Here is a 57,671-nt window from a genome sequence, read left to right as displayed (position 1 = left end):
CAGGCATATCGTGAATGGTTTTGCGGACATGCATAAAGCGGCCACTGGCCAAGGCTCGATTGATAGCCTTCAGTTGACGTTGCGCGTGTTTTACCTCTAATGCTTCAGCCATGAAAATACAGCTCGATGAAAAAACTACTAATATGAATAGTTTAGAGGGTTAAGGGCGGCAGGTCAGCAATTATTTACTCAACTTTAGTGAAAGTGAGCTATTCGTTTTCGTGAAACTTTTCTACAATAAGCTTTTCGATAGCTGCAAGTGCTTGCTCAGCGTCGATTCCTTCGCTTATTACGTTGACTTCTTTGCCTTGGGAGCTTTCTAACATCATTAGACCCAATACACTATTAGCTGACGCCGTTTTTTCCCCTTGGACTAAAGTAACTATGGCATCAAATTGATTGGCAACTTTAACTAATTCTGTCGCTGCTCGTGCATGTAAGCCAAGTTTATTAACTATAACTATTTGCTTTTCAAAGCGATTCATCGGTTTAATTCTCGGTGTCTAATTTGCACATCTGGGTGAGAGGCTGAGAATGTTTTTGCTAATGACTCAGCAACATAAACTGAGCGATGTTGTCCACCGGTACAGCCAATTGCAACTGTTACGTAACTTCGGTTATTTCTTTCTAGATGGGGAAGCCAAGTTGATATAAGGTTTTGAATTTGCCAAATAAATTTAGTCACTATGGGTTGTGAACCTAAAAATATTTCAACTGGTGAATCTAATCCACTTAGGTGTTTTAAGTCCGGCTCCCAGTGAGGGTTAGGCAAAAATCGCGCATCAAAAACATAGTCAGCATCTTTAGGTATGCCATATTTAAATCCAAAAGATTCAAATACTAAAACCAGTCTTGAGCTTTTCTTTCCTAGGATGCGCTCACGAACTAACTCTGCTAATTGATGAACCGAAAGCTTGTCAGTATCTAAATATAAATCAGCACGTTCTGCTATCGGAGCTAAAAGTTGACCTTCAGCCTGAATGGCATCGGAAAGCGATTTGTTTTGACGTGATAACGGGTGTAATCGACGAGTTTCGCTGAAGCGCTTAATTAGCATGTCATCACTGGCATCTAAATAAACAATGGTCATATCCCAGTTGGCAGGCAGGTAATCGAGGATTTCCACCAATTCACCAGACACTTTGGGAAGATTTCTTACATCAATACTTACCGCAACTTGGTCATACTCATCCATAACTGTATGAGTAAGGGTAGGCAGAAGGTTAACGGGGATATTATCAACACAATAATAGCCTAAATCTTCTAATGAGCGCAGTGCAATTGATTTTCCTGAACCGGAACGACCACTTATAATAATCAGCTTCATGCAACAATCGCCTCGTATAACTGTCCGTTGTCTTCAGCACAGCGAATGCGTTTAAGAACCTCTTTGTCACTTAACTTTGTGGCTATAGTGGCTAAGGTTTGCAGGTGTCCAGCGGCTTTATCTTCTGGTACTAAAATAGCGAAAAATATATCTACTGGACAATTATCGACTGCGTCAAAATTGATGGACGGATCACTGGTAATTAATATTGCGACTACGTCTTTTAACCCAGCTAATCTACCGTGGGGCAGCGCAATACCATTGCCGATTCCTGTACTACCCATTTTTTCGCGACTGACTAAACTATTCAAAATGGTAGTTTGATCAATACCGTCAATCTTTTCTGCCGCTATTAGGCTGATAGTTTCAAGAATTCGTTTTTTGCTTGTCCCCTGAACTGCACAACTTGTGCAGTCAGAGGAAAGGATGTCTTTAATTTCCATTAAATAATCTAATATATGTTAATGACGTTTAATCTTTTCCTTGTGCTTGATCACCTGTCGATCAAGCTTATCTATTAATCCGTCAATGGCTGCGTACATATCGTTATGTTCTGAGGTTGCAAAAACTTCGCCTCCGCTAAGATGAACTGTCGCTTCAGCTTTTTGATTAAGCTTTTCGACATTGAGAATGACATGGACATTGTTGATGTGATCAAAATGCCTTTCTAACTTTGTAAATTTAGTGTCTACATAATCTCGCAATGAATCTGTAATTTCTACATGATGGCCAGTAAGGTTAATTTGCATATTAGCGTATTCCTTCTGTTAACGAGCCTACAGCAGGCTCTTGCGTTGGTTAGACGGTGGGATCGATAAAGACTCCCGGTATTTTGCTATTGTTCTACGGGCAACCTGTATACCTTGGTCAGCCAATAGATCAGCAATCTTACTATCGCTAAGTGGCTTAGTTGGAAGCTCTGCAGCGACAAGTTTTTTAATTAGTGCGCGAATTGCCGTTGAAGAACACTCTCCGCCAGAGTCTGTGGCAACATGGCTGGAGAAAAAGTACTTCAGTTCGTAAATTCCTCTTGGTGTATGCATATATTTTTGTGTAGTAACACGGGAAATAGTTGATTCATGCATATCCACCATTTCTGCGACATCATTTAACACCATTGGTTTCATCATTTCCGGACCATGCTCGAAAAATCCGACTTGTTGCTGAACAATACAATTGGCTACTTTGAGCAATGTATCGTTTCGGCTTTCAAGGCTTTTAATAAACCACTTGGCTTCTTGCATATGTGAACGAATGAACTGACTGTCGCTGGTATTTTTAGCATTGCGGCTCATAGCTGCATATTGCTGATTAACATTTAGCTTAGGCAAACTGTCGGGATTTAACTCTACTTGCCAGCGGCCATTCTTTTTCATTACAGAAACATCAGGAATCACGTATTCGGATTCACCAATTATTAGGGCGCTGCCTGGGCGAGGGTTTAATGTTTGCAACAAACGCATTGCTTCGCGTAATTCGTCTTCTTTTAAACGAGTTTTGCGCATTAACGTGCGGTAATCTTTGCTACCTAAAAGGTCTGCATATTCACTAATTAATAATTTAGCTTCATTTAACCAAGGTGTATCTGGGGCAAATTGATTCATTTGTACCATCAAACACTCTTGAGGATTTCGAGAGCCAGAACCGATAGGATCGAACATTTGAATGCGTTTTAGAACACACTCAACTTCATCCAGTTCAACCTCTTCGTGATCGAGACTCGCGAGCACTTCTTCAGTACTAATGGTTAAATATCCAGATTCATCGATTGAGTCGATGATGGCAATGGCAATAGCGGTATCTACTTCGGAAAAGGGGGTTAAGCGCATTTGCCATAACAAATGATCTTGTATATTTTCGCTGGTTTCACCTTGGAAAATTTGATCATCATCACCACCGCTGCCACCACTAATTGATGCGGGTGCTGAAGATGCACTGATATATTCATCCCAAGTGCTATCTATGGGTAATTCGTCCGGAATATCTGCTTTTTCTAATGCCTCGTTTGTATCCATTGAGTCAGAACTGGCGGATACGGTTTCTTCCGTGAATTTATCATTACTATCTGCTAATGCGGAATCTCCTGTGGGGATGTCCGAACCATCCTCTACTTCTAAAAGCGGGTTGGATTCTAAAGCTTCTTGTATTTCCTGTTGTAAATCCAGCGTTGACAACTGCAATAGACGGATAGCCTGTTGCAATTGAGGCGTCATTGTTAGTTGCTGGCTGAATTTTAATTGTAACGAGGGTTTCATTTAGTTTTTATATTCTTACTTGTTTAGCCACAAAGCTTTGGTTAAAAACAACATACCTGTACTATAGCTTGAATTGCTCGCCAAGGTATACATCTCTGACTTGTTGATTATTTAAAACTTCTTCTGCAGTTCCAGAAGCTATCAATTCACCATGACTCACAATATACGCTTTTTCACACACGTCTAGGGTTTCACGTACATTATGGTCAGTTATTAATACTCCAATACCTCTATCGCGCAGGTGTTGAATTATTTTTTTTATATCATTTACAGAAATTGGATCGACACCTGCAAAAGGTTCATCTAATAAAATAAATTCGGGTGCGGCGGCCAAGGCCCGTGCTATTTCGACTCTTCTGCGTTCTCCGCCAGATAAACTCATTCCTAGGCTATTACGGATATGATTTATATTAAACTCGTCGAGTAATGCATCTGCTTGTTCTTCTCGTTGATCTGAGCTCAATTCTTTTCGGGTTTGTAGAATTGCCATGATATTTTGGTAAACAGTTAGTTTACGAAATATAGACGATTCTTGAGGAAGATACCCAATTCCTTTTCTAGCTCGAATGTGCATAGGCTGTAAAGTTAATGCTGTTTGATCAATATAAATATCGCCCTTATCTAAAGGTACAAGCCCTACAATCATATAAAAAGTCGTTGTTTTGCCTGCACCATTGGGGCCCAACAAACCAACAATCTGCCCTGTAGACACTTCTAAACTAACATCTCGAACTACTTGTCGAGATTTGTATGATTTAGCTAGGTTAGTCGCTTTTAACGTTGCCATTAAGGTTGCTCGTCCTGCTGCTTGTCAGTGCCTTGATGTTCTATATCATTCGATTTTTCGTCTGCATCTTCTTCCTGACGTTTACGGATACTCTCAGGTTGAAAAATAGCGGTTACTCCGCCCTCTGCATTACTGTTGCTTTCAGCTATTAATTGTTCCAATTCCATATTGAATTGGATGGATTCACCTTTAACAAGGCTGCTATCCTGATTCAATTCAGCTGAGCCATTTAGTGTTAATGTTCGATTGGAAACTTCGTATTTTATTTCATTAGCCGCAGCGCTGATCTTACTTCCGTCATCAAGGGTTTGGCTATACTTTGCCGGTTTACCTCGGGCAATAAATACTTCTTTACCTTCACCCAAGCCGGCGATGACTTCAACTTCATCGGCTAAAATTTCAAGGGAGCCTTGGGTAATTTTTACGTCTTTTCTAAAAATAGAGGTTTTGGTTTTGCCATCAAAGAAGTTTGACTTAGAGTCAACTTTGATAGGTAAATTAAAGTCGTTTTCACCGGCGCTAACAGCGGCGCTGAACACTAAGCTGATGATTAAAGCGCTAACGAGGCGCATATTGAGTTTGCACATGATTTTTAAGTTCATATTCCTGCGTAGTTAAATTTGCTACAAAGCCATTACTTTTAACAATAAAATCTTTTCCGTTAATCTCAACCGGTTCATCAGACATCATTGTTTTGTCTACTAAATTAATTTCTAAAAATTGTGTTTTAATTGTTTGCACAAATCCCGAATCATCTAAGCTTGTAATCTCTACGTCAGTTTCTAATTGAATGCGATTGTCCTCATAAAGTGTGCCCTCTTCAGCTTCAACATGCCAAGGGTTTTGTTCATCGGATACATAGATGGTGTATTTGGGGTGGCTAAACAAGGTGAAACCTAGAATTTGATAATGTTCCATTTTAAGGGCGAAAACTTCGTGGTTCACTTCGCCATTTTCATTATAAAGAGTACTGCGCATATTGCTCGCTTGATAATTGGGCTGCCAAGAATCTTCACTAGGAGCATTGGTTTGTTCCGTATCCGAACCTATCCACCCTGGCACATATATCATCAAGATTAGCACAAACAAAATGCCAATGCTTAGGGTGATTCGATTCATACGCTGCTACCGTATATACGATTTAATTTATTGTTAGCGAACAATATGAGGTCGCATATTTCTCGCACTGCGCCAGCCCCGCCGGCTGTTCGCGTAATATATTCAGCAACTGATTTTACGTACGGGTGGCCATTTGGAACACTAATAGATACGTTGCTGTGTTCGAACATACCCACATCAGGCATATCATCACCCATGGACGCGATATTTTCTTTCTTTAAATTTAAGCCGGCTTTGAGTTTTTGTACCGCAGTTTTTTTGTCTTCTTCGCCTTGGATAATCAATGATACACCCAGTGCCGACATTCTGTTTTCTACGATGGCAGATTTACGACCTGTAACAATAGCTACGTCAATACCAATTTCTAACATTGACTTCACACCATAACCATCGAGAGTATGGAATGCTTTTAATTCTTCGCCATCGTTTCCCATATAGATGCTGCCGTCAGAGAATATGCCATCTACATCACAAACGAGTAACTTAATTTTGCTAAGTTTATTAATGAAATGATTATTAACTGGCCCATAGAGAGTTTCAATAATCGCCACTATACCACTCCAGCTTTAAGCAACATGTGCATATTTAACGCGCCAACTGGCTTATTTTCATGATCTACTGCAAACATTGAATTGATACTGTATTTCTCCATTAAATTTAAACCTTCAACCGCTAACATTTCTGGTCGACCTGTTTTACTATTTGCGGTCATAACTTCGGCAACCGGGGTTTCGTGGATATCAATCCGGTCATCAAGAATACGGCGCAAGTCGCCATCTGTGAAAATGCCGACTAACTTTCCTTCTTTGTCAGTAATACCGGTCATACCAAGTCCTTTTCGCGATATTTCAAACAATGCATTACGCACTGTTTGATCAGATGTCACTAAGGGTAACTCATCACCAGTATGCATGATATCTGCAATTGTTAATAATAATCTACGCCCTAAACTTCCACCTGGGTGGGATAAAGCAAAATCAGCGGACGTAAATCCGCTTGCATTCAACAAGGCCACAGCCAATGCATCACCCATTGCCAAGGTTGCCGTGGTACTGGCGGTTGGGGCCAAGCCTAAAGAGCAAGCCTCTTGCTCTACCTTAATACACAATACTTCATTTGAATGTTTTCCAAGCGAACTCGTCGTACTGTTAGTCATCGAAATAATAGGTACATTTAATCGTTTTACTACTGGGATTAAATTAAGCAGTTCGGCCGTTTCCCCGGAGTTAGAGATTGCCAGAAGTACATCTTGGGGGCTTATCATGCCTAAATCACCATGATTAGCCTCGCCAGGGTGCATGAAAAAGGCGGGAGTACCTGTACTGGCTAACGTAGCTGCAATCTTATGTCCTATGTGGCCTGATTTTCCCATGCCACATACAACTACTTTACCTTTGCAATTTTGAATGATTTGACAGCTTCGCTCAAAACTACCATCGATATATTGTTGCAATTGCAAAATAGCTTGAGACTCTATTTCTAATACTTTAAGGGCCGATGCGAGATAATCTGTAGACATAGTTAATTCGCTTTACTTATATAAATAAAAAGACAGAGTAGGCGAGATAACATAGGACGAAGGCTGCACCTTCCCACCGATTGATTTGCCTTTTGCCTCGAATATTAAAGCTAAATAATATCAGTAACGCAGTGACGATTAACATGGCATACATGTCTCGACTAGCGACATTACTGTCTATTATTCCTGGTGCTATCAGTCCTGGCATCGCTAAGACGGCAAGAATGTTGAAGATATTAGAGCCAATGATATTACCCAGTACTAGGTCATCTTCACCTTTTAAAACCCCAGCAACACAGGCTGCTAATTCGGGTAGGCTCGTCCCCAATGCGATAATTGTTAAGCCAATCAATAGTTCACTCATTCCCATATATCTGGCAATGTGAACGGCTGAATCAACCATAAAGTGGGCACTAAGAGGGAGGAAAATAAGACCTAAGATAACCCAAAAAATCGCTTTTGAAGGGGGGACGCCTTGGGGGATTTCATCTGCGGTTTCCGAATGCAAGGGGTCGCTTTTCTCAGCGCTTAACGATATCCAAGTCAAGCCACCAATGGTTAGAAAAAACAAAACGATTAAGATAACACCTTCGATAACACTCAAATGACCATCAGCTAAAAAGTAAACCGCCAACAAGGTCACTGCAAGTAAAACAGGAAGTTCGCGTCTAATGGTGCTACTAGAAACCATTAAAGGTTTTAAAATTGCAGTAATTCCTAGCACTAATGCGATATTGGTAATATTGGAACCAATGGCATTTCCCACTGCTGTATCTGGGTTGTTACTGAGTGATGCGGTGGCGGAAACAACAATTTCTGGCGCAGATGAGCCCATTGCAACTATGGTTAACCCAATTACCATGGGGGAAACACCAATATTGGTGGCGAGTGCGGATGCACCGTAAACAAATTTGTCAGCACTCCAACTTAATGCTGCCAATCCCGCTATAAAAATAATGAATTCTAATATCACTTGACTATTTCTTTAAAAAACAATGATATGATTATCGCAAAATACATATGTAATTCCTAATGTCTTTACAATAATAATTAACGCCGTGAGATAATGTTGCTTAATACTTATCCAAACGGGCCATTACTTTGTGTTTTCTTTGTTTAATAAGGCATTTCTAACAATAGATGTTGTGACCCATTGAGTAAAATCAAGGTAGAATATGTCATTCATATTATATAGCAACTCAATCATTATAAACTGCTTGGCGTTACGCTTTGTTACAAATCGAAGCAGTTAGTCAATAACAGCCCATAACCTATACTGTTATCATTCCATTAATAATGCGTTTTATTTTTCGTGTTTTAAGTCGATTAATTATTTTTTTGTCTTGAAAAACGATAAAATGGCCTCAAATTGTCGCCTCGGTTGAAACATTTTAGGTGTTTGTCGTGTCTACTCAACCAGGCCACTCGGAGTTTCGGTGAAAAATTTAATAGATATAGATAGTTTGACCTTTAAACGCGGTAACCGTGTAATTTACGACAATATTTCATTGCACATACCTGAAGGTAAAACCACAGCGATAATGGGTCCCAGTGGAATTGGTAAAACAACGCTTCTGAAACTGATTGGGGGGCAGTTACGTCCAAACAGTGGAGACATAAAATTTCGAGGCGAATCCATACCTGGTATGACCCGAAAGAGATTGTTTCATGTTCGCCGTCAAATGAGCATGCTGTTTCAAAGTGGCGCATTGTTTACGGATATTAGCGTGTTTGACAATATCGCTTACCCGTTGCGTGAACACAGTAATTTGTCTGAAGATCTGATCAAAACTATTGTTTTGCTAAAACTTCAAGCTGTGGGATTGCGAGGTGCCGTAAATTTAATGCCCAGCGAGTTATCAGGAGGCATGGCACGTCGAGCGGCACTCGCTAGGGCAATAGCGTTAGATCCAGAGTTAATATTGTACGATGAACCTTTTGCCGGACAGGATCCTATTTCCATGGGTGTCTTGGTTAAATTAATAAAAGAATTAAACAACGCACTGAATTTAACCAGTGTGGTGGTTACTCACGATGTTAATGAAGTAATGAGTATTGCTGATCACGTTTATATATTGGCAGAGAAGAAAATTATAGGTTCAGGGACACCTGAGCAAATTAAGCAAAGTGATTCAGCGTTAGTTCAACAATTTTTACGTGGTGAAGCAGATGGACCTGTGCCATTCCATTATCCAGCGAAGTCGCTAGAGCAAGAATTTTTAGGAGTGAATTAGTGGATTGGTTAGCAAAACTTGGACAAGCAACAATTGATCGGTTTGCTGCTATAGGTCGAGCAACGGGCATGCTAATGGGAGCGATTATTGCAGCTCCTCAAGTTAAAAATATTCCACTGACCATTAAACAGATTTATGTGGTTGGTGTGCAATCCCTGTCTATTATCGTTGTGTCAGGCTTATTTATCGGCATGGTAATGGCCCTTCAAGGCTATACTATTCTGGTGGATTACGGTGCTGAAGGTAGTTTAGGCCCCATGGTCGCCTTGTCTATTTTACGAGAGCTTGGGCCAGTGGTAACAGCGCTCTTATTCGCTGGTCGTGCGGGTTCTGCATTGACCGCTGAAATTGGTTTGATGAAAGCCACGGAGCAGCTTAGTAGTTTGGAAATGATGGCCGTAGATCCATTGCGCAGAGTCGTCGCACCTAGGCTTTGGGCAGGTTTAATATCCATGCCTATGTTGACCATGATTTTTAGCGCTGTAGGTATTCTTGGTGGGCATTTAGTCGGCGTGGAATGGCTAGGCGTAGATGTTGGAAGCTACTGGTCGATTATGCAATCGACAGTAGAATGGAACGAAGATGTGATGAATGGTGTCATTAAAAGTGTGTTCTTTGCATTTGTAATCACCTGGATAGCTATTTTTAAAGGGTATGATTCAACACCTACTTCTGAAGGTATCAGTGCTGCGACAACACAAACAGTGGTGTATTCATCATTAGCAGTACTTGGATTAGATTTCGTATTAACCGCAATAATGTTTGGAATAGAGTGAGGAAATAAGCATGACATCAAGGAAAGTTGAAGTATTAGTTGGATTGTTTGTTGCACTGGCGATTGCAGCCTCATTAATGTTAGCACTAAACGTTGCCAGCCAGGGCTCCGTAGGGCAGGGAGACACCTACACCCTGTATGCTAAGTTTGACAACATTGGTGGCTTAAAAGAGCGCTCCTCGGTGAAAGTGGGAGGCGTGGTAATCGGCCGAGTTGAGAAAATTAAATTGGATCCAAAAGATTTTACTCCCGTAGTGACCTTAAGCATTTCTACTACCTATGATCAATTTCCCGAAACCAGTTCAGCTTCAATTTTGACCTCTGGTTTGTTGGGAGAGCAGTATGTAGGTTTTCAACCTGGCTTCACTATCGATGATATTGAGAATTTAGCGGATGGTGATTATATCGCCGATACTAAGTCAGCTCTGGTATTAGAAGATTTAATTGGTCAATTTTTATTTAGTAAAGGCAGTGATTAGACTGCCACTCTCGTTAGGAACAATTATGAGAAACAGATTTTTAGTAAAGGTAGCATCAATCGCATTATTAACGATTGGTTTAAATGCCCACGGGCAAACTATCGATGAAACCAACCCTTACAGCATGGTTAAAGATGTAGCGAGTCAGACCTTTGACCGCATCAAACTTGAGAAGCAGAAAATTTCAGAAGATCCAGAAGTGTTACGTGTCATTATGAAAGAAGAGTTGCTGCCCCATGTGGATTATAAATTTTCCGCGTTTAAAGTGTTAGGGAAGTACGTTACTAAAGCCGAAAAGGCGCAACTTCAAGAATTCGTCGCGGTATTCAGAGAGTACCTAGTTACTACTTATGCAGTGGCCATGGGATATTATGATGACCAAAGTGTGGAATTTGAGCCGGAATCAGATTTTGAAAATGAACGCAGTGTAACAGTTCGCGCCATAGTTAAAGATGGTAAACGCCCAGATATTAAAATAGCGTTTAAAGTTAGAAAAGATAGAAAAACCAATGAGTGGAAAGCCTACGATATGGTCGCTGAAGGTATCAGCATGCTGTCTTCTAAACAGAGTGAATTTGAAAGTATTTTGCGCCAACAAGGCATTGAAAAAGTTATTGAGTTAATGCGTGAAAAAATCGAACAACCTATTTCACTTGAAAAGAAAGAGGCTTAAGTGATAGAGCAATCGAACCCTATTGAGTTGACATCTTCCAACAATGGCGAGTTTCATTTAAAAGGTGATTTAAATCGCGATACGGTGATGAAATGTTGGCAACAGCAAAAGAGAGACATTCAAAGCTGCAAGGAAAGTGGTGCTAGCTTGAATGTCGACTTTGCTGAAATCAAACAGGTTGATACAGCTGGTTTGGCGTGGGTTATGGAGTTGACGAAAAATTGCAAATCAGCGAATGTTCAACTGCAATTGCTTAATCTGCCCGAAGGATTAATAAAACTTGCTAATTTAAGCAACGTTACCAGCATTTTGTCGATACAATAGCCGAAATTTTTAGAGCAAAAGAGATCAAATGGATAATCAACAAATAGCAGCATTGCTAAAAGAACAGTTAGAGCTCACTGAAGTTCATGTAACAAGTGAAGGCTCACATTTCCAAATTATTGCCGTTAGCGATAAGTTTGAAACTATGAGTCGAGTGAAAAAACAGCAGTTTATTTATGGTCCTTTAAAAGAGCAGATTGCCGATGGCACTATGCACGCTATTTCCATAAAAACCTTTTCTGAAAAGCAATGGCAACGTGAACGTATGTTCAACGTACCTCAATAATATCGAAAATCATGGATAAACTTAGTATAAACACCAGCCCAGCGCTACATGGTGAAGTGGTGATTTCGGGCGCAAAAAATGCCGCGTTACCCATTTTAATGTCATGTATATTGGCTGACTCTTCCTGTTTTTTCGATAATGTTCCAAATCTTAGGGATATCAATACCAGTATTAAATTATTGGGTGGTTTGGGCGTTAAAGCACAACGTCACGAAAACCAAGAATTAGAATTGGATGCAAGCCAAATAGATAACATGACTGCTTCTTATGAGCTGGTTAAAACTATGCGTGCGTCGATTCTAGTACTGGGCCCTTTGTTAGCTAAATATGGTAAAGCAAATGTGTCTTTACCTGGTGGTTGTGCCATTGGAGCACGTCCGGTGAATTTGCACCTTGAAGGCTTGAAGCAGATGGGAGCAAAGATCAATGTAGATGGCGGCTATGTGCGTGCAGAAGCCGAAGGACGCCTTAAAGGCGCTCATATCTTTATGGATATTGTTAGCGTCGGTGCTACTGAAAACTTGATGATGGCCGCAACCCTTGCCGAGGGTGAAACTGTTTTAGAAAATGCTGCTCGGGAACCAGAAATTGTTGATTTAGCCAACTGCTTAAATCGCATGGGGGCAAAAATAACAGGGGCGGGCTCTGATAGTATTAAAATTGTCGGTGTTAAATGTCTACAAGGTTGCCACTATCGCGTTTTACCAGACAGAATTGAAACCGGTACTTTCTTAGTTGCAGCAGCGGTAACCGGCGGTAATATTCGTTGCATTAATGCAGCTCCCCACTCCCTAGATGCTGTGTTGTCGAAACTCACTCAAGCTGGTGCAGATATCGAAACTGGAGAAGACTGGGTGTCGTTGAATATGCACGGCAAACGTCCTAAAAGTGTTAATATCAAAACCGCACCTCACCCAGGGTTTCCCACTGATATGCAAGCCCAATTTGTGGCATTAAACTGTGTTGCAGAAGGGACTGGCGTGGTGACTGAAACTATATTCGAAAACCGCTTTATGCATGTCCCTGAATTGCAGCGCATGGGCGCTAAAATTTCCTTAGAAACCAATAATGCGGTTTGTGAGGGAGTAGAGCAACTAACGGGCGCTCAGGTAATGGCAACGGACTTACGAGCCTCTGCAAGCTTAATTATTGCAGGCTTAGTGGCCAAAGGTGAAACGATAGTTGATCGAATTTACCACTTAGATCGCGGTTATGAGCATATTGAAACTAAATTGACAAAATTAGGCGCTAATATCAAACGGTTTAGTTAGCCATCTTAGGCACTAAACATCTCAAAAATAAAGATTACCGGTATCACCAATACCATCAATAGCAACAGTGCAGTAACAGTAATTATAAGAACTCGCCAGTTTGATTGGAAATTGAGTAATTCATTTTCGATTATTTGATTTTTACTGCACTGGTGCTGAATCGCTATCTGTCGAGCAGCAATACAGTAGGCGATAGGTATCACAGTGTTTGGAAAGCTTTCCGGAATAAAGGGCAGTAAAGCAATAAAAACAAAGCACAAGGCCAACCCCCAATATAAGCTTTTCTGTGCATTATCATACTGATTTAAAGCTGAAAAATTCTTATATAAAAAATACACAGCGGCTAACGGACCCCCGATAAACGCACCTAAGGTTATCTGATTCGGAGAAAAAACGGAGGTACTTTTGGTTGCGGGTAAAACGCTCACATCACTTTGTGGTGTATTGTAGGGGTTTTCCATATTGGCCATTTTCCTTGTTAACTTCGGTAAATCAATCTTTCACTGAACCACATTACCTATAAGTAACGTTAAGAACTGGCTTCGCCAACAGTCACTTTAATGTTCATTACTTTTCCATTGCGAGAGATGGATAAGTCTAACTCCTCTCCAGGGCGGCTTTTGGCAATCATGTCAAAGGTCTGATCTAGGGTTTCTAGTTCAACTTGATTCATTGATAAAATAATGTCGTATTGTTGCAATCCTGCCACTTCTGCTGGCCCACCGGTAGCCACTTCAGTCACTACTATGCCTGCTACGTTAGGGTCAATGCCGCCGGTAAACCCTAGCTGTCCATGTGTGGCTTTGCCATTTTCAATGATTTCATCCATCACTCGACGGGCTAAAGTATAAGGTACTGCGAAAAATATACCGTTTACATCTATCACTCTACGTTGGCTATCAAGGGTTTTAAAGTTGGCATTATTAATACCGATTAAAACCCCATTACTGTCCACTAATGCACCGCCGGAGTTACCTTCGTGCATTACCGCATCAGTTTGGATAAATTCTCTGAAATTTTGGGTGATGGTATGACCCGAACGGCTAATAATACCTTGGGTGATCGTTTGACCAATATTTAGGGGATTGCCTATGGCTAAAACCACATCCCCGACGCGAATTTGCGGATCTTCAATTTGTGGAATTACTTGTAGATTGTCAGCTGAGATTTTTAATACTGCTAGATCGGTAAGTTCATCATAACCTGCTAATTCAGCCGTTACACGACGTCCATCAGGAAGGCCTACAATGGTGCTTTCAGCATTTTGAATAACATGCCAGCAAGTGAGGATATAACCACTTTCGGTCATAATTACCCCTGAACCTAGACTAGTGCGGCTTACTTGTCGACGCCTTACAATATCAATACTACTACTATAAATATTAACTACAGCAGGTGCAGAACGACTTATAGCGTCGTAATAACTTTGTTTTTGTGGTTCAGTCTCACTGCGATTGAATACATCGAAGCTCAAGCCACTGCCGCGTCTTAGTTCTGGCACTAATACTAATATGAGCGCTGAGATAATTAATCCCAAAGCAACGGATTTTGTTAAAAAATGGAGCCAGACTGGTATTTTCACGTAGTAGATCAAGTTAAATGACTGATTATTAAGAGTAACACTGAATAATCGTTGATGGTAGGTATCTTAGGTGGATAAAAGCATAACAGCCGCAGATTTATTGGCTGTTATGCCTAAAATTATTTACACCGATTAACGGATGACTAAATACAACGAGGTTTTTCCGCGTTGAACATTAAGCGCAATTACGCCTTCAGATTCATCCATTTGTCTTCGTAAATCGGCCACAGTGGTAACTCTGGCTCTATTCACACCCACTATGACATCTCCATCTTGCAGGCCGATACTAGCAGCCGGTGAGCGATTTTGAATCTCAGAGATAACCACGCCATCATTCCCTCGCGCAGTTTTTCCGTTTGTTAGGGTTGCGCCTTCCAGCGCTGGGTGAATTTCCCGCGCGGCAACTACTGCACCAGTGGCATCACCTAAGGTAACTTCAATATCTTTGGATTTACCTTTTCTCATAATGGTTAATTCAACTTCAGAACCTGCTCCCATGGTGCCTATTTTGGCACGTAACTCTTGGAAGCTGCTCACAGCTAAGCCGTTGATGTGAGTGATAATATCACCTGACTCAATACCACCTTTTTCGGCTGCTGAATCTGGGCTGACTTCACTTACGAAAGCGCCTTTATTAACATCAAGGTTCATCGCATCGGCTAATCCGGCATCGACATCTTGGCCAATTACACCGAGCAAGCCACGACGAACTTCACCGAATTCAATAATTTGATCTACTAAGCTTTTCATCATGTTGCTAGGTATTGCGAAACCGATACCTACGTTGCCGCCATTAGGTCCGAAAATCGCAGTGTTGATACCAATCAATTCGCCACGAAGATTTACCAAAGCACCACCTGAGTTTCCTCGGTTAATCGCAGCATCAGTTTGAATAAAGTCTTCGTAACCGCCAATATTCAGACCTGAACGGCCCAATGCACTGACGATACCCGATGTAACAGTTTGATTTAGACCAAAGGGGTTACCAATAGCAACAACAAAGTCGCCCACTCGTAATTTATCAGAGTTAGCTAACGGAACCGCTTGTAAATCTTCAGCTTCAATTTGCAGTAAAGCGATATCACTTTGCGCATCAGCCCCCAATTTCTTCGCTTTTAGCTCTCTTCCGTCTGTTAGTTTAACGGTAATCTCGTTGGCATTGTCGACCACGTGATTGTTAGTGACTACGTAGCCTAACTTTGCATCAATAATGACGCCGGAGCCCAAACCTTTAAATGGTCTTTCCTGAACTTGTTCATCGGAACCACCAAAAAAGTGTCGGAACATTTCTGGGACTCGTTGCCTAGACACTTGAGTACCTTCCACTGCGATACTGACAATAGCAGGGGTAGTTTCTTCTAACATGGGCGCTAGTGTCGGCACTTCATTTTTATCTGAAGAGAAGAATGGCAATGCGGCGTTAGCCGACATACCAAAGGAAGCTGTCCCAACAATAATAGCGGTGGTAAGTACTAAACGATTAACAACTTTTTTCATCGTAGATTTGTCTCCAAAGTATTCAACTAAAAATCAAATTAATGTAGTTAACCTAAACTCGGGATAAGAAGCGTTACCTGAACAGCTATTGGTATTCACGTTCACCAATTATGTTGGATAGCTTCATAAATCCTAAGAAAACGGTATCAATAATCACATTGCTAATCGCAAAAGGTAAATATCGAGTTACCCTACCTATCCCTAGTTCAGGTCATTTAATCAAATGACCTTACAATGGTGTGCAAAGTTCAGATTTAATTACTTCTCGTCGACGACTTGCTTATTTTTTGCGTCAGTGAACAATCCTGTTCGCTCACCCGAAAAGTCTTTGGGTTGAAACTCGGTGTTTTCCGACTTACGTTTATGTTTAGATTGTTGGTGACCAATGTAAACCGAAGCCTGTTCGCCAAAATAGGTAAGCTTATCGTCGTCATCCGACTGACTTCTTTCCATTGCACTTTCAAACGCATCTAACTGTTCAGATAAACCTTCACATTGATTTTGCAAAGCCGTCACAATATCGCGAGTTTGGTTGATGTGATCAGAAGCGTTTTGCGCCATAATTTCTTTCGCAGTATTCTCATCTTGTTTCGAAGTTTGCTGCGCTAATTTTCGTTCAACAAAGAATTTTGATATAAAAAAACCAAAAATCATGCCTACAACCAATAGCAATAACCCGACTATCCAGTCCATAATGTCTCCAAATTATATTAATGCTTTACTTAATCATACTCGCTTAGCAAACTATGCGGACAATTTTTTTTTGATCAAGATGATTTAGTAACAATTTTTAATATTAGCGGATGTATATGAAAACGCCTTGGGAAAAATACCAACAGGATCTTAAAGACCCTGAATTTCATTTCGATGCCGCTCAGGAAAATGCGGTAAAAGAATTACAACGACTTTTTGAAGAATTAACACAGCCTAGAAAAAAACTGACTTGGCGAGTAAAACTTGCCAGTAAGTTTGGTAAAGGGATGCACAAACCAAGCATCCAAGGCGTCTATTTTTGGGGTGGTGTAGGCCGTGGTAAAACCTATCTAGTAGATACTTTTTATGAGTGTCTCCCGTTCAAAAATAAAATGCGTATTCACTTTCACCGATTTATGCATCGTGTGCACGAAGAGCTAAAATCCTTGGGTGGCAAGAGTGATCCGTTGAAAACGGTGGCCAATATTTTTGCCAAAGAAACCAAAGTTATCTGTTTTGATGAATTTTTTGTGTCAGACATTACGGATGCCATGATTTTGGGAACTTTGATGGAAGAGCTATTTGCTCGCGGTATTTGTTTAGTTGCCACTTCCAATATTATTCCCGATGAACTGTACCGCAATGGTTTGCAGCGCGCTAGATTCTTACCCGCCATTGAGTTGATAAACCAAAACTGTCGAATCGTCAACGTAGACTCGGGAGTGGATTACCGAATGCGGACCTTGGAGCAAGCTGAAATTTATCATTACCCACTGGATAAAGTCGCCAATCAAAACCTAGACAAGTATTTCGCCCAACTAGCTCCTGATATTGGTGGAATAAAGCGAGATATTGAAATTGAAGGGCGTAAAATCCCGTCTTTGAAAGATGCCGACGGTATTGTTATGTTTGAGTTTAGGGCCTTATGTGATGGCCCTCGAAGTCAAAATGACTATATGGAACTAAGTCAATGTTACCATACGGTGTTGCTCGCCAATGTAGAACAGATGGGCAAAGAGATTGATGACGTCGCTCGACGATTCATTGCAATGGTTGACGAATTTTACGAGCGAAATGTTAAATTAATCATTTCTGCAGCTGTTCCCATGGAGCAACTTTACAGTCAAGGGCAACTGAATTTTGAGTTTCAACGTTGCTTGAGTCGCTTAAAAGAAATGCAGTCTCACGACTATTTAGCAACACAACATTTGCCCTAGACCCACTACTCTAGGTAGAATTCACTGAATACGATATTAATGTCAGATTAAAAGAGCTCAAATACAATGGGAAGAAAGTTCGAAGTTCGTAAAGTCTCTATGGCAAAAACAGCCGGAGCAAAAACCAAAGTTTACTCTAAGTATGGTAAAGAAATTTATGTTGTCGCTAAAAACGGTGGAACTGACCCGCAGGCCAATTTATCGTTACGACGATTAATTGATAAAGCCAAAAAAGACCAAGTGCCAAGTCACGTTATTGATAAAGCGATTGATAAAGCCATGGGCGGTGCAGGTGAAGATTACGTTCCTGCTCGATATGAAGGTTTTGGCCCCGGCGGTTGTATGGTTATTGTTGATTGTCTCACAGATAACCATAATCGAACGATCACCGATGTACGCAATTGTTTTACTAAAACAGGCTCAAAATTGGGTGTTGAAGGAACTGTCGGACATATGTTTGATCATCAAGCCGTATTTGCATTCAAAGGCGACGATGAAGATGCTGTGTTAGAAGTATTAATGGAAGCGGATGTTGATGTAACAGAAGTTGAGTGTGAAGATGGTATTGTTACCGTTTACGCTCCCCACACAGAGTTTAACAGCACCCGTACTGCATTAACCGATGACAACCCAGAGATTCAATTTGAGGCTGAAGAAATTACCTTTATCCCACAAACAGAATCAAGCGTTAGCGGTGAAGACGTAGCTGTGTTCGATAAATTTATGGATATGCTAGAAGACTGCGATGATGTGCAACATGTTTATCATAATGCGGTAGTTGAACGAGATTAATGCTCACTTTATAGACCTTAGTGAATAATTGTGACTAAGGTTTTTATTAGTAAATAAAATATTAAATGCCCTCTTATTCAAGAGGGCATTTTTGTTTTCAAGCTACGCTGTTCTATTAATATTCAGCTTTATTAGAATGCTTACTCCTTTTATGGAAAAAGCTGGATAAAAAAACGTTTAGACATCCCCGAATGAATCCTATTAACCGCCACGAATTAGTTAATGTATAACGCTTCTATCTATAAAATAGAATGTAAATTCAGTGCAGAAATAAAAAAGACCGACGGGGTTACCGTCGGTCTTTCATTTTATCAAGAGTTGAGGGGAGCTCACCCTCAAATGCTATCTCTCTCCCACTACCACTTCAAATGAGTTGCTATTGTATGGCGTATTGGCTTCAACAATTGCATCTGCTATTGGTGCGGTATCCGCAGTATCTGCATTTGGATCTAAGGAGTTACCCACGGTATAGTTTTCAAAATTGTCGGTAAATACTGAAACCTCAGAGCCTGAGTCTGATGAGTAAAGGGTAAAGTCATCAACCATCAAACCAAATGCGGTTACGTCACTGGTTCCACCGATTCGGAAAAACACAGTTTGCACGCCATCTTTTATTGCAGAAAGGTCTGCACCAGGTGAGGAGAACTGACCTTCAAAGGCTACTTGCCCATCGATAGTGACGGTGACCAAAGGTGCCACTGTGTCGCTTGCATCTGTGGCATCCCAAGATATTTCGAAATCAATATCTTGTCCTTCTGAGAATCCAGGAGTTGAACCACCACCACTAGAAGAGCCATCAGCACGAAGGTCATAATCATCACCACTAATATCTAAGCTGATGTAGGCTATTGCGTTACTGGTACTGGTACTAGAGCCAAATATGGCGATTTGCGCATCTTTAGATGAACTTTCAGCCTTGGCACCAGTTTCTCTTTGCACTGTGGCCGTCATTCTACCTTTCACAATCGCATTATCAGGCTTATATCTTAATTCGCCAGCGTCTTCACTAGAAGAGTCAGTGATGATGGCAAACTTGCTGTTCTCCACTGTACTGCCGGTTTCAACAACAAAGGCTTCAAATGAGTTGCTATTGTATGGCGTATCAGCTTCAACAATTGCATCTGCTATTGGTGCGGTATCCGCAGTATCTGCATTTGGATCTAAGGAGTTACCCACCGTATAGCTTTCAAAATTGTCGCTAAATACTTCAACCTCTGTACCTGAGTCTGATGAGTAAAGGGCAAAGTCATCAACAATCAAACCAAATGCGGTCACGTCACTGGTACCACCGATTCGGAAAAACACAGTTTGCACGCCATCTTTTATTGCAGAAAGGTCTGCACCAGGTGAGGAGAACTGACCTTCGAAGGCTACTTGCCCATCGATAGTGACGGTGACCAAAGGTGCTACAGTGTCGCTTGCATCTGTGGCATCCCAAGATATTTCGAAATCAATATCTTGTCCTTCTGAGAATCCAGGAGTTGAACCGCCACCACTAGAAGAACCATCAGCTCGTAGGTCATAGTCATCACCACTAATATCTAAGCTGATGTAGGCTATTGCGTTACTGGTACTGGTACTAGAACCAAATATGGCGATTTGCGCATCTTTAGAGGAACTTTCAGCCTTGGCGCCAGCTTCTCTGTGCACTGTGGCCGTCATTCTACCTTTCAAAATCGCATTATCAGGCTTATATCTTAATTCGCCCGCATCTTCAGAGGAAGAGTCAGTGATTTTAACTGCTTTGTCTGATCCTGTATCGACTACTATGGTGCCAGTGATAGTGATGACAAGTTCTGCGGTAGTGCCATCAATAGATGCAATGGTGATGGTATCCGTTTCACGTTGGCCAACTTCAAGGGCGGCAATAGTTGGGTCAGCAGTATCTAAGGTGTAAGTCCAAGAACCATCTTCCAATATTGTTAATACGCCATAAGTACCCACAATCGTAGATTCAGCGATAAAGGCTTCGCCAGCATCAGGGTCAATAACGCTTACTGTTCCCGTTAGATCAGCAGTCGTATCACTTGGAAGTGTTGCAGTTAAATCAAAGAAAGCTGCAGGTGTAGGTTCCCCAGAACCTTCGCCAATATCAAAAACCGCCACTTCTGAGTAAATCGCTAAACCGTAAAGGCTGCTATCACCATCTAAAGTTTCGCCTATATCATAATTTTCAAAGTCATCTGCAAACACACTTTGTGTGCCATCGGTATCTGAATAGACTGCAATGTTATCTACATAGTAGGAACCGAAAGGTATGGTTCTGTCGTTATCTCCAAATCTAAATTGGATGACTTGTACACCGTCTGCAAACCATTGGTCTAAATCAGTGAAATCTGAGTCAACAACGGCCGCGGTTGAGAATGAACCACCACCAATAACTTCACCGTCTATAGAGACTGTTAATTGCTCATCAGCATCTAGATCCCAAGCAATTTCCACATCATAAAATTGCTCTTCAACGAAGGGAGCCGTGATCATGATTCCAGGGTAGGCGTCACTGTCGGTGTTACGAACGAAAAAGCGCGGATCTATAGGATTGCCGTCACCGTCAGTTTGACTTCCTTGAATGCGTAAATCGATTAAAGATTCACCAGAGCTACCTGAAGAACCATAAAGTGTTATATACGCATCTTTGTTGTTACCGTCGCTACCTAGGGCAACTTCTTTAGCGAATGAAGCGCTGAGCTTACCTTGACGTAAATTATCGACGCCAAATCTAATTTCACCAGTATCGTCACCAGTGTCAGAAATTTTGACCACTTGGGTTAGAGCTGCCACTCGAACTTCAATTTCAGCAGTGGTGCCATCAATTGATTCGATAGTGATTATATCTTTAACTGAGTTGCCAACTTCTAGGCTAGCAACAGTGTCGTTTGTTGTGTCAACTGAATATGTCCAGTCACCTTCAGCAGTAAGGCTGAATGTACCGTAATCGAGCACTACACCTGTTTGCGCCACAAAGGCATCTTCTTCAAAGTTCGGGTCTGTAACAGTTACCGTCGCCGTATAAGGGTCAGTTTCTGTATTTTGTACAGTAGCACTTAATTCACCGCCTATGATTGCTGCAACCGGCTCGGTATTGTAACCAACTGACGCACCTATTATATCTAGTAGGCTGGTATCAACATCGGCAGCAACTTCAGAGGTGGTTTGTAGATTGGTTTGCGCCATTTCAAAGGCGTCTAAATTGGCCTCAGAATATGAACCGTCGGCTATGTCTGTAGCAAGGTCGGTTAAAATCGCAGCCAAATCTTCGTCAGTATTGTCGGCATCTAGCTGAGATATTAGGGCTAAAACAGAACCGTATCTGTCGGCATTTTCAGCACCATCTGCGCCAAGAGCATCAACGCCGACTGTAGTCGGTGCCACTTCTGTCACATCGAAACGAATGCCAAAACGAGTGTTAATGATATCAATTGCGCTTGCAAAAGCGGTCAAATCAGCAGCTGCTGATTGAACTGCCATTTCCGTTAACGGCGACACAACATAAGTTGGTGGTGGTTGGATATCACCTTTTTCATCAATTATATTTTCAACTACATTGACAACTGATCTCAATGTGGGTGCAGTTAAGGTCTCGCCTGTTGATTCGTCGGTATAAGTACCACCAGAACATGATACAAGACCGTTTCCTTCAAAGTGAACATCACTAAAGGTCACGCCACCTGTATCTGTAGTCATTGCTGACGCTTGCGCAGGCGTAACAGCTACACCGCTGTCATCTATTGCAAATATGTCGCAGCTTGCGCCACTTACAGGGCCCTTCACTACATTAGCGTTGACGTTTAAAGTTGGATTTATAACTGGGGTTGATGCACCTACACCTTCGGTGAAACCGGCGTTATCTGTATAAACGGCAGAAACCGAGATGACAGAACCTTCATCTGCTTCAGTAATCGTGTATGTATCGCCCGTCGCGCCTGTTGACCAAGCATAAGTGACAGAGCCAGCAATGCCATCAGCATCAGTAGCTGTAGCTGATAGTGTGGCACCGGCAAAAAAATCACTTCCAGCGATTGCGACACTTCCGCGAGTATTGCCATCTAACTCCGCCTTATCATCATCAGTACAACCTACTAGGGCTGTGGCGATAATAAGGGGTAAAAGTTTTTTCTTAAACATGCTTTCTACTCCTGAAAATTTTTGTTCTTTTATAATGCATAGTTAGTAAACAAGTTTGTTAAGTTGTTATGTCTGTTCTAACTATGCATTGTGCGTGATTAATATTTAAAGCTAACACCTGCGAATAAACGAGGACCGTAGTCATTCACTTCACCCGTGTTGCCTATTGCAAAGAAGTCCTGAGACTTGGGTTCGCTGAACAAGTTAATTGCAGAAACTTTCACACGGAAGTGTTTGTTGATTTTGTAAGATGCACGGGCTTCCCATACGCCAGCTTCATCAACATAACGAAGTCTGGTGCCGTTACTTGTGTATGGCTGGAAGTACTCGCTACGATATTTATAGATAAGTGCGGTATCAAAATCACCCACTTGGTAGTACACCTGACCACTAAATACATGCTCGGAGAATCCAGGTACGTTACCTGGTTCAACGATGCCTTCAGTTAATTGAGTTGTCACACCGTCAAGATCTGTGACAAAAGTATCGCCATAAAGACTATCTTCGAACTCGTAGTCAGAGTCTGCGTAGTTGTAACCAAGCTTAACCCCAATACCATTATCCCAACGGTAGGCAAATGACATTTCTAGACCGTATAAATCACTGCTTTCATCTGTGGTGACAGAGTTGGTAATAGGTAATCCAACTTCAACCCCATCAATGGTGAAGGTCTCTAATTCTGTTTGTTGTTGGAAACCACCGTTAAATTGTTTGTAATAGAAACCTAGGGCAACAATAGAGTCTTCACTAGGGTACCACTCTACCGCAACGTCATAGTTCCAAGACATTAGTGGTTTGGTGGTAGGGTTACCAGAACCATTCACTCCAGTTAATAATTCTTCACGGGTTAATGCTTCAGCTTCGTCATTGGTTTCGATTGTGCGGTCAAAACTTAAGTCAGCTGGGTCAGCGCGGGACATACCACGATACACGCCTGCTCTTAAAAGAATGTCTTCACTGTAGTCAACCACCAAGTTAAAGCTCGGTAAAACTTCGGTGTAGTCACTTTCTGAAACCGCGCGGTCAATCCCCTCAGCTACTGAAGAGCTCCATAAATCGGTTAATGGATCTTGAGTAAATATGTAACCTTGTCTAAATCCAATAGATGTAACTTCGGTTTTTACTACTCGAACACCAAAGTTACCACGGATGAATTTACCCGCCATTTCAGTGTCATAGTTCGCCATAAAGTACGCAGCTGTGGTTTTTTCTGTGACATCAATAGTTCCTTGATTTTCATACTCAACATCAGGATAACCAAATGCCACACCGCCAGAAGCGGCTACAGCTTGAGAGAAACACACGTTGTCATAGGTTGCCCATGACGAACCTGTACCGCTGCCAATAACATTTCCATCACTATCCACATTGGTAACCAAATCGCCATCAGAAACCCCTGATAAGAAGCCGGTTTCAGGGAAGTCGATTTGACAACTTTCAAGTACGTCGATTGCATTCGTTACGGTTTCATCTAGATTAACCTCGGTTCTAGAGCCGTTACCATTACTACCACCGTATTGAATAAATGAGAGTTCAGAAACTCGTAGACCACCTTGGACGCTAGTGAAAGCGCCGTCATTTAATGCATAATCGAAGTCAAGTCGCGCAGAGGTGATTTCATTGTCACGGACGTTTTCACGGTCAAGACGTGTACGTAGGCTATCCGTAAAATTAGAGATGTCAGTTACGTCAAAGTCGGTGATCGTAAAGTTAGGAATTTGTTCACCCATATCCCAAGAGAAGAAAGGTCGGTTCGAGGTTCTGCCTCGGTTAGATATTTGCAGCTCTTCTCGTTTAGTTTGCGAGTAGGAAACGTCGGCACGAATGGTTAGATTATCGGTTACATAATGTTCGATGTTTAAACCATATCCACGATAGTTTTCTTCACGAGAAAATTGCTCACCAGCAGACTCAATACGCTCTTCACCTTCCCAATGTAAAATACCGCCTACGTTATTGGTAATAAGGTTTTGGCCGGTGATGCCTGGAGTAACACGTTTTTGTAAGAAGATTAAGTCGTGACGAGCTTCTGCTTGGGTGCGATCAGATATTTGCGCGTCGAAATTAATATCCCAAGCTTCAGTAGGCTGAAACTGTATTCCTAAGAACAAAGCATCTCTTTCATCAGATGTTTCGTTTTGACGGAAGCTACGGCTAGAGCCTGTCCAAGCGTATGGACTATCTGCACTAATTGCTCGACCTGTTTCTGGGTCGATTTCAGTATTGTAACCTTGGTTACTGCTACCGCTCACTTGATCTTCACAATCACCAGCTTCGCTGCGGAAAAAACCTTCGTTCATATTCGTTGGGTCGTTTATACATGCCCATAAAGATGAACCTGAGGGGCTTGAACTGCGGTATTCAGCTTCTGGTTGGCTGATATCTTGTCGTTGCCAACCAACGGTTACGCCTACGGCTGCACCATTATCAAAATCGAATTGGTCAACGTAACTTATTGTACCTCGGTAACCTAAATCTCCTTGCAGTGAGTTTTCTACATCTGCTTGGTCAGGGTTGTAATTAAGTTTTGCTTCGGCTTGGAAACGTTGTTTACCGTAATCGAGAGGCTTGAGGGTTTCTAGGGTGATAACACCAGCTACACCACCTTCTATCATAGAGGCGTCTTGGGTCTTATAAATCGCTACTTTTTTCATTAGCTCAGACGGGAATTGAGAAAAGTTAACCGAGCGGTCACCGCTACCATTTGTCGCTTCACGACCATTAATGTGAGTAGCACTTAGGAAGGGACCTAAACCACGAATTGTGATTTCAGTGGCACCACCGTTTTCACGGTGAGATGCCGCACCGGTAATTGACTCTAATGCTTCACCAATTGAAAGAGCTGGCAAATCACCGATATCTTCAGCAGATAAGCCGTCAACAACAGTGGTTGCCTCACGTTTGATGGCAATTTGATCTTGAATTGTTTTTCGCGTGCCAACGACATTAATCACTTCAACGTCGTTTGCATTGATTTCGTCTTCAGTGGGGGCATTTTGCGCTGAAGCTGAAAACGCAAATGAGCCAGCTACAGAAGCAAATACTGCAGCTTTCATCCATTTTGCGACTGGTGTAAGTGTGAAAAGCTCTTTTTGATGGACTAATTGGGTGTTATTCCCTGATATCAACGACATATCGAGTTCTCCGTTGGTTTTTAGTGCGGTCATATGGTTGCGGTTCGCTTGTTATAATGATGTTACCTTATTGTTACAATGCAATATACTTAATGAGAACCAATATATCAACCAATTGTTAATAATTGCATTACCAAATTCCTAAGGGATTGTATTACCACATTTAATGTTTTTTGTATTACCAATTCCCCGGTAACGTTGTTTACCAAATTTTAACAAGACACCCATGTTAAGTTGGAAGTCCCTTAAATAAGACAGCCATATTTACTTGGTATAGTTTTTAAATATGACATCCATGTTTGTGTGGTAATTTCTTCCAGATGCTCTAGGCTTTAATTAACCTAAACAACCAAGGATGGTTTGTTATGCCTCAGTCACGTAAATCCCAGATTAGCCTTATTGATACACCTTATTACCACTGTGTTTCGCGATGTGTTCGTCGCTCATTTCTGTGTGGGGAAGACAAGTTGACGGGGCAAAGTTATGAGCATAGACGAGACTGGGTTGAGCAACGTTTACTCTATTTAGCTTCTGTTTTTGCCATTGATGTGTGTGCGTATGCGGTGATGAGTAATCATACTCATATCGTATTGTGTGTTGATAAAGAACAAGCCAATAAGTGGTCGTCAAAAGAAGTGGTTTTTCGTTGGCATAAATTACATAAAGGCACCTTAGTTAGCCAACGATTTATGCGTGGCGAATCGCTTAATGAAAGTGAGTTATTCACTCTCAATGAAACGATTAAAATTTATCGTCAACGATTGTACGATATCAGTTGGTTTATGCGAAACCTGAATGAGTACATCGCCCGAGAGGCGAACAAGGAAGATGATTGCACTGGACGGTTTTGGGAAGGGCGTTTTAAATCCCAAGCATTGTTAGATGAACCCGCGGTACTAGCCTGCATGGCTTATGTGGACCTAAACCCTATTCGGGCCAAAATGAAAAAAACACCTGAAACCTCAAAGCACACCAGTATCCAACAACGCATAGAGTGTTTAATCACAGGAGAGCAACCTCGAAACCTGATGCCCTTTGTGGGTCATCACAAGCAAAGCAAGTCAAAGGGGATTGCGTTTAGCTTAATTGATTACTGTGAACTTATAGATAGCACAGGTAGATGCATTCGAGACGATAAGATGGGTCACATAGAGAATCAAAACCGCCCGATTCTAGAACGCCTTGGATTAAATACTGAGCAATGGATAAGCCTTACTACTGAGTTTGAGCAACATTTTCATTCAGCGGTCGGCAGTGAACATATGATGCAACAATTTAAACAGCATACAGGCCATCAGCGAATACGCGGGATGGCAAAAGCCAGAGTGTTATTACAACACGCCTGATAACCTCTATAGCTAACTTTGATTAAATCATCCCGCTGGGTGTCGATTCTCGCTGTCTGCCATTTGCACTCAATCACAACTACAGCCAAATAAAACCAAAGTAATTCAAACTCACAGTCAACTTCCATTTTCAACCTACAAAAACACCCTGTTTAGGTCACGTTGGCGTGTTGGGGAGGTCAAAACTAAGAGGGTCTTAGCTTGGGTGTCTAGATAATCCGGTGGCTGTCTCAATAAAACTATGGGTGTCATATTAAAGAAGATAATGGGGGTCATATTAAAAACATAAAGAAGCCCTAGTAATGTGCGGTTAGTGTTTAGCTTTATCACCTCAGTTGAATATGAACTGGGGTGATAAAACTAAGAGTTGGTTATATCCTATTGGCTCTCAAGGTATGTCTCGACAGCTTCGGCACGACTTTCTGCATGTTGATTGAGATATTCAATGGCTGAATAGAAATCACTACTGCTTTCAAGGTACGAATAGCCTGATAACTCAGTTGTTGCGTACGGTTCTATTAGCGCTGAATAAATGTCATAAGTGGCCTGGATGCTACTAGTATTAAAGGCGTCACCGATCACTTCCAATAAATAATCGTTATAGCGAGTCCTGTACACATCGTCAGCATAGAGCTTCGCGATTAACGGCCAACTGTTAGAGTCTAGGTCAGAAAAATCAAGATTTAAGGAACCGCCTTGCTTACCGTCCTGCAGCGCTTCGTTATTGTCCCAAGGGATCCATGTTAGCTTCAATGTTTCAGGATCGTTATATAGATAGTAATTATGTGGCATTCTGCCATAGGTATCCCAATTTTGGATGGTACCGTTTACTGCCAGGTATTTTAAAAATCCATCGACATCGAAAACAGCTTCTAAATTTTCTCTCCAAGTGGCAGGCTCCGTAGTCGCTGTATCGTCATGAAGCGCTTCAAACAACGCAAGAATATCAGACCAATCTTCATCATCTTCGTTGGTCTTTTTCTCAAAGTTCTCTTCGTTAAACGAGCCTTCTTCAAAGCTTGCTCCGTCGTCTTCTGGCTTGTATAGATTGCCATCATCACTGGCGAACTGGGTATCGATAAGTGTGTCGTCTACTTCTTCAACTAAGGTGTAGAGTCCAAAGTATTCTGGACCATTGCCATGATCAACATAAAGGGTATAAAAGGCGGTGTTAGAAACGGCTAAACCGGCTTGTCTAAACACATCAGATGCCACCTTTTCACGCAAAAGCGATTCATCATCATAGTTATTTTTCAAACTGAGCTTTTTGAAACCGTAAAAACGTTGGTTATCTATCTGTGGGTAGTCGTCTTCAAATTCGTCAAAGTCCAACTTAAAGGAAAGCTTTAAAATTCCCGCCTGCCAACTACTTTGTAGTGACGAGTTACCTTTAAAGCGGATACCAACTCGATACCATTGTGTGCCCTCGTAATACACATCTGCAGGCACAAATATGGGGTTTTCATCCGTATCAACCAACGCACTACCACCTGAACTTCGACCAAACTCGCCATAGGTGGCGGTCATATCATCAAGCATACTTTGCCAACGGGCTTCGGTAACCACAAAATCAAGACGTTTGACTTGGCTGTTGTCAAAAACCTCCTCAAAGTTAGGGTCGACATCCTTACTATGGGTGTCTTCCGTCCAGTCTGTTGTTTCAAAATCAGTATCAGTAATTTCGGTAGTCGCGTCATCCGAATCATCTTCAACGACTTCTTCTACCACTTCATCGCTAACTTGGTCATCAGTTACTGAGTTACCGCCTCCACAGGCAGTTAACCATAGCAAAGACGCTAAGATGATAATGATGAGGTTCAGTCTTACAATACTATTCAACGAGTAAGAAGAGCTTAAATGAAAATGTTTAGACATTAATAATCCTTTGCTTTTGCAAGCATCACCTTCAACTATTTATGATTGAATTCGGACGCTTTATCTATTAAGACTGCAAGGATACAAACCAAAAGTGCAGAAACTGTGCAATATAGATGAATACAATGAGGAAATACGCTGTTAAAAAGCTACTTAGCTAGCGCTTTAGCTTGTTTTTAAAAAGTTACGATAAACATTCATTCGAAATATTGAATTACTGCTTTTTTATTAACTAATAGTTAGAATCAAGAGCCAGTTTGCTGTAACCTTGAACTGGTTTTATGTCTATAAAAATCAAAGGTTTATACTGTTTTAATGTTGCTTTGATAGTAACCTAAGCAATTTAGGTCGTGCTAACTAGGCTTAGAAGGTTCCCTTTATCGGCTGCCCGTTTTTTAACTAAGGAATTCTAATTGAATAATTACGTATTTTTTCTCATTGTGTTGTTTTTAACTTTTAGTTTTCAAACAAATGAGCTTCATGCAGCGATAAAACACAAACCCAATATCATTGTCATTATGGCTGATGACCAAGGTAAATGGGCTATGGGAAAGCAGTCTGGGGGGGAGGGAGTTGTCAACACTCCTAACTTAGACTATATCGCTCAGCAGGGGATTGTATTTAATAACGCCTTTACGCCTTCACCTGTTTGCTCTCCCGCTAGAGCCAGCTTTCATACAGGTAAGATGCCGTCACAACATGGTGTGCATGACTTTTTAGGCGAAGATAAAAAATATGATGCTAATTGGTTAAAGGGTGAAGTGTTGCTCTCTGAACGTCTCAAAACTCAAGGATATAGAACAGCGCTATTTGGGAAGTGGCATGCAACAACCGATAGCAAAGTATCTCAACCGGGGTTTGATCAATGGGTTAGTTATAATGCCCTTGAAGCAGGGTGGCAAAATCAATATCAACATAGTGGAAATGTACTATTTTCTGAAAATGGTAAAAATGTTAATTATCAAGGGGTTCAAGCATGGTATCTCACGCAAAAAGCAATTCAATTTGTCGATCAATCTGATCAACAACCGTTTTTTATTAACCTAAACTTTGTCGAACCTCACGCTCCATTTGAAGGTCTACCTGAACGCCTTGTTGAGCAGTATCGTAATAAAGCCGCCAATCTAATTAGGGCAGGGGGATTTTCTAATATTAAAAACCGAAGTCAATACACCTTAGTGCCATCAGACAACCAAGAAAAGCTCGCTCAGTATCTAGCTGCGGTGCAGTTGCTAGATGAACAAGTTGGTCGCATTATTGATGCCTTAGAAAGTAGAAAACTATTGGAAAACACAATAGTTATTTATACATCTGATCATGGGTTATTGATGGGCCAGTATGGTTTATACGGTAAAACCAATGCAACCAACCCTAGTAATTTTTACGAGGATAACTTAAAGGTACCTATGATTGTTTATAGTGGCAATGAGCGACTTCGCCTCAAACAATCACGAGATGAGTTTATCAGTCTAATTGATTTACATGCCACAGTGTTAGACCTTGCTGGAGCAGGAGACCTAGCAGCAAGTTATGGCCCAGGCCAGTCATTTAATTCTTTATTGCAGGGAGAAAGGTTAGCTGATTGGAAGCCGTATCATTTTGCGGAACGCGGTAATGCCCGCATGATCACTAATGGTCATTGGAAGTTAGTGCGTTATTATCAGCGCTCTGACTCTGATAAACCTAAAGACTATTGGTATGATTTATCTAATCCTCTGGGTGAAATACGAGATGTACCTGCACCAAGAGCAGCCTTAGAAAAATTACTTATCTCAGAACTTGAATCATTCTTTACTCAATATGAAACAGAAACTCATACCGGTAGAAAAATCTGGCAACAACCCTATCCAAACGCTGGCGCTGAAAAAATATTGCAATAATGCATTTGTTTCAAACTGAATACTTAACGTATTAACAAAAATAATAAAATAGTTCTTCAGCACATTTAACCATGTTATCTGGTTAAATGTGCTTTACATCTATAAATGCATCGTTCAGTTACTGAATTATTAGTATCTTTGTTACTGAAAAACTCGAATATCTTCGATGATATCTCTTTCAAATCTATCGAAAGCAATTTCTAACTGCTTTTGATATTTTGCTTTGTCATTATCTTCCAGAAACTGAAAGCACTCATCACTTTCACTTTCTAGGGAGCTTGATGGTGAGGTACATTTGGAGTTAACAGTGAGGTTTGGGTAGTCTTCAAACAAGCTAAGCCCATTCAAGAAGCTATATTCAAGGGAGTTACGAGAAAGGGATTTTAGTGTTGTATAGGGAAGTTTGTACCTTTGAGCTGCAATTTGGTATTCATGGGTTAAATCAATTCTCGCTATACCCTCATCATCTGTACTTAAGGCCACTGGTACATTATTGGCTAAGTAAAGAGGCAGTGGATGGTATTCATGTGACACGCCAAGAATTACTTCATTACTAGTTAGGTTTATTTCAATTAATACAGAAGACTCTTTTAAGTTTTTCAACAAATCTTTATGCTTGTCTAACTCGTACACAATGCTTGTGCCGTGGCCGATACGCTTCGCTTTAGCTATTGAAACGGCATCATGAATATTGTCAGTTAGGTGTTTTGGGTCTACCAGCCCTAGCGTTAACTCTCCAGCATGTAACGATAGTTTGTTAGCAACTTTGGGGTAATTTTCGGCCAATAAAGCAAATATCTCCATATGTCTTTTGTATCGACTCAATGCTTGTAAATTATCTTCTGGTGCAGCTATATTCACTCCAACAAAGCGTTCATCACTGTCAACTAAACTAAAAGCTAATGCAGCTTGGGGTGTCATAGAACCTTCAGGCAAAACTCTAATGATAGTAGACAAGTAGGAGATTTTCACATCGCAACCAAGTTGGGGTGTTTGACTATCGCACTTTAATATAGAGCGCATTGTGGCCTCTGCAAGATCTACCTGCTCAATGGTTTTTTCCCGCGCATCAGTTAAAGTGGAATGCTGCATTGCTAACCCTACCTGATCGGGAAGAGGTTTCTGTTTAAACTCTGACGCTAGTGAAGCGGCCTCAAAAATACCAAAAACAACTTGTAATTCTAGAGCCGTAATATGCTGTTTCGCCGCACGTTGCGCAATTTCTGCAAGCATATGCCCCTCTCGACCAGAAATTGCAGCTGAGAATCGTCCAAAAGTCGAAAAAAATTGCTGGTGACCACTTTTAGTACCAAGTTGATAATTTCTAACGGATAGTGAGTCGATAGCGGCATTAAATAAAGTTCCATCGTTAACTACTTTCTCAGCTGAAATCACCTTTGGATTATTCGATTCACAAGTTGCGACTATTGATTGGAGCTCTAAGTCGAAACATTTATTATCTAAGGCTGCCCACTGCAAATAACTTTCCGCATAAATTGCACCGTCAAAATGTGTATGTAAGTCAGCTCCCTTGGGCATTTTTTGCAAGAATAATCGAAGTTGAACAGGATCATTAAGCAATGAAGCCAAATAATAATTAAGCGTTTTCTCTTGTTCGTTGCCTCTAACCTGACTTACGGTGAAAGTGCTTAAAATAAATATCCAAATGATATTAATTTTAAGCGCTTTATGAATAGCTGTTTGCATATTTCGTTCTTCTCATTCGGGTGTAAGTTAAAATAGATTAGATATTGCGAAAAATAGACCGGCTAAAGCTGCGCTCATTAAATTGGACAGAAGCCCGGCAGCAATAACTTTCCAACCAATCATAGCGATAAAGCTTTTTTTGTCTGGAACCATGGTTCCCAAAACGCCGATAAGTACTGCTGGAGCTGAAAAGTTGGCGAATCCGGCCAGAGCAATAGTTGTGACTACTTGGCTATGCTCACTTAAAGACGCTTTTATATCGATATAATTTGCGTACGCTACAAACTCATTTAAAACTAACTTTTGACCGATTAAACCACCAACATTTAAAATTTCTGAGTCAGGTACACCAAGTAGAAAAGCGAAAGGTGCAAATATATAACTGAAAATAAGCTCTAAAGAAATATCATCCATCCCCAATAAACTCGTGCTCCAGCCCAAAAGTCCATCAAAAGCGGCAATTAAGGCGATTAAAGCTAACAGCATTGCTCCAACATTGAGTGCTAGCATAAGTCCATTTGAAGCTCCCCGAGTAGCAGCCTCTATAAAGTTTATAGGCTTATCTTCTTCATCATAATGCTCAAATTTCGTTATTTTTTGGGGTTGTTCTGTTTCGGGGTATATTAATTTAGCCATAAGTAAGCCACCTGGTGCAGACATAAATGCTGCGGCCAAAAGGTACTTAATTTCGATGCCCATACTGGCATAACCAACTAACACTGCACCGGCTATTGAGGCTACACCTCCAGTCATTAAGGCAAATAATTCCGACCTAGTCATAGAGCTAACATAAGGTCGCATTAATATAAAAACATCCGAATTACCCACGAATATATTAGAAGTAGCAGCCATCGACTCTGCTTTACTCGTAGTTAAGAGCTTTTCAAAAATAAGTCCAATAAGAGATACTATTTTTTGCATTATGCCGAAGTAGTAGAGAACAGATACTAGGGATGAAACAAAGATAATAACGGGGAGGACGTGAATAGCGAAAATGAAACCCGACTTAAATCGTCCAATGTCACCAAACAAGAAATTAATTCCTTCTGAGGAATATTCAAGAATACCTGACACTACGTTGGAAATACTCAGTAAAAATGCTTGTCCAAAAGGAGCGTATAATACAAAAGCTGCGATAGAGGCTTGGATCACAAAAGCGCCAAGAACTGTGCGGATATTTATGGCACTACGATTTTCAGAAAGTAACAGAGCAATCAAAAATAACGTAACAATGCCTAATAGTAGAATGATTATTTGCATAGTTGAGCCTTCTTAGTGTTCTTAATGGCTATTAATTGTCTGCATCAATCAATTTCCGAAACAAATCTTTAAATAAGCAGTCGCGCTCGATATATTTAATCACTCTTATCTGATGTCGAGTTGAGTCAAAACTCCATGTTAAATTTTCATTTAAAATAGGCGACGACACTATGTTGCTTCTAAACCAAGAGGGGTTAATTAAAAAACCAATATTTGCGATATCCCAAATCACTTTTCGAGATGCAAAGCTAATCCAGGGAAAAGTGGGGGCAAGTTGTGCCAAATACGTTCCTATCTCACTCGTGTTATTCAGGTAATATTGTATCTCAGGAATAGATGTTGCCAACGAACTGGTTGTGCCCATGCAAGGAAATAAAGTAAGAGACACCCCACAATCTAATAAAAATCTACTAGCCTTATAATCTTGCATCAAATTAAATTCTTCGGTATTCGGCCAGTCGAAGCTGTGTCCTCCTAACCATAGCACGTGAATTTTATCTTTAATTTTTGGCTCTAAGGCTATCGCATTAACAATATTAGTTGGCGCAGATATGCACACTACCTGAAGCACTCCATCGCAGTTCAAAGCTCGGCTAATTAAGTCGGTTACCGCTTCGCTTTGCTGCTGCTCTTCAGAAAAATATTTAGTTGAACCTTTAAATACCGGTGGCCTGTTGTCTAATTTCAGCTTACCAATAACCTTGTTGATTTCATCGAAGCTTAGCAGCATGCCTTCTTGAGGATCCGAAACACAGCGGTTTGATTGTTCAGCTTGGCTAAAAAAGCTATTTGTATAAGGGGCAGCATATATAGCCTGAACGTCTAAACGCTCCGGATTTAGCAAAGCCCAAGCTATGGCAAACTGGTCATCCACTTCATTAAATGCATCGCTATCAATCACAACAGGAACCTTAGAATCTGTTGAAATTTCTAAATTAGTCAATAAGGTTCGAAATTTAGGTTGGTTACTGTGGTTCAATTTATTTTCACTCAAATTTTTAACGTTCAGTCACTTACAGATAAGCACAAATTACCAAATTAGTATCCTAGAATTACTTAAAAAAGTACATTATTAAATTAAACGTTTAATTAAATAATTAACTATCAATATTTTTATTGGAAAAGGGTTTATAGCGTTTAAATGTTAAAATGTACTTAATTTTAACGATATTTTAACTATTTTATTACTGATTTCATTGAGTTTTTTATGACACAAGACTTTGACAAAGTTTCAAATAAGTGTATTTTTAATTAAACGTTTTACTTCGCCTCAAGAAAATAGGTCCATTAGGAAAAAATATGAAAACCAATAAACTACAAAAGTTTGCGATAGGGGCAGTGGTAAGTGCAGTCGCTTTGTCATTGCATGCACAAGAAAGTGACTCAGAAAAAAAGCTGGGATTAGAGGTGATAAGTGTTACATCTCAAAAGAAGGTGGAAAATGTACAAGAAGTCCCAATTGCTATTTCCGTCGTTAATGAAGAAATGCTTAACATATATACCTCATCCGGTGATGACATTCGTTTTTTGAATGCCCGTGTTCCTAGTGTGGTTGTAGAGTCTTCTTTAGGACGAACTTATCCTCGTTTCTTTATTAGGGGATTTGGTAACACTGATTTCCGTACTAATGCGTCTCAGCCTGTGGAGCTTGTAGTTGATGAAATAGTTCAATCTAATCCAAACCTAAAAGGGTTCCCAGCGTTCGATCTAGAACGTATAGAAGTACTAAAAGGCCCTCAAGGAACACTGTTTGGACGTAATACCCCTGCAGGTATTGTTAAATTAGACACAAAAAAACCAACAGAAGATTTCGATGGATATTTTAAAGCTGGTGTTGGTACATTTAATCAATTGAATCTTGAAGGTGCTGTAGGTGGCGCTCTAATTGATGGAAAATTATCAGGCAGGTTATCTGCAACGAGTCAAACCAGAGACGATTACGTAGACAATGGCTTTACTGGTGAAGATGATGCGATCGGTGGATATGATGACGTAGCTGTGCGAGCGCAATTATTATGGACACCAACTTCTGATATGAAAGTGCTTTTTAATTACCATCACCGAGATTTAGATGGCACGGCTGCAATATTTTATGCTGGAGCGATTGACGAAGGCACGCAAGGATTTTCTGATGATTTTGACCGTGAAGAAGTATTTCAAGACGGTGAAAACATACAAACAGTGAAGCAAAACGGTGGTTCAATCCGAATTGATTATGACTTTGATTCAACAACCTTCACTTCAATTACCGCTATAGAAAATGTAACCATGTTCTCTCGTGGAGATGTTGATGGTGGGTACGGTTGCGGCTTTTGCGATACTGAAAATGGGCCAGGATTCGTACCTTTCTCAGTTGAAACAAGTGGTGATAATGATATTGAACAATTTACTCAAGAGTTTAGGTTAGCGAGTAATAATTGGGATGTTTTTAACTTCCAAGCTGGATTCTTCTACTTTGATGAAACTATTGATAGTGAAGAATTAGCATATGACTCAGTATTCGCACCAGGCAGTATTATTGAGAATGTACATATCAATCAAGATAATACTAGTTACGGTATCTTCGGTAGTGTTACTTATGATATTGCGGATGACCTGTCAGTTATCGCAGGGGCTCGATATTCTTCAGATGAGAAAGACTTTTCTGCTGTCGGGATTTTGCCTGTCGCTGAAGGCTTTAGCGATAGCACTGATGTATCCAAAGTAAGTTGGGATTTAACCGTAAATTATGAGTTGCAAGATGATGTCATGGTATATGGTCGTTTAGCTAAAGGGTTTAGAGCGCCTTCAATTCAAGGTAGTACAACCTTCATTACTACTGTTGATTCAGAAGAGCTCATATCCATAGAAGCAGGTATTAAAACTACTTTGTTGGATGACCGAATTCGATTAAACGGTGCCATTTATCGATTTGAAGTAACAGATCAGCAACTTACAGCTGTAGGTGGTGAAGACAACGAAACTCGATTGCTAAACGCGGATAAAACCTTAGGGCAAGGTGTTGAAGTTGAATTTGAATTTGCAGCGACAGAAAATTTATTATTAACTGCTGGTGCAAGTTACAACGATACTGAAATTCAAGATGATGACTTAGGAGTACCCCATTGTGGAGTGCCTAACTGTACTGTTTTAGATCCAATTATCAGCGAAGGTATAGCTGGAATTAATGGAAACAGTCTGCCTCAAGCACCAAAATGGATTGGGAATTTTACTGCTAAATATTCAGTACCTGTTCAAAATGGTGAATTTTATGCGATAACAGATTGGGCTTATAAAAGTGAAACAAGTCTATTTCTTTATGAATCTGTAGAGTACACAGCTGAAAAGGCCCTTGAAGGCGGTATTCGTATAGCTTACCGTAGTAATTCTGATTACGAAATTGCTTTGTATGGTAGAAATATTACTGATGAGCAAGTAGTAACTGGTGCGTTAGATTTTAATAACTTTGCTGCGATTGTAAACGAACCAAGAACCTTTGGTGTTGAAGTTCGCATGGACTTTTATTAAGTATTAAAGCAAGCAAGTTAAATATTTAAAGGGCGTTTACGCCCTTTATTTTTTACCTTAATTTGTGTGCAATACTATGTTTTTTTTACAATCTAGCTTTCTTAAAAGAATTTAAATATATGGCTAACAGCGAACCACTCAAAAAAATAAAAGCTCCAACTTTAAAAGATGTGGCAAAAGAGGCTGGGGTATCAATTGCTACTGTATCTCACGCAGTGAATAATACTGGCTCAATGAGTGCTGATGTTAAAAAGAAAGTCCAAAAAGTAATCAAAAAATTAGGTTATCAGCCAAATAAAGCCGCTCGCTCAATGCGAACTGGTAAAAGTATGACTATCGGTTTGATTTTACCTGACTTTCGTTATCCATTGTTTCCGGCTATTGCCAGAGAGGTAGAAATCGCTGCTAGTAAGTTTAATTATTCGGTTATTTTTGTGAATAGTTATGCTGACAATAAAACGGAAAAAGACTGTTTTCAACGTATGCTACAAATGGGAGTTGATGGCATCATTTGGTTCCCAGGTAGTCAAGAAGATACCGTTCCTACTTTAGCCAAAAATATTCCAATCATTGTGCTAGATCGAGATCTATCCAACTATGATGTATCTATTCCTAATCACTTCCAAGGCGGAAAACTCCAAGCTGAGCATTTACTCTCTTTAGGACACAAACGTATTGGAATTATTTCGGGACCGTTGATTGCGGATAACATGATTTTGCGTATAGATGGAGCGAAACAGGTTATTGAAAAAGCGGGGTTAAAGCTGCAGTGGGTTTGTGAAACTGGATTTCACGATTTATCACCTGAAGCTATTCAGCATATCCTCAAAAAAGATGTGACAGCCATAATAGCAGGTGATGATATGATCGCCATTAACATTTATACCGAACTAGAAAAGCTAGACAAAGATGTGCATAAAAACGTTTCCATTATTGGTTTCGATAATATTGCGTGGGCTGATATAGTCAAACCTGCACTTACGACTATTAATATACCAATAAAAGAGCTGGCTGCAGATTCGATTGATATGTTGCTAGCTCGAATAGAAAAGCCGAATACGCCGAGAAAAAAACGTGTAATAGATGTTTCTTTAGTGGCTCGTCATTCTGTAGTAAAAGTAACGGAATAACGCGCTTTCCAATGAAGTTTAAATGCTAAAGTTGAGATAACGAGGGAAAACTCATTTAAGCCTTCCCTCGGCACAAATACACTCAACTTAGGCGTAAATTATGGTAATGGAATATTCATTAATTTAATCATTAACTTTTCTAGTTTTTGAACATCAACGGTGAATACCACTGTTTCTTTTTGCTCCCCTACATCCGGCTGATATCCTTCAGCCCAAGATAAAGTATCTCCGTAAGTCGCTCCTTTATCAGTCATTACGTCAACGTACAAGTCTTCGGACTTATCGATTATTGACGGGTCAATGAAAATTGCTGACGCGATTTCATCCCATAAAGGAAAGTTAGGTTCAATCGTTCGAATATGCCTAGTCATTGTATTCTCGTTTTTTGACATGGCATCTAGTAAGTCTCGGCGAAGCTGAGTTGATGTGGATGGATCAACTGGCACCATAACGATTTTCTTCCATGGGGCACGCAGAGCAATGGACGCAGCCTCTGGATCCCAACGGAAATTAAATTCCCTACGAGGGGTATTGCCAAACTCGCGAGCAAAGTCGCTAGCAGCTTTATTATCTAAAGTTTGACGAGGATTTAAACTTCCCCCCATATAAATTAACTCCTTGGCTAAGCTAGCAAATTCTGGATCTAAACTTTGAGCAAGGGCAATATTCGTCATAGGGCCTGTTGCAAGGATAGTAATTTCTCCAGGAAACTCCCTTACTTTTCTAATTAAAAAGTTCGCAGCTATTTCGTTTGACGGCTTAGTACTAGGGTTCCCTTCAGCAAGATCAGGTACCTCATGCCATGGGTGATAACTTGGCAAGCTCTGCTCCGTATCTTCAACCCATTCTTTGTGCCACGCACCTTTCCAAGTAAGATTTCCATATAATTGTTCCCATAACGCTGTGGACTTTTCGTTATTTAGTAAAGGGTAAATCGCGCCGGGAATAACAGGAATATCTGAGCGATTTGCTAATTCTAACCATCGTAGGGCTTTAGCTACATTTGCATCTCGCCACATGTTTCCTGAAACGATAGTAACACCAACAACCTCGATTGACGGATCTTGAATTAACATCCATTGGGCTATGGCAAACCCATCCTCATCTATTATTACTTTACGTTTACTAGCTGCTTGTGAAAGGGGGGTAACGATAAACAAAATCAGTACAACAAGTAAATGATACATTAACGTGCTTTTGTTCTTTTTATAGGGCAACATATTTTCCTCTGTAGGTTGATTGCGCGAAGTTAATGAGCATAGATTGTGCCAATAAAAATGCGATTTAGACCTACTTTTTGTGTTCATTTTGAACAGTTTTACCTCTCTCCTGTTTGCTTAGCACAGTACTTGACCATTGGGTCAGGTTACTGCACCAAATTGTTCCATGCAGGCAAATTTTCACTAAATTTTTCTGATATAAACAATTTGTAACAATGTTGGCTGAAGCAAATAAAATGGGCTTTTTTATTTTTAAAAAATACTTTAAACCTGTTATCTGCGATCTCTTAACATTCCCTCTATTTTTGCCGAATAAAAGATTTTTAATAAACTCTTAGTTCCTTTATATTTTAAAAATATTGACGTTTGTACAGAGCTGCTCGTGCCGTCTCATTATGACTGCGAAATGCATATTTAAGAAAGTTTAAAAAACCAGATAGACCGTATTTTTAAAGGGAATAAAGATTTTAGATGTAGCAAAAAATGCATTATGCCTATAGCTGGTTTGGGGGTATTTCTGTGCATAATTTTGTTAGCGTGTTGCGTGTGTTATTTCTCTGTGGTTCTGATTTTTAATTGTCTCATTGGCAATTTAATATATGTTTTTCGATGCTACTTTTGCTACCTAATCTCGGCATGTCTGGCTCTTTAAATATTAACTAACAGAAGTAATTTTCATCAATCATAATGATATAATGATATTGCTTTAGTATTTAGGTTGTGTACTATGAATTCAATTATCTGAAAACGATAATTGTGAAACTCTAATTAATTAAACTATTGCTAAGGCTACAGTTTTGGCATGGTTCAGAACAAATATAAAAATTAAAAAGGTACATATTCATGAAAATCATAAAAAGCTTGCTGATAACCTTAGTGATTTCGGCAGGGATGTCTTTGTCTGTCCAAGCGCAAAATCTTGAAGACGACGCAATGCTGAAAAAATTTGTCGAATGGCATTTAGGTTTTACAACAAATGTTGAACAACGAGATAAAGATCTTGCCGCTAAAGTAGAGCCTCGCTGGGGACTGAGCGAGTTGCGTTTTCAACGTATTTGGCATAACCGCACTGATGGTTATTGGATCTATTATGAAACCAGTCAGCCTGATGTAAGACCTGATCGCAATCAAATCTGGCGACTGTATAGAAATGACTTCGGTAATTTAAAAGTGGATCTGTATTCTTTCAAAGATATAAAGAAAGGATTAACTTTTTGGGGAAAAGGCAACGAACCTAAAGCCTTTGCAAATATAAAAATGGACGAACTTTCAACCGTTGCTGGTTGTAACGCAACCTATCATTGGATTCCAGAATTTGAACGTTTTTCTGGGGTTAATACTCATGGAGAATGTTTCACTATCGGTAAGTCATACTTACTTCAACATGTGGAAATTTCAAAAATGGATGACGGAACCCTAGTGCGTAACGATTGGCACTCCTTTTACGATGAAAATGGCGTGGCCAAGCGAGGCGCTAAGTTTAAGCGCGGCGACCAAGGTCCTACTAAACACATCTATACAGAAACCTATGATCTTAACTAATCATAATGAGTGAACACCATTTAACTTCAAAGCAGCCATAAACGCATGGCTGCTTTTTTATATAAAACCTAACTACTTCAGTATCTCTCTTTATTCAAATCATCCAACCGATTGTCGGTTCTTGTTGCCAGCCTTTTGCAATAAAACTTAATCATTGCCTAGTTAAGTCAAAACAATCCCAAAATCTAACTCTATTTAGCTGCCTTTGATGTAGAGAGATAGTCGAAATAGGTTTGAGCATTTGTGATGGGTGTCTAGATAAAAATTGTCGCTTTTTAGCATGGGTGTCTAGTTAAAACTCTATTTAGCTTCCTTAGAAGTAGTGAGGTAGTTGAAATTGATGTGAGCTTTAGTGGTGGGTGTCTAGTTAATTCAGTTGCCGCTTTTTAACATGGGTGTCTAGATAAAGCTTTCTTTGAAATGAAAAATATCGAAAGAACAGGGTGTTGCACGTAATCGAGTCAAAAGATGCACAAAATAAGCACAAAAAACATACACCTGCGAAAAAGGTAGTGGCCGCCAGCATTGCTTGCTTTTTAATCTAAATGAATAAAAACGTTAATTATCATAACCTTGGATTTAAATTGAAATAACCTGTCCAGTTGGTCAAGAAATTGGCATTTTTCCTGCTACCTGAGTCCTAAACACTCTAGATTTCTACAAAAATTTATTCATCCACTTTCAAAAACACACTGCATGCACCAGGACTATGCAGCAATTAAAAATAACTTAAATTTTAATTCACATCAGGAAAGAAAAGAATGAAAACACGCGCTTTTAAGTCAGCTCCATTGGCGATTGCTATCGCACTTGTGTTAACCAATATGGCGGGGATTTCGGTTCATGCACAAGAGTCAGAAGCGCAAGCAGAAGGCATCATAAGGACCGCCACTGGCGAGCGAGAAATTGAGCAAATGGTGGTGACAGCCGAAAAGCGAAGTGAAAGCTTGCAAGACTTATCGCAAGCGGTTACTGCATTTTCAGGAAATAGCTTGGATCGTAAAAACATAACATCGTTTGTTGATTTGAGTGCTGTTTCCCCTGGCGTCACAGTGGCAAAAAATGAAGGTTTTAAAACGATCATTTCAATTCGTGGGGTGGGTAATGAAGCCAACCAGAATGCCACCGCAAACCCCTCAGTTTCCTATCATATGGATGGTATTTATATTGCCTCGCCCTACGCATTACAAACTGATTTTATTGATATTGAACGTATTGAAGTTTTACGAGGACCACAAGGAACCTTGTTTGGCCAAAACTCCACTGGTGGTGCCATCAATGTAATTAATAGTGCCCCAGATACCTCTGAATTTTATGGTAAAGCTGATCTCACTGTTGGCACCGATAATTTACTTAAATTCCGCGGTACAGTGAATGTGCCTATTAGTGAAGATTTGGCTATGCGAACATCCTTTAGCCGTGTTACCCAAGACGGTTATACACAAAATGTCTATAACGGCCCAAGCGTTATTAATCCCGGTGAAACTTTTGTCGGTAAAGACATGGATAATATTGATAATTTGTCATTTCGAACAGATTGGTTATACACCCCAAGCGAGACATTCAGCATTCGGCTTTTAGCTCAGGTGTTTAGTGGTGAATCAAATGGTGCAGGTATAAAAGGAATCGATGATCCCACACCAGGCGCCCGCTATTTATCTCAAGACACCGACTCATCTTATGAGCTTGACTCTACCATGGTAGGCTTAATTGCAGAGTGGGATGCAGGTTTTGCAACGATCAAATCCCTAAGTAGTTATCAAAAAGATGATATTACGGTTGTACGTGACAATGACCGCCACTCATTTTTAACCAACCCTGAAATTCAAATTAGTATTTTTAACCCTGAAAATAACGTTCAAACAACCTATACCCAAGAATTAAACGTGATTTCTAACGAACCTTTATTTGATAAGTTAGATTGGATAGTTGGGGTGTTTTATCTTGATACCGACATTGAAATTACTATTCGAGAAGAATTAGATAAAGGGCGTGACGGAATGTTAGACGGTTACATTCCTTCATTCCCTGAGGCATTTGGCGGTGACATTGGCTTTATTTCAGATTCCAACCCTAAACGGGAGTCTTTTTCAATTTATGGGCAAAGCACTTATCCAATATCTGACACAGTACGGCTAATCACGGGTCTTCGATATACCAAAGATGAAGTAGAGAGTACTGTGGCTAACTTCTTCAGTACTACCCCTGCGTTTATTAACCCAAAAACCGAAGACGTCACTGGACGAATCGCGGTTGAGCTAGATACCAGTGAAAGTAGTATGACCTACCTTTCTTACACTCGCGGTTTAAAACCTGGGGGCAGCAACTTAACATTCTCTGAGGGGGAAGATGCCCTTGTAAGAGAGTCATTTGAAGACGAAACTATCGATGCCTATGAGCTTGGCCTAAAAGCCGATTTAATGAATAGCCGAGTGCGTACTAACCTGGCGGCTTTTTACTACGACTATACTAATCTGCAGTTCCAAGCTTCAGACTATAATGAATTTGGTAGTGGGGTTTCAAACATCCCTGAGTCTTCCATTTATGGCGTGGAGTTTGAGTTAACTGCGCTTATGGGCGACTACTTTAGCCTTGATATGAAACTTGCGGCAATGGAGTCTGAGGTAACGGCTGATTATTTAGCCCTTGATAACCGTTTGCTCATCGAAGATGTATTTTTAGCCGACGGTGTTACCCCAGCTAAAGAAGAAATACATGGTGCTACAAGAGACGTTGCAGGCTTCCTACAGAATTTAAATGGCAACGAATTAGCCAAAACTCCTGGTTTTACCGCAGATATAACCTTGTCCTATGAAGATGAACTTGCCAACGGCGGCTATGTGCTTGCCAGCGTGCAATATACATATCGAGGGGAATTCCAACAACGGGTGTTTAATAATCCTGAAGTAGACACCGTCGATAATTACGACTTAGTGAATTTGACCTTGTCTTATGACGATCCTAGCGAAGTCTGGGGTGTGGATTTAATGGTTTACAATTTATTTGATGCCGATGGCATTAACTCAGCCATGACCGATGTCTTTGGTGTTAATGAAACCGGTTTTCAATATATCCCACCTCGCCAGATTATGGCTAAAGCAAGATATAACTTTTAATCGCAGTGGGTAAGTGGGGGACTTCGTATATGAAGAAAACGCAAAGACTTAAGTTGCAACCATTGGACTCTTTGCGTCGGCGCTTTTTGCAAAGTACAGCGTACTCGGCAATCAGTGTTGGCCTCTCACCCCTAGTTTTGGCGAATGAAGGTACTGAGCAAATGGCCGATAGTCGGCCATCACCATTGGGAGTGGATCCGCGTCCCGAACAAATGCTGCGTCATTTAAGACAGGCAAATATAGTTGCACAAAAAGCAATGGATTCCGGTCATCACCCTTTTGGCGCCATATTAGTTGCTGCAGATAATGAAACTGTCCTCATGCAGCAAGGAAATCTGAGTTCAGTGGAGCATGCCGAGTCTACGTTGGCGCAGCGTGCTGCAAAACAATATAGCGCTGAAGAATTATGGGGTATGACGTTATATTCAACGGCAGAACCTTGTGTTATGTGTGCTGGCACTCAGTATTGGGCTAATATCGGACGCTTAGTTTATGGTATATCAGAGAGGCAGCTATTAGATCTTACTGGCAATCATAGTGAAAACCCGACGTTAGATGTACCGAGTCGCTATGTATTTGATCGTGGTCAAAAGGCCATTAAAGTTTGGGGACCCATTGATGCAGTAGCAGAGGAAATTGCGGCCCTACATATCAATTTTTGGAAGTAGTCTTTCACGGCCTCTAAAACAGGCTAGCAAGGTGAAAGTAGCGATATTGTTTGTCTAATAGACAACCACGTGTGGCAAAGAACCTTAGTTTTGTTGTCATAAAAATGTCAAATCCCAGCCATTAACTCTTCATTTTTTTATTATCGCGAGTAAACCCTAAGCAAAGGTTTAAAATTCGAATTGAATTATTAGTTCAATTAATACATATACTTAGGTGTATGCGTTTACGGATCTTTTGTTTCCGTCCTTGATCTCAAAATTCTGTCTTACTTTGTAATAATACTGTCACACAATGCCCCTATCCTTGCCCTCAGATTTTATTGTTGGTTGTAAACCAACCCGATTCCACTCTAGGGTTTGATTGTATGAAACTTATAAAAACGTTGTCTGCAGCACTGTTCGTTAGTCTGTTGACTGGTCAAGCTGCTTTTGCGCAGCAAGACAAAGAATTACAACCTGTGGTAGATGCCGCAGCTGAAATTAACGAATCTGCCGCTGATTCCCAATCAAAGATCAACAATATCACTGATCAAATTGGCAGCAAGTTGCAGCAGTTTAAAACTATCAATAAAGAAATTGACGGATTGATGGTTTACAACGAGCAACTAAGAAAGCAAATCGCCAATCAACAACAGGAAATGTTGGATTTAAATAATGCCATTGACGAAGTGAGTGTGATTGAGCGTCAAATTACCCCTTTGATGATTCGCATGATTGATGGTTTAGCCCAGTTTGTGGAATTAGATGTGCCTTTCTTAGGCGAAGAGCGAGCGAATCGTATTATTGATTTACGTAACATGATGGACCGTGCAGACGTTGCTCCTTCTGAGAAGTTCAGACGGGTAATGGAAGCCTATCAAGTTGAAATGGATTACGGACGCACTTTGGAAGCTTACCCAGGCTTACACACAATTGAAGGTCAAGAGCGAAACGTTGATTTTCTACGCATAGGTAGAACCGCACTTATTTACCAAACTCGTGATGCAAGTATGCAAGGAATTTGGAATAAACAAACTCGTCAGTGGGAATCCCTTTCTTCTGACTACCGCACCCAAATCACTAAAGGTCTGAGAATGGCCAAGAAACAAATGGCACCTGATTTGTTGATGCTGCCAGTTGCGATTACGGATTAAGAGAGTAGACACCATGAGAAAATTATTTAGAAATACTGCTGTTCTTTTGGTCGCTACTTTTGCCGGAGCTACCTTTGCTCAGGAAAGTAAACCACTAGATTTAGATGCATTGCTTAAACAATTAGAGCAAGGCCAATACCAACAGAATCAACAAAATACTCAGCGTGAAAAAGAGTTCGTTCAAAAACGCGCAGAGCAAGATCAAATGCTTAGGGATGTTACTTCACAGCGTAATGGCGAACTGAATAACTCCGAGAAGCTAGAAACACAGTTTGAAGAGAATGAATTCAAATTAGCCGATTTAAATGATGCCTTGGATAAACGCCTTGGTTCTTTAAAAGAGCTATTTGGTGTTTTGCAGCAGGTTGCTGGCGACACCAAAAATAAATTCTATAACTCAACGGTTTCCGCCCAAATATCTGGTCGTTCTGAGTTTTTAGATGAGATGGCCCAGTCAATGGGAACCAGCTCTAAACTTGCATCAATTGAAGAAATAGAACGTGTTTGGTTTGAAATCCAACGTGAAATGACTGAGTCAGGTAAAGTCACTAAGTTTACAACTGATGTTGTCGAAGCTGGTGGCGCAAAAATTAACAAAGAAGTGGTTCGAGTTGGACCCTTTGCATTGGTTTCCGATGGTAAATACCTTAAGTATGAAGGCGAAACCGATACGGTTGCTGAATTAATTCGTCAACCTGCAGACCGTTATACTAGCAGCGCAACAGCCCTACAAAGCTCTGATGGTGAATTAGTTTCTTTCGGCCTAGATCCAACCGGTGGCACCATTCTAGGATTGCTTGTACAAGCTCCAAGTCTTGAAGAGCGTATTCATCAAGGTGACCTAGTGGGTTACATCATTATTGCTGTTGGTGCAGTGGGTATCTTAGTTGCTTTCTGGCGCTTCGTGGTACTGACATTAGTGGGTGCAAAAGTAAACTCACAGCTTAAATCTAGCAAAATCTCTGAAGGCAACCCTCTTGGTCGCGTGCTTAAAGTAAAAGATGAGCACCCACATGCCGACACCGAAGCCCTAGAGCTGCATTTAACAGAAGCAATCTTAGCGGAAGTGCCTAAGTTAGGTCGTTTCTTAACCTTAGTGAAGATGATTTCAGTGGTGGCACCTCTTGGTGGGCTACTTGGTACGGTTACCGGAATGATTGTGACCTTCCAACAAATTACCCTGTTTGGTACCGGTGACCCGAAAATTATGGCTGGCGGTATTTCATCTGCACTGATCACCACAGTACTTGGATTGGTTGTGGCAATACCTACTACGCTGCTTTATGCACTGCTTAGCACTCAGAGCAAAAATATTGTCGCGATTTTGCAAGAACAAGCAGCAGGTGTGATTGCCGAAAGAGCTGAAATTCAGTCTGGCACTAAGGCATAAGACGATGTTTGTAGAAATCTTTGAATCAATAAGAGACTTCACTGAAACGGGCGGGATTATCCTTCTGATAATCGGTGCACTGATTTTCGTGATGTGGATTTTGATACTCGAACGGATTTTCTATGTGACATATGGTCATAAGCAATTTAAAAAGCAGACCATTTCCACGTGGCAAGCTCGTAGTGATCGCAACTCATGGAATGCCCATCAAATTAGACAGGCAATGATTTCCAGAGTCAGTCTTAAATTACGCTTTAGTTTGCCAATTATCCAGGCGCTAGTGGCCCTATGTCCGCTATTGGGATTGATGGGAACAGTAACCGGAATGATAGTGGTGTTTGATGTAATGGCTATGTCTGGTGGTGGTAATGCCCGCTCCATGGCCGCGGGGGTTTCGCAAGCCACCATACCAACAATGGCAGGTATGGTTGGTGCGTTATCTGGCGTATTTGCCTCCACATGGTTAACACGAACGGCAAAAACTGAACGTTTACATCTAGAAGACGCATTGGAGATTCAACGCTAGGCCTAAGGTCAGCGTGAAGAAAGAGTATTTATGAGAAAAATTCAGAATTTAGTGGAAGAAGAAGAAGCAACAATCGACATGACACCCATGTTGGACGTGGTATTTATCATGTTGATCTTCTTTATCGTAACCGCTTCGTTTGTTAAAGAGTCAGGTATCGACGTAAACCGACCTGAAGCAGCAACCGCAGTGAAGAAAGATCGTGCCAACATCTTAGTGGCGATAAGCGACAAAGGTGAAATTTGGATTAATAAACGCCGAGTAGACGTACGCGCAGTGCAAGCAAATATTGAACGCTTAAAAGCTGAAAACCCACAGGGTACCGTGGTAATTCAAGCTGACCGCAAAGCGACTACTGAAACGCTTATTAAAGTCATGGATGCATCGCGGGCAGCGGGTGTCTACGACGTTTCTATCGCAGCACAAGAGTAAAATATAATGGCAAGACTCCTTCTAGCAGTTGTAGTGGCGTTTTTCATCACGGTGAGTTTGTTTTTTCTAATGCAAGCCCTTATCGCCAGTGGTGACCAGACGTTAGAAGATCCTAAGCCCGGTGCGGTGCTTGATTTCGTGCGCTTGAAAAAAGAAGAAACGGTGGAACAAAAAGACCGTAAGCCACGTAAGCCGCCTCCACCTAAAGAGCCACCGCCGCAGATGGAGCAACCACAAATGGACTCGCCAACGCCCGATGCTGATGGCAGTGGTATTGCCTTTGAAGCTGATGTAGGTGGTGATGTTGCCTTAGGTGGTGGTTTAGCACTGGAATCTGGTGACGGAGAATATCTTCCTATCGTAAAAGTTGCGCCTGTGTATCCGCGCAGAGCTTTGTCCCGTGGTATTGAAGGCTTTGTTATTGTTGAATTTACCGTGTCTAAGTTAGGCGCAGTAAAAGACATTCGTGTGGTTGAAGCGACGCCACCGGATATCTTCAACCAAGCAGCGATGGATGCCGCTCAGAAATTCAAATATAAACCTAGAGTTGTAAATGGTGAACCAGCAGAAGTGTCTGGTGTGCAAAATCGCATAACTTTCCAGATCGATGGTTAACTAAGAGGCACGCATGAAAATAACCCAATGCATTTTAGCCATCTTATTGGCAAGCTCATTCACACTGGTATCTTCTGTAGTAACTGCACCTGCTGCGGTGGCTCAAGATAACAGTGCCGGTGAAAGAAAAACGCGCAGAACCCCAGCCCTTCGTACCCGTGTATACGATCAATTGGCCAGAGCGCAAAAAGTGGCGGATGAAGGTAATACCGCAGAAGCCCTAGAAATATTGGATGTGGTAAAGTCGAAAGAAAGCTCTATGAACAGCTATGAGCTGGCTATGTTGCATAACTTCTATGGTTTTATTTACTACAATGTTGAAGATTATGATAAAGCAATCGCTTCATTTGAGGCCGTTGTAGAGCAACAACCGATTCCTGAATCATTTGAACAAAGCACGTTATTTAGTTTGGCTCAGTTACAAATGATGCGCGGCAATTATGATAAAACCATTGAATATCTAGAGCGCTGGGAAGCATTACAGCCAGGTAAGTTGCCGGTTAAAAATTTAGTGCTTAAAGCCCAAGCCATGTATCAGAAAAAGGACTATAACGCGGCCTCTGAATATATTAATGAAGCTATTTTACAGCAAGAAAATAGTGAAGAAGGCTACAAGGTAGACGAGAACTGGTACGTGCTGCAACGGGCTATCTACTATGAATTAAAACAGCCAGAAAAAGTCACTAAAGTGCTAGAGAAGATGGTTAAATTATTTGACCGTCCTGAGTATTGGGTGCAACTTGCTGGCATGTACGGTGAACTAGGCTTTGAAAAGAAACAGTTAGCAATTCTTGAAGCTGCCTATCAAAGTGATTACATCACCAAAGCCGCTGACGTTTTCAATTTGGCGCAACTTTATTACTATCATCAAGTTCCTTACAAGGGCGCAAGGTTAATGGAACAAGCCATGGAAAATGGTGTTCTAGAGAAAAACCTTCGCAATTTAAAGTTTTTAGCGCAAACCTGGACTTTAGCGAAAGAGCATGAAAAAGCCGTACCTGTGATGCGTTCAGCTGCAGCTTTATCGGAAGATGGCGAACTAGACGCACAACTTGCGCAAATTCTGTTGAATATGGACAGGTTTGAAGAAGCTATTGAAAGTGCTCAAACTGCATTAGAAAAAGGTGGCCTGAGAAATCAAGGTACAACACACTTAGTGTTGGGTATGTCTTATTTTAATCAAAAGCGTTATGTGGATGCGTTGAATCAACTCGCTGAAGCGGAGAAACACCCTACAAGTCGCGGTATGGCCCAACAGTGGAGTAAGTTCGTGCAATCGGAAAAATCCTCTACTGAGCAATTACAGGCTGAACTAAGCGCCTCTTAAGATTCTGTAAAAGCATAATATATTAATCCGTATCGTCATTTATTGGCATACGGATTGTATTCCTTAAAGAAATTCAACTAAACTTTTTAGCAATCGTAGTGTCGAAACAATTGGGCGTTTTATCTGCTATCAAACATGAACCCCTCAATTGTACTATGCTCTATCAGTTGACTTCACAAAGGAATTTCCATGTCATCCCATTTCAGTCACCTTTCGTCGCGTCTAACTCTTATTCTAAGTTTGGGTCTTGCCCTTATGTTTATTAGTGCCTGTAGCTCTAATAATATAGTCATGGACACAGACCAAAATACCAATTTTGGGAATTTTAAGAGTTACTCTGTGATTTCCAAAAATACAGAAGACAGCTTGAGCGCGAACCGTCTAATTTCACAAGTCTCACAATTTCTTGAAGCCAATAACAAATTGATAGGTGACGTCGGCTATACCGACGCAGTGGTTGAACTCGATCATTACATTGACTATCGAGATAACGATAGTAGTTTTTCTATTGGACTTGGGACTGGTTCGTTTGGTCGGTCTGGTGGCGTAAGTATTGGCGGCGGAGTGAGTCTGCCTATAGGCTCAGATCAAATACCGGTTGCTGTGGTCAGTATGAAAGTCCTAGTTAATGATAGGTTAGTATGGTCAGCAACCAATAATCATGACTTTAAGACAGACAACAGTGGAAGTTTAGCGAAAGCTCAGAGTGTCGCGATAGAGCAGCTCCTAGAGCGCTTTCCGCTATCTCGTAGTGGTTCCTAAATCGTTTTAAATATTCAGTTACTTATTTTATCTGGTAAATTTTATAACTCTCCGTATTATTAAACTTAAACAACAAAATAGGGACATTTCTCCAATGCGTATAGCTGTCACTTTACTGGTCTCCGGTATCTTTCTATCGGCCTGCTCAAACAACAAAGAACCTGAAATGCAAACTTATCCAAGATTAAAACAACTCACCACTGCAGCTCCAGTAGCGGCAAAACAAGAATATACTGCGAAGTATCATGGAAAAGAGTTAAGCGACCCTTACAATTGGCTCAAAGACTCTGGTTATCCTGAAGTAGATGACAAACCTATTCTCGATTATTTGACTAAAGAAAATAGTTATTTCGACGAATTTTTAGCACCAAACAAGCCATTAATTGACACTATTTTTGAGGAGTTTAAAGGTCGTACTAACGAAAAGGACGAATCTGTTCCTTGGATCGATAATGGCTATGAATATCGTTGGTATTATCGGGAAGGAGAAGAGTATCGCACTCGCAGCCGCAAAAATATTGCCACCGGTGAAGAAGTGGTTTTTCTTGATGAAACTAAGTTAGCCAAAGATTTTGACTATTTCAGTTTAGGTGACTGGGACATTAGCCCAGACAACCGTTTCTTAGTTTACTCATTCAACACCGATGGAGCAGAACGTTATATTGCTCGTATTGTAGACCTGCAAACAGGCAAGTATTTAGAAGATGAAATTCCTGAACTCAATGGTTCGGTTGCATTTAGTGCTGATAGCCAGTCAATTATCTACGGAAAATTGGAAAAAGATAAGTGGCGTACAGCAAGTGTAAATGTTCATAAAATTGGTAGTGATATTGCTGAAGACAAAATATTGATTAGTGAAGCAGATGATGGATTTTTCTTAGGATTCAATTACAGCAGCGATAAACAATATTTGATTATTTCTTCTGGTCAACGGGAAGTGACGGAATATCACGTGTTAGCAAGTAACGATTTGTTTGCTACGCCAACTAAATTAATTGCTAGAGAGCAAGGTTTTTCCAGCATTGTCGACCATGCCAATGGCAAGTTCTATATTTTAGCTAATGACACCCATAAGAATTTCCGCTTAGCCAGTGTGGATGATGAGCAACCAAGCTTTGATAACTGGCAAACTTTAATTGAAGGTTCTGACGACCTGTACTTGTTAGGAATACAAACCTTCAAAGACTTCATAGTATTACAAGCTAGAGAAAAAGGAATTGATAAAATTCGCATTCGAGATTACCAAGGAAACTCACATGATGTTGAATTTCCAGAGCAGGTTTACTCGGCTTCTTTAGGTAATAGTTCAGAGTTTGAGCAAAGCTTTGTGCGTGTTGATTATGAATCCATGGTAACCCCCCATACTGTTTTCGATTACGACGTTGGAGCTAAATCGTTACAGACTAGAAAAGTAAATGAAGTTCCATCTGGTTATGATAAATCTCAATATGTGACTGAACGTATTATGGCGCCCTCAAGAGATGGTATCGAGGTTCCGGTTTCCATTGTGTACAAAAAAGGTTTTAAAAAGAACGGTGAGCAACCATTGCATTTGTATGGTTACGGAGCCTACGGGATCACAATTCCTCCAGGCTTTTCCACACTAAGATTGAGTTTATTAGATAGAGGTTTTGCTTTTGCCATAGCGCATGTGCGCGGAAGCGATATCCTAGGGTATAAGTGGTATTTGGACGGTAAACTTGAAAAACGTAATAATGCCTTTAATGATTTTGTTGATGCAGCACGCTATTTAGTTAAAGAAAAGTATGTGTCTGAAGGCAATATCTCTATTTCTGGTCGTAGTGCTGGTGGTGAGTTAATGGGGGCGGTAACCAATCAGGCACCAGAATTATGGCGCTCTGTCACTTTAGGAGTACCTTTTGTGGACGTGCTTAATACCATGCTTGATGCGTCACTGCCGCTTACCCCTCCTGAATGGTCGGAGTGGGGCAATCCCATAGAAGATTCTGCAGCCTATGATCTTATCGCCAGTTATTCTCCTTATGACAACATTGTAGCTAAAGATTATCCGCCTATGTTAGTGAGTGGCGGTATCAATGACCCGCGTGTTACTTATTGGGAACCGGCTAAATGGACAGCTAAGATGCGTGAGATGAAAACCGATGACAACCTGCTTATTATGCGCATTAATATGGGGGCAGGGCATTTCGCTAATAGCGGTAGATATGGCCGACTACGTGATTACGCAGAAGAGTATGCGTTTATTTTGAAGAGTCATGGTATCGACCAATAGATGCGAGATTAATTGATAACTACTCAAGCCCGATGAAAGTCGGGCTTTTTTATTTGCAGATTAATTTAACCCGGACTCAGGTTTATTTGGTTGATATTTTCAGTCATCATCAGACCAAATTCAGCAATTATCAGACCAAAGTTAACGCAATACTTGTTACAACTAGTCTCTTTTCGTTAAACTGAGCAAAAATATCTTGGAAGCAACCTTGCATTCACTTACATCTCTGCACACTTTTGGGCTAACTGCGCACAGCAAACAATTGATTTCAGTTGATAATGACTTCTCAACTTTAGAAGACATTGAAGGACCTTTGTGGATTCTAGGCGAAGGCAGTAATTGTATCTTCTTGGAAGATTTTGATGGCTCAGTAATCAAAATTGATTCTAAAGGTAAGACAGTCGAAGAGTTTAGTGATTATTATCAATTAACAGTTAGCAGCGGCGAAAACTGGCATCAATTAGTGTGCTTCTGCATGCAAAACAATATTTTTGGACTGGAAAATCTGGCCTTGATACCGGGCTCTGTAGGCGCAGCTCCGATACAAAACATTGGCGCTTACGGTGTTGAATTAAATCAGTTTATCAAGGAAGTGGTGTGCACTGAAATTAGCACCGGTGAAAAACATATATTATCTAATGAAGAATGTCAGTTTGGCTATCGTGACAGTATCTTTAAGCGTCAGTTAGCTGGAAAGGTCATCATTACGCAGGTTGTGCTGCATATTCCAAAGCGTTGGCAAGCATGTAACCACTATGGTGAGTTAGCCAAACTCAAACAACCTAGTCCGGAACAAATTTTTAATCAAGTGGTAGCTATCCGTAAAGCCAAACTGCCTGATCCTAATGAAATTGGTAACGCCGGTAGCTTTTTTAAAAATCCTTTAGTAAGCAATAAACATTACGCAAGCCTGCAATGTGATTGGCCTGATTTGCCTTGCTTTCCGGTGGATCACAATAGCGTAAAAGTGCCTGCAGCTTGGTTGATCGATCATCTTGGGTTCAAGGGAAAACAATTAGGGGGCATTCAGTGCCACCCAAATCAGCCTCTAGTACTGACTAATAACGGTCAAGGTAATGGGGCTGAATTGTTAGAAATGGCGCGTCAAATACAAACTAAAGTAGAAAATACATTTTCTATCCACTTAGAAAACGAAGTGCGTTTAATCGGTAAAAAAGGGTTGGTAATGCTGTGACGTTTAATTTTTCTCGTACCTTGATTTTGCAACGCTTGGCTGATGGGCAATTCCATTCTGGTGAACTATTAGGCCAAGAGCTTGGCCTGAGTCGAGCAGCTGTTTCAAAACATATTAAAGGTTTATGTGACTTAGGTTTAGATATATTTAGTGTGACCGGTAAAGGATATCGTTTAGCTAAACCTTTGACTTTGTTAGAGCACCGCAAAATCGCCCAGTTATTACCGCAAGTCATGCAATCTCAGATAAATGTACAAAATGTAATTGACTCAACTAATCAATTTATTAGAGATATGAAGGTTACTCCAAGCAATGGTTATGTGTGCTTAGCTGAAGCGCAGACAGCCGGAAGAGGTCGTAGAGGACGCACTTGGGTATCGCCCTATGGTTCAAGTATTTATATGTCGATGTTCTGGTCCTTTGCTGGTGGATATCAAGCAATTAACGGCTTGAGTCTGGTAATTGGTATTGCCGTAGTTAACGCCTTACAAAAACTTTCCGTAAAAGGTGCGATGCTTAAATGGCCAAACGATGTTTATCTGCAAGATAAGAAGCTAGCAGGTATTTTAGTTGAAGTAGAAGGTCAAATGGGCGCTGCCTGTGATTGTATTTTGGGTATTGGGTTAAATATTGACTTACCCACTAAAAATTTAGAAATCGACCAACCCTGGACGGATTTGGCTCAGGCCACAGGAATGACAATTGATCGGAATGAGCTTGCTGCTGCGTTAATTGATGAACTAACTAAAGCATTAAATACCTTTGAAGAGCATGGTTTGAAGCCCTTTATTCACACCTGGGCGGAGTTGGATTATTTTTATGATAAACCAGTTAAATTACTTATCGGTAACGAGAGTGTATTTGGCACAGTCAAAGGTATCGCTGATGATGGTGCTTTACTATTAGAAAAAGATGGCAAACTTGAAACGTATCATGGGGGGGAAATTAGTGTCCGACCAGCATGATATTCTATTGATAGATGTTGGCAATAGCCGAATTAAGTATGCGCAAGTTGCCAGTGCTGAAAGTAAAGTTTGCACTCAAGTCTGTGAGTCCATTGACGACCTAGATCAGCAAATCCGTCAGGCGCAGTGTGTGATAGCTGCAAGTGTTCAAAATGATCAAGTTGTACAAACAATTAAACAGTTATGTTTATCCTACGATATCCCCTTCAAACAGGTGGTAACAGAAACATCAGCCTTTGGGATTAGTTGTGCATATCAACAGTTTCAAACTCTGGGCATTGATCGCTGGTTAGCAGTTCTCGGTTCCCGCATACATACTCAGTTACCCGTCGCCATATTAGATTTAGGCACAGCTGCTACTTGTGATGTCATAGTTGATAATCAGCATTTAGGCGGGTGGATAGCACCGGGTTTTCAATTAATGCGCAGTGCGGTAACAAGTCAAACTTCAAAGGTGTTTGGTGACAAGCAAACTCCTGAATCGTTAATCCTCGGAAAAAGCACACCTGAGTGCGTCAATATGGGTGGCTTGGCGATGTTAGAAGGTTTTTTGTACAGCACCCGCAAATTAATTAGTGCTTATAACGAGGATTACAGAATATTTTTATGCGGTGGAGATGGAACTTTGCTTAAAAATATTGTTGATGAAAAAGTGCAATTTAAGCCAGATTTGGTTTTAGAAGGCTTAAGTCGTTTTATTCCTAAAAAATAATTAAAAATATTTTTATTAAAAATTGCTGTAAAAAAACACAATTATTTTTGCTAATTCTCTTCATCAGTAGGTTTTTTAGGCAACTAAACCATTAATTTAAATAAATCTGCATTTTTTCCTTATTTTTTCGAAATATACTCTTGCGCCCATAGGATCATTACTCTAGAATGCGCACCCACTTGATGCAGTGCCGACTTAGCTCAGTTGGTAGAGCAACTGACTTGTAATCAGTAGGTCGCCAGTTCGACTCCGGCAGTCGGCACCATCAATCCTGGAGGGGTACCCAAGCGGTCAACGGGAGCAGACTGTAAATCTGCCGGCTCAGCCTTCGCAGGTTCGAATCCTGCCCCCTCCACCATTTTTACTGTGCACCTGCAGTTTAATCAGGTGTATGGTGTGACGCAATGTGTCACGCCACCACTTTCAACAAGGTGGATAGAGAATAGGTTTGCGAGCATCGTATAATGGCTATTACCTCAGCCTTCCAAGCTGATGATGTGGGTTCGATTCCCACTGCTCGCTCCAAATTTAGTGCTGATATGGCTCAGTTGGTAGAGCGCACCCTTGGTAAGGGTGAGGTCGGCAGTTCGAATCTGCCTATCAGCACCAGTTCTCCCCCCAACTTATTGATTAGGTTTTTTTTAATTACTTTGCTAGGAAAAATTTAAGATGGCAAAAGAAAAGTTTGAACGTACGAAACCCCACGTAAACGTCGGTACAATTGGCCACGTTGACCATGGTAAAACGACGCTAACAGCGGCAATCACTACAGTTCTAGCAAAGACCTATGGTGGTGCTGCATCAGCGTTTGATCAAATCGATAACGCTCCAGAAGAGCGTGAACGTGGTATCACAATTTCAACGTCTCACGTTGAATACGATACTCCTTCACGTCACTATGCACACGTAGATTGCCCAGGACACGCGGATTATGTTAAGAACATGATCACTGGTGCTGCGCAAATGGACGGCGGAATCTTGGTTGTTGCGGCAACTGATGGTCCTATGCCTCAAACACGT

Annotated in this window: 51 protein-coding genes and 4 tRNA genes (1 of these 55 running past the window's edge); 32 read left to right on the top strand and 23 right to left on the bottom strand. The window is 40.8% G+C overall.

What is annotated here, in order from left to right; translation table 11 throughout:
- The 12 genes from mgtE to ABJV04_RS08825 form a co-directional block, all read right to left on the bottom strand.
- Positions 1–112: the 5' end (the start) of a magnesium transporter gene (gene mgtE / locus ABJV04_RS08880; RefSeq protein ID WP_348491166.1), read on the bottom strand. Its footprint begins 1,247 nt before the window's first position; the window shows 112 of its 1,359 coding nt (coding positions 1–112); its start codon is at positions 110–112; the stop codon falls past the left edge of the window.
- Positions 113–209: 97 nt separating this feature from the next.
- Entirely contained in the window at positions 210–485 is a 276-nt protein-coding gene (locus ABJV04_RS08875; RefSeq protein WP_348491165.1) for an HPr family phosphocarrier protein, read from the bottom strand.
- Complete coding sequence (rapZ, locus tag ABJV04_RS08870; protein WP_348491164.1) at positions 482–1,327, bottom strand: RNase adapter RapZ; 846 nt, start codon at positions 1,325–1,327, stop codon at positions 482–484. Before rapZ ends, ABJV04_RS08875 begins: the two co-directional genes overlap by 4 nt.
- On the bottom strand, positions 1,324–1,770 hold the full coding sequence (locus ABJV04_RS08865; RefSeq protein WP_348491163.1) for a PTS sugar transporter subunit IIA: 447 nt from the start codon (positions 1,768–1,770) through the stop codon (positions 1,324–1,326). Before ABJV04_RS08865 ends, rapZ begins: the two co-directional genes overlap by 4 nt.
- 18 nt (positions 1,771–1,788) lie before the next feature.
- Entirely contained in the window at positions 1,789–2,076 is a 288-nt protein-coding gene (gene hpf, locus ABJV04_RS08860) for a ribosome hibernation promoting factor (RefSeq protein WP_348491162.1), read from the bottom strand.
- 27 nt (positions 2,077–2,103) lie between these two features.
- Positions 2,104–3,582, bottom strand: a complete 1,479-nt coding sequence (locus tag ABJV04_RS08855; protein WP_348491161.1) for an RNA polymerase factor sigma-54 — start codon at positions 3,580–3,582, stop codon at positions 2,104–2,106.
- A gap of 61 nt (positions 3,583–3,643) precedes the next feature.
- Positions 3,644–4,369, bottom strand: a complete 726-nt coding sequence (gene lptB, locus ABJV04_RS08850) for an LPS export ABC transporter ATP-binding protein (RefSeq protein WP_348491160.1) — start codon at positions 4,367–4,369, stop codon at positions 3,644–3,646.
- Positions 4,369–4,941: a lipopolysaccharide transport periplasmic protein LptA gene (lptA, locus tag ABJV04_RS08845; protein WP_348491216.1), complete on the bottom strand. Its 573-nt coding sequence runs from the start codon at positions 4,939–4,941 to the stop codon at positions 4,369–4,371. Before lptA ends, lptB begins: the two co-directional genes overlap by 1 nt.
- Positions 4,928–5,488, bottom strand: coding sequence for an LPS export ABC transporter periplasmic protein LptC (lptC, locus tag ABJV04_RS08840; RefSeq protein WP_348491159.1), 561 nt, complete (start codon positions 5,486–5,488; stop codon positions 4,928–4,930). The genes lptA and lptC overlap by 14 nt, the downstream gene beginning before the upstream one ends.
- Positions 5,485–6,039 (bottom strand): 3-deoxy-manno-octulosonate-8-phosphatase KdsC, encoded by a 555-nt coding sequence (kdsC, locus tag ABJV04_RS08835; RefSeq protein ID WP_348491158.1) that lies wholly within the window; start codon positions 6,037–6,039, stop codon positions 5,485–5,487. The genes lptC and kdsC overlap by 4 nt, the downstream gene beginning before the upstream one ends.
- Entirely contained in the window at positions 6,039–7,007 is a 969-nt protein-coding gene (locus ABJV04_RS08830) for a KpsF/GutQ family sugar-phosphate isomerase (RefSeq protein WP_348491157.1), read from the bottom strand. The genes kdsC and ABJV04_RS08830 overlap by 1 nt, the downstream gene beginning before the upstream one ends.
- A 16-nt stretch (positions 7,008–7,023) precedes the next feature.
- Entirely contained in the window at positions 7,024–7,980 is a 957-nt protein-coding gene (locus ABJV04_RS08825; protein WP_348491156.1) for a calcium/sodium antiporter, read from the bottom strand.
- 463 nt (positions 7,981–8,443) lie between these two features.
- On the opposite strand from ABJV04_RS08825, the gene ABJV04_RS08820 reads away from it, so the two are divergent.
- Genes ABJV04_RS08820 through murA form a run of 7 tightly spaced genes read left to right on the top strand, consistent with a single transcriptional unit; the run spans position 8,444 to position 13,049 of the window.
- Positions 8,444–9,241 carry an ATP-binding cassette domain-containing protein gene (locus ABJV04_RS08820; protein WP_348491155.1) on the top strand — a complete coding sequence of 266 codons (798 nt, stop codon included), beginning with the start codon at positions 8,444–8,446 and terminating at the stop codon, positions 9,239–9,241.
- The gene (gene mlaE / locus ABJV04_RS08815; RefSeq protein WP_348491154.1) at positions 9,241–10,017 is read left to right on the top strand and encodes a lipid asymmetry maintenance ABC transporter permease subunit MlaE; all 777 of its coding nucleotides are present in this window, start codon (positions 9,241–9,243) and stop codon (positions 10,015–10,017) included. The genes ABJV04_RS08820 and mlaE overlap by 1 nt, the downstream gene beginning before the upstream one ends.
- 10 nt (positions 10,018–10,027) lie before the next feature.
- Positions 10,028–10,495 carry an outer membrane lipid asymmetry maintenance protein MlaD gene (gene mlaD / locus ABJV04_RS08810; RefSeq protein WP_348491153.1) on the top strand — a complete coding sequence of 156 codons (468 nt, stop codon included), beginning with the start codon at positions 10,028–10,030 and terminating at the stop codon, positions 10,493–10,495.
- Between the two features lie 25 nt (positions 10,496–10,520).
- Positions 10,521–11,168 carry an ABC transporter substrate-binding protein gene (locus ABJV04_RS08805; protein ID WP_348491152.1) on the top strand — a complete coding sequence of 216 codons (648 nt, stop codon included), beginning with the start codon at positions 10,521–10,523 and terminating at the stop codon, positions 11,166–11,168.
- Entirely contained in the window at positions 11,169–11,492 is a 324-nt protein-coding gene (locus ABJV04_RS08800; protein ID WP_348491151.1) for an STAS domain-containing protein, read from the top strand. It abuts the gene before it with no gap.
- Between the two features lie 28 nt (positions 11,493–11,520).
- The gene (locus ABJV04_RS08795) at positions 11,521–11,778 is read left to right on the top strand and encodes a BolA family protein (protein ID WP_348491150.1); all 258 of its coding nucleotides are present in this window, start codon (positions 11,521–11,523) and stop codon (positions 11,776–11,778) included.
- A gap of 11 nt (positions 11,779–11,789) precedes the next feature.
- Positions 11,790–13,049 carry a UDP-N-acetylglucosamine 1-carboxyvinyltransferase gene (gene murA, locus ABJV04_RS08790; RefSeq protein WP_348491149.1) on the top strand — a complete coding sequence of 420 codons (1,260 nt, stop codon included), beginning with the start codon at positions 11,790–11,792 and terminating at the stop codon, positions 13,047–13,049.
- Between the two features lie 5 nt (positions 13,050–13,054).
- Here murA and ABJV04_RS08785 read toward each other — a convergent pair whose 3' ends face one another.
- From ABJV04_RS08785 to ABJV04_RS08770, 4 genes are all read right to left on the bottom strand, one after another.
- Positions 13,055–13,510 carry a hypothetical protein gene (locus ABJV04_RS08785; RefSeq protein ID WP_348491148.1) on the bottom strand — a complete coding sequence of 152 codons (456 nt, stop codon included), beginning with the start codon at positions 13,508–13,510 and terminating at the stop codon, positions 13,055–13,057.
- Positions 13,511–13,578: 68 nt separating this feature from the next.
- The gene (locus ABJV04_RS08780) at positions 13,579–14,625 is read right to left on the bottom strand and encodes a trypsin-like peptidase domain-containing protein (protein WP_348491215.1); all 1,047 of its coding nucleotides are present in this window, start codon (positions 14,623–14,625) and stop codon (positions 13,579–13,581) included.
- A gap of 138 nt (positions 14,626–14,763) precedes the next feature.
- Positions 14,764–16,128 (bottom strand): DegQ family serine endoprotease, encoded by a 1,365-nt coding sequence (locus ABJV04_RS08775; RefSeq protein WP_348491147.1) that lies wholly within the window; start codon positions 16,126–16,128, stop codon positions 14,764–14,766.
- Between the two features lie 258 nt (positions 16,129–16,386).
- Positions 16,387–16,821 (bottom strand): DUF1043 family protein, encoded by a 435-nt coding sequence (locus ABJV04_RS08770; protein ID WP_348491146.1) that lies wholly within the window; start codon positions 16,819–16,821, stop codon positions 16,387–16,389.
- 110 nt (positions 16,822–16,931) lie between these two features.
- On the opposite strand from ABJV04_RS08770, the gene zapE reads away from it, so the two are divergent.
- Both zapE and ABJV04_RS08760 read left to right on the top strand, forming a co-directional pair.
- Positions 16,932–18,038, top strand: coding sequence for a cell division protein ZapE (gene zapE, locus ABJV04_RS08765; RefSeq protein WP_348491145.1), 1,107 nt, complete (start codon positions 16,932–16,934; stop codon positions 18,036–18,038).
- 66 nt (positions 18,039–18,104) lie between these two features.
- Positions 18,105–18,830 carry a YebC/PmpR family DNA-binding transcriptional regulator gene (locus tag ABJV04_RS08760; protein ID WP_348491144.1) on the top strand — a complete coding sequence of 242 codons (726 nt, stop codon included), beginning with the start codon at positions 18,105–18,107 and terminating at the stop codon, positions 18,828–18,830.
- Between the two features lie 342 nt (positions 18,831–19,172).
- Here ABJV04_RS08760 and ABJV04_RS08755 read toward each other — a convergent pair whose 3' ends face one another.
- Together ABJV04_RS08755 and ABJV04_RS08750 are read right to left on the bottom strand one after the other, a co-directional pair.
- Positions 19,173–22,955 (bottom strand): VCBS domain-containing protein, encoded by a 3,783-nt coding sequence (locus ABJV04_RS08755; RefSeq protein WP_348491143.1) that lies wholly within the window; start codon positions 22,953–22,955, stop codon positions 19,173–19,175.
- Between the two features lie 98 nt (positions 22,956–23,053).
- Complete coding sequence (locus ABJV04_RS08750) at positions 23,054–26,089, bottom strand: TonB-dependent receptor (protein ID WP_348491142.1); 3,036 nt, start codon at positions 26,087–26,089, stop codon at positions 23,054–23,056.
- 365 nt (positions 26,090–26,454) lie between these two features.
- Here ABJV04_RS08750 and ABJV04_RS08745 point away from each other — a divergent pair, with 365 nt between their 5' ends.
- Positions 26,455–27,435 carry a transposase gene (locus ABJV04_RS08745; RefSeq protein WP_348491141.1) on the top strand — a complete coding sequence of 327 codons (981 nt, stop codon included), beginning with the start codon at positions 26,455–26,457 and terminating at the stop codon, positions 27,433–27,435.
- 378 nt (positions 27,436–27,813) lie between these two features.
- On the opposite strand, the gene ABJV04_RS08740 is transcribed toward ABJV04_RS08745, so the two are convergent.
- The gene (locus ABJV04_RS08740; RefSeq protein WP_348491140.1) at positions 27,814–29,310 is read right to left on the bottom strand and encodes a CotH kinase family protein; all 1,497 of its coding nucleotides are present in this window, start codon (positions 29,308–29,310) and stop codon (positions 27,814–27,816) included.
- A gap of 413 nt (positions 29,311–29,723) precedes the next feature.
- Here ABJV04_RS08740 and ABJV04_RS08735 point away from each other — a divergent pair, with 413 nt between their 5' ends.
- Positions 29,724–31,190 carry a sulfatase-like hydrolase/transferase gene (locus ABJV04_RS08735; RefSeq protein WP_348491139.1) on the top strand — a complete coding sequence of 489 codons (1,467 nt, stop codon included), beginning with the start codon at positions 29,724–29,726 and terminating at the stop codon, positions 31,188–31,190.
- A gap of 141 nt (positions 31,191–31,331) precedes the next feature.
- Here the strand turns inward: ABJV04_RS08735 and ABJV04_RS08730 are convergent, their stop codons facing one another.
- Genes ABJV04_RS08730 through ABJV04_RS08720 form a run of 3 tightly spaced genes read right to left on the bottom strand, consistent with a single transcriptional unit; the run spans position 31,332 to position 35,151 of the window.
- Positions 31,332–32,897 carry a hypothetical protein gene (locus tag ABJV04_RS08730; protein ID WP_348491138.1) on the bottom strand — a complete coding sequence of 522 codons (1,566 nt, stop codon included), beginning with the start codon at positions 32,895–32,897 and terminating at the stop codon, positions 31,332–31,334.
- 27 nt (positions 32,898–32,924) lie between these two features.
- Entirely contained in the window at positions 32,925–34,157 is a 1,233-nt protein-coding gene (locus tag ABJV04_RS08725) for a nucleoside transporter C-terminal domain-containing protein (protein WP_348491137.1), read from the bottom strand.
- Positions 34,158–34,188: 31 nt separating this feature from the next.
- Positions 34,189–35,151 carry a nucleoside hydrolase gene (locus ABJV04_RS08720; protein WP_348491136.1) on the bottom strand — a complete coding sequence of 321 codons (963 nt, stop codon included), beginning with the start codon at positions 35,149–35,151 and terminating at the stop codon, positions 34,189–34,191.
- Between the two features lie 305 nt (positions 35,152–35,456).
- Between ABJV04_RS08720 and ABJV04_RS08715 the strand changes: the two genes are divergently transcribed.
- Positions 35,457–37,664: a TonB-dependent receptor gene (locus tag ABJV04_RS08715; protein WP_348491135.1), complete on the top strand. Its 2,208-nt coding sequence runs from the start codon at positions 35,457–35,459 to the stop codon at positions 37,662–37,664.
- A gap of 119 nt (positions 37,665–37,783) precedes the next feature.
- The gene (locus tag ABJV04_RS08710; RefSeq protein WP_348491134.1) at positions 37,784–38,794 is read left to right on the top strand and encodes a LacI family DNA-binding transcriptional regulator; all 1,011 of its coding nucleotides are present in this window, start codon (positions 37,784–37,786) and stop codon (positions 38,792–38,794) included.
- 98 nt (positions 38,795–38,892) lie between these two features.
- Here the strand turns inward: ABJV04_RS08710 and ABJV04_RS08705 are convergent, their stop codons facing one another.
- Entirely contained in the window at positions 38,893–39,981 is a 1,089-nt protein-coding gene (locus tag ABJV04_RS08705; RefSeq protein ID WP_348491133.1) for a nucleoside hydrolase, read from the bottom strand.
- 876 nt (positions 39,982–40,857) lie between these two features.
- Between ABJV04_RS08705 and ABJV04_RS08700 the strand changes: the two genes are divergently transcribed.
- The 19 genes from ABJV04_RS08700 to ABJV04_RS08610 form a co-directional block, all read left to right on the top strand.
- Positions 40,858–41,556 carry a CpcT/CpeT family chromophore lyase gene (locus tag ABJV04_RS08700; protein ID WP_348491132.1) on the top strand — a complete coding sequence of 233 codons (699 nt, stop codon included), beginning with the start codon at positions 40,858–40,860 and terminating at the stop codon, positions 41,554–41,556.
- 761 nt (positions 41,557–42,317) lie between these two features.
- On the top strand, positions 42,318–44,672 hold the full coding sequence (locus tag ABJV04_RS08695) for a TonB-dependent receptor (protein ID WP_348491131.1): 2,355 nt from the start codon (positions 42,318–42,320) through the stop codon (positions 44,670–44,672).
- A gap of 29 nt (positions 44,673–44,701) precedes the next feature.
- Positions 44,702–45,340, top strand: a complete 639-nt coding sequence (locus tag ABJV04_RS08690; protein WP_348491130.1) for a nucleoside deaminase — start codon at positions 44,702–44,704, stop codon at positions 45,338–45,340.
- 365 nt (positions 45,341–45,705) lie between these two features.
- Entirely contained in the window at positions 45,706–46,473 is a 768-nt protein-coding gene (locus ABJV04_RS08685) for a DUF3450 domain-containing protein (protein ID WP_348491129.1), read from the top strand.
- A 13-nt stretch (positions 46,474–46,486) separates the two neighbouring features.
- Entirely contained in the window at positions 46,487–47,863 is a 1,377-nt protein-coding gene (locus ABJV04_RS08680) for a MotA/TolQ/ExbB proton channel family protein (protein WP_348491128.1), read from the top strand.
- Positions 47,864–47,867: 4 nt separating this feature from the next.
- Positions 47,868–48,389 carry a MotA/TolQ/ExbB proton channel family protein gene (locus ABJV04_RS08675; protein WP_216046392.1) on the top strand — a complete coding sequence of 174 codons (522 nt, stop codon included), beginning with the start codon at positions 47,868–47,870 and terminating at the stop codon, positions 48,387–48,389.
- A 30-nt stretch (positions 48,390–48,419) separates the two neighbouring features.
- Positions 48,420–48,821: a biopolymer transporter ExbD gene (locus ABJV04_RS08670; RefSeq protein WP_008845615.1), complete on the top strand. Its 402-nt coding sequence runs from the start codon at positions 48,420–48,422 to the stop codon at positions 48,819–48,821.
- Positions 48,822–48,827: 6 nt separating this feature from the next.
- Entirely contained in the window at positions 48,828–49,436 is a 609-nt protein-coding gene (locus ABJV04_RS08665; RefSeq protein WP_348491127.1) for an energy transducer TonB, read from the top strand.
- 13 nt (positions 49,437–49,449) lie between these two features.
- The gene (locus tag ABJV04_RS08660) at positions 49,450–50,763 is read left to right on the top strand and encodes a tetratricopeptide repeat protein (protein WP_348491126.1); all 1,314 of its coding nucleotides are present in this window, start codon (positions 49,450–49,452) and stop codon (positions 50,761–50,763) included.
- 189 nt (positions 50,764–50,952) lie between these two features.
- Positions 50,953–51,525: a DUF4136 domain-containing protein gene (locus tag ABJV04_RS08655; protein ID WP_348491125.1), complete on the top strand. Its 573-nt coding sequence runs from the start codon at positions 50,953–50,955 to the stop codon at positions 51,523–51,525.
- 94 nt (positions 51,526–51,619) lie between these two features.
- Positions 51,620–53,779, top strand: a complete 2,160-nt coding sequence (locus ABJV04_RS08650) for a S9 family peptidase (RefSeq protein ID WP_348491124.1) — start codon at positions 51,620–51,622, stop codon at positions 53,777–53,779.
- Positions 53,780–53,987: 208 nt separating this feature from the next.
- Positions 53,988–54,974 carry a UDP-N-acetylmuramate dehydrogenase gene (gene murB / locus ABJV04_RS08645; protein ID WP_348491123.1) on the top strand — a complete coding sequence of 329 codons (987 nt, stop codon included), beginning with the start codon at positions 53,988–53,990 and terminating at the stop codon, positions 54,972–54,974.
- On the top strand, positions 54,971–55,939 hold the full coding sequence (gene birA / locus ABJV04_RS08640) for a bifunctional biotin--[acetyl-CoA-carboxylase] ligase/biotin operon repressor BirA (RefSeq protein WP_348491122.1): 969 nt from the start codon (positions 54,971–54,973) through the stop codon (positions 55,937–55,939). The genes murB and birA overlap by 4 nt, the downstream gene beginning before the upstream one ends.
- The gene (locus tag ABJV04_RS08635; protein ID WP_348491121.1) at positions 55,923–56,651 is read left to right on the top strand and encodes a type III pantothenate kinase; all 729 of its coding nucleotides are present in this window, start codon (positions 55,923–55,925) and stop codon (positions 56,649–56,651) included. Before birA ends, ABJV04_RS08635 begins: the two co-directional genes overlap by 17 nt.
- 189 nt (positions 56,652–56,840) lie before the next feature.
- Positions 56,841–56,916: transfer RNA gene (locus tag ABJV04_RS08630), tRNA-Thr, on the top strand.
- 8 nt (positions 56,917–56,924) lie between these two features.
- Positions 56,925–57,009: transfer RNA gene (locus ABJV04_RS08625), tRNA-Tyr, on the top strand.
- A gap of 92 nt (positions 57,010–57,101) precedes the next feature.
- Positions 57,102–57,176: transfer RNA gene (locus ABJV04_RS08620), tRNA-Gly, on the top strand.
- A gap of 8 nt (positions 57,177–57,184) precedes the next feature.
- Positions 57,185–57,260: transfer RNA gene (locus ABJV04_RS08615), tRNA-Thr, on the top strand.
- A gap of 60 nt (positions 57,261–57,320) precedes the next feature.
- Positions 57,321–57,671 (top strand): GTP-binding protein (locus ABJV04_RS08610; protein ID WP_348491120.1); only part of this gene is annotated, 351 nt, incomplete at its 3' end.

It is taken from the genome of Aliiglaciecola sp., assembly GCF_039982535.1.
Taxonomy (GTDB): domain Bacteria; phylum Pseudomonadota; class Gammaproteobacteria; order Enterobacterales; family Alteromonadaceae; genus Aliiglaciecola.
Note: the sequence above shows the minus strand (reverse complement) of the source record. Positions and strands in the feature narration are given on the sequence as shown.

Excerpts from the sequence above, each read along its gene's own strand:
- ABJV04_RS08865 (WP_348491163.1), bottom strand. The coding sequence starts at position 1,770 with ATGGAAATTAAAGACATCCTTTCCTCTGACTGCACAAGTTGTGCAGTT.
- ABJV04_RS08710 (WP_348491134.1), top strand. The coding sequence starts at position 37,784 with ATGGCTAACAGCGAACCACTCAAAAAAATAAAAGCTCCAACTTTAAAA.
- ABJV04_RS08680 (WP_348491128.1), top strand. The coding sequence starts at position 46,487 with ATGAGAAAATTATTTAGAAATACTGCTGTTCTTTTGGTCGCTACTTTT.
- mlaD (WP_348491153.1), top strand. The coding sequence starts at position 10,028 with ATGACATCAAGGAAAGTTGAAGTATTAGTTGGATTGTTTGTTGCACTG.
- ABJV04_RS08655 (WP_348491125.1), top strand. The coding sequence starts at position 50,953 with ATGTCATCCCATTTCAGTCACCTTTCGTCGCGTCTAACTCTTATTCTA.
- ABJV04_RS08695 (WP_348491131.1), top strand. The coding sequence starts at position 42,318 with ATGAAAACACGCGCTTTTAAGTCAGCTCCATTGGCGATTGCTATCGCA.
- ABJV04_RS08650 (WP_348491124.1), top strand. The coding sequence starts at position 51,620 with ATGCGTATAGCTGTCACTTTACTGGTCTCCGGTATCTTTCTATCGGCC.
- ABJV04_RS08760 (WP_348491144.1), top strand. The coding sequence starts at position 18,105 with ATGGGAAGAAAGTTCGAAGTTCGTAAAGTCTCTATGGCAAAAACAGCC.
- ABJV04_RS08730 (WP_348491138.1), bottom strand. The coding sequence starts at position 32,897 with ATGCAAACAGCTATTCATAAAGCGCTTAAAATTAATATCATTTGGATA.
- ABJV04_RS08770 (WP_348491146.1), bottom strand. The coding sequence starts at position 16,821 with ATGGACTGGATAGTCGGGTTATTGCTATTGGTTGTAGGCATGATTTTT.
- ABJV04_RS08665 (WP_348491127.1), top strand. The coding sequence starts at position 48,828 with ATGGCAAGACTCCTTCTAGCAGTTGTAGTGGCGTTTTTCATCACGGTG.
- ABJV04_RS08755 (WP_348491143.1), bottom strand. The coding sequence starts at position 22,955 with ATGTTTAAGAAAAAACTTTTACCCCTTATTATCGCCACAGCCCTAGTA.
- hpf (WP_348491162.1), bottom strand. The coding sequence starts at position 2,076 with ATGCAAATTAACCTTACTGGCCATCATGTAGAAATTACAGATTCATTG.
- ABJV04_RS08805 (WP_348491152.1), top strand. The coding sequence starts at position 10,521 with ATGAGAAACAGATTTTTAGTAAAGGTAGCATCAATCGCATTATTAACG.
- ABJV04_RS08715 (WP_348491135.1), top strand. The coding sequence starts at position 35,457 with ATGAAAACCAATAAACTACAAAAGTTTGCGATAGGGGCAGTGGTAAGT.
- ABJV04_RS08670 (WP_008845615.1), top strand. The coding sequence starts at position 48,420 with ATGAGAAAAATTCAGAATTTAGTGGAAGAAGAAGAAGCAACAATCGAC.
- zapE (WP_348491145.1), top strand. The coding sequence starts at position 16,932 with ATGTATATGAAAACGCCTTGGGAAAAATACCAACAGGATCTTAAAGAC.
- ABJV04_RS08685 (WP_348491129.1), top strand. The coding sequence starts at position 45,706 with ATGAAACTTATAAAAACGTTGTCTGCAGCACTGTTCGTTAGTCTGTTG.
- rapZ (WP_348491164.1), bottom strand. The coding sequence starts at position 1,327 with ATGAAGCTGATTATTATAAGTGGTCGTTCCGGTTCAGGAAAATCAATT.
- ABJV04_RS08830 (WP_348491157.1), bottom strand. The coding sequence starts at position 7,007 with ATGTCTACAGATTATCTCGCATCGGCCCTTAAAGTATTAGAAATAGAG.
- ABJV04_RS08785 (WP_348491148.1), bottom strand. The coding sequence starts at position 13,510 with ATGGAAAACCCCTACAATACACCACAAAGTGATGTGAGCGTTTTACCC.
- ABJV04_RS08660 (WP_348491126.1), top strand. The coding sequence starts at position 49,450 with ATGAAAATAACCCAATGCATTTTAGCCATCTTATTGGCAAGCTCATTC.
- ABJV04_RS08775 (WP_348491147.1), bottom strand. The coding sequence starts at position 16,128 with ATGAAAAAAGTTGTTAATCGTTTAGTACTTACCACCGCTATTATTGTT.
- ABJV04_RS08725 (WP_348491137.1), bottom strand. The coding sequence starts at position 34,157 with ATGCAAATAATCATTCTACTATTAGGCATTGTTACGTTATTTTTGATT.
- murA (WP_348491149.1), top strand. The coding sequence starts at position 11,790 with ATGGATAAACTTAGTATAAACACCAGCCCAGCGCTACATGGTGAAGTG.
- ABJV04_RS08690 (WP_348491130.1), top strand. The coding sequence starts at position 44,702 with ATGAAGAAAACGCAAAGACTTAAGTTGCAACCATTGGACTCTTTGCGT.
- ABJV04_RS08875 (WP_348491165.1), bottom strand. The coding sequence starts at position 485 with ATGAATCGCTTTGAAAAGCAAATAGTTATAGTTAATAAACTTGGCTTA.
- ABJV04_RS08750 (WP_348491142.1), bottom strand. The coding sequence starts at position 26,089 with ATGTCGTTGATATCAGGGAATAACACCCAATTAGTCCATCAAAAAGAG.
- ABJV04_RS08745 (WP_348491141.1), top strand. The coding sequence starts at position 26,455 with ATGCCTCAGTCACGTAAATCCCAGATTAGCCTTATTGATACACCTTAT.
- ABJV04_RS08675 (WP_216046392.1), top strand. The coding sequence starts at position 47,868 with ATGTTTGTAGAAATCTTTGAATCAATAAGAGACTTCACTGAAACGGGC.
- ABJV04_RS08705 (WP_348491133.1), bottom strand. The coding sequence starts at position 39,981 with ATGTATCATTTACTTGTTGTACTGATTTTGTTTATCGTTACCCCCCTT.
- ABJV04_RS08700 (WP_348491132.1), top strand. The coding sequence starts at position 40,858 with ATGAAAATCATAAAAAGCTTGCTGATAACCTTAGTGATTTCGGCAGGG.
- lptC (WP_348491159.1), bottom strand. The coding sequence starts at position 5,488 with ATGAATCGAATCACCCTAAGCATTGGCATTTTGTTTGTGCTAATCTTG.
- ABJV04_RS08795 (WP_348491150.1), top strand. The coding sequence starts at position 11,521 with ATGGATAATCAACAAATAGCAGCATTGCTAAAAGAACAGTTAGAGCTC.
- lptA (WP_348491216.1), bottom strand. The coding sequence starts at position 4,941 with ATGCGCCTCGTTAGCGCTTTAATCATCAGCTTAGTGTTCAGCGCCGCT.
- ABJV04_RS08740 (WP_348491140.1), bottom strand. The coding sequence starts at position 29,310 with ATGTCTAAACATTTTCATTTAAGCTCTTCTTACTCGTTGAATAGTATT.
- lptB (WP_348491160.1), bottom strand. The coding sequence starts at position 4,369 with ATGGCAACGTTAAAAGCGACTAACCTAGCTAAATCATACAAATCTCGA.
- ABJV04_RS08855 (WP_348491161.1), bottom strand. The coding sequence starts at position 3,582 with ATGAAACCCTCGTTACAATTAAAATTCAGCCAGCAACTAACAATGACG.